Below are 55178 nucleotides of genomic sequence, written 5' to 3'. Positions count from 1 at the left end.
AGCGACGGCGCGGCGTCTTCGGCGGGGGCTTCGCCGGCGGGCGCGGCGGCGTCGGCCGCCGGCGCGTCGGGCGCGGCTTCGGTCAGGGGCGCGGAACCGGCGCCCTCGCCGTTGCGGTCACGGCCGCGGCCGCGGCCGCGGCGCCGGCGCGAACGGCCGGAGCGCTCGCCGCCGGTCTCCTCGGCCTGCACCGTATCTTCGCGGGCCTCGCGGGCCTCCCGGGCGGGACGGGCGTCGGCGTCAGCCTCGGCCTGCGGGCGCTCGGGGTTGATGGGGTCGAACCAGACGTAGGGATCGTCGAGCGAGGGGGTCCGTCCGCGCACCCAGAAGAAGGCGTCGCGATCGCCGTCCTCGCGCACCCGTCGACCACCGCGGCGCCCGCGGCGCCGGCGGCGTCCGCCGTCGCTGTCGTCGTCGTCATCGGCGGCGACCGGGGCCGCCTCGGCCGTTTCGCCCTCGTCGCGACGGCCGCCGCGGCGGCGGCGACGGCGACGGCCGCCGTCGCCGGTCTCGCGCGACTCTTCGCCGGCCTCGCCCGTCGGGGACTCGTCCTCGTCCTCCTCGTCGTCGAGGATCTCGTCCTCGTCCTCGTCTTCCTCTTCAGCCCAGGCGCCGTCGTCGAAGTCGTCCTCGAGATCGACCCAGGCCTCGCTGGCCTCGGGCGGGGTGAAGTCCTCGTTGGTCTCGGTCCGCTCGATGGCGTGCTCGCCCTGGCCGAGGCTGTCGTCGATCAGCACGATGACGTTCAGGCCGCGCTGGGTCAGCAGGCGCTGCAGGTAGTCGCGCTTGTGGTTGAGGATGTAGAGGCCGACCGCCGTGCAGATGCGCAGGTGGATGGTGCCGGCGCCGTTCTTGCCGGCCTCGATGTCGACCGCGCGCAGGGTCATCAGCGCGGCGCTCTCGGCCGAACGGATGCGGCCGGCGCCCTGGCAGTGCGGGCAGATCTCGGTGGCGCCCTCGATCACGCCGAGGCGACGGCGCTGGCGGCTGATCTCCATCAGGCCGAAGCTGGAGATCTTGCCCATCTGGATGCGGGCGCGGTCCTTGGCCAGCGCGTCCTTGAGCGCCTTCTCCACCGCGCGGTTGTTCTTCGACTCCTCCATGTCGATGAAGTCGATGACGATCAGGCCGGCGAGGTCGCGCAGGCGCAGCTGGCGGGCGGCCTCGACCGCGGCCTCGAGGTTGGTCTTGAACGCCGTCTGCTCGACGTTGCGCTCCTTGGTGGCGCGGCCCGAGTTGACGTCGATGGCGACCAGCGCCTCGGTCTGGTTGATGACCAGGTAGCCGCCCGACTTCAGCGGCACGGTCGGCTGGTGAATCTGGGCCAGCATCTCCTCGATGCCGTTCGAGGCGAACAGCGGCCGCGAGCCCTGGTAGAGGTGGATCTTCTTCGCCTGCGACGGCATCAGCACGCGCATGAAGTCGCGCGCTTCCTTGAAGCCTTCGACGCCCTCGACCTGGATGCCGTCGAAGTCCTTGTCGAACATGTCGCGCACGGCGCGGCGGACGAGGTTCTCCTCCTCATAGATGAGGGCCGGGGCGTTCGAGCGCAGCGTCGTCTCGCGGATCGTCTCCCACAGGCGCAGCAGGTAATCGTAGTCGCGCTTGATCTCGGCCTTGGTGCGCTTGGCGCCGGCGGTGCGGATGATCAGGCCCATGCCCTGCGGCACGTCCAGCGCGGCGGCCGCGGCCTTGAGGCGCTTGCGGTCGGCGGCGTTGGTGATCTTGCGGGAGATGCCGCCGCCCTTGCCGGTGTTGGGCATCAGCACGCAGTAGCGTCCGGCCAGCGACAGCCAGGTGGTCAGGGCCGCGCCCTTGCCGCCGCGCTCGTCCTTGACGACCTGGACCAGCAGGATCTGCCGGCGCTTGATCACGTCCTGGATCTTGTAGCGCCGCATCAGGCGGCGCTTCAGGCGCTCCTCGTCGGCGAGGCCGCCCTCGTGCTCGTCGTCGGCGCTCTCGCGGCCGAGGTCGTCGTCGTGATCCTCGTCGGCGGACGCCTCGGCCATGATGGCTTCGCGGTCGGCGACCGGGATCTGGTAGTAGTCCGGGTGGATCTCGTTGAAGGCCAGGAAGCCGTGGCGGTTGCCGCCGTACTCGACGAAGGCGGCCTGCAGGCTGGGTTCTACCCGGGTGACCTTGGCGAGATAGATGTTGCCGCGAAGCTGGCGCTTCGCGCGGGATTCAAAGTCGTATTCCTCGACCTGACGGCCCTCGACGATCGCAACGCGGGTTTCCTCCGCGTGGGCGGCGTCGATCAACATGGTCTTTGACATGAAGGGTCTCTCTCTGGCGCGCGCAGGCCCGGCCGGTCAGCGCGCGGCTGACGGGCGGGGCGGCTCGCCGAATGGGGGGAAGGGGGGCGCGGAGGCGCGCAGCCTGCACGCCGCGGCCGAAGCCGGCGGCGATGTCGGTCGGGTCAGACCGGAGGTTGAGGCTGGCGGTTGCGCCCATCGGGTTCAGTCGGTCCTGGGCCGGCCGTTCCGCTGTGAGCGCGGGGGTTCGGGGCCCTGGTCGTCGAATCGTCGCCCTGTCGGGCCGGCCGATCCTCGGATCAGTGAAAGCGGCGCCGCGAGGAGGGCGCGTCCGGTTCCGCCAGGGCAGGAAGGACGCGATCGGTTCGCGAGCGCACCAAGCATAGTCACGCCGCCGGCGAAATGAAAGGCGCGTTCGCCTTAACCCGTTGGCGACGACGTTCGGGCATGCTGCCGGAAAAGCGAAAGGTGGGTGCCGGCCGGATGTTCGGTTTGTCGCGTCTCAGAGCCCTGCGTTGGAGCAACCGCGACCGCGCCCTGGCGGCGCTGGCCGTCGTCGTGTTCTGCGTGGCGGCCCTCGCCGCCGGCCGCGGGCTGGCGTCCGGGGCTGTGGGCGAGGTGATGCGCGTCCGCTTCGGAGGCGACGCCGAGCGCACCCGCGTGGTGGTGGACATGGACCGCACCTCGCGCGGCGAGGTGCTGCAACCCGGCGCCGACGGCCGGGTCGTCCTCGCCCTCGCCGGGGTGACCCCGCCGGAGCGCCTGAGCGGGGCCGGCCTCGGCCTGGTGCGGGGCTACCGGGTCGCCGGCGCGGGGGCGGCGGCGCGGATCGAACTGGACCTCGCCACCTCGGCCGAGATCGAGCGGCGCTTCCTGCTCGCGCCCGGCGACGGGGTGGACCACTACCGCTATGTGATCGACCTGAAGGCCACCGGCCGCGCCCCGGCCCGATCGGCCCGTCCGGAGGCGGCCCCGCCGGCTCGGCGGGCGGAGCGGCCCCTGGTGTTCATCGACGCCGGCCACGGCGGACGCGATCCCGGCGCCCGCGGGGCCAGCAGCAACGAGAGCGATCTCACCCTCGCCGCCGCGCGTGCGCTCAAGCAGGAGCTGGAGCGCTCCGGCCGCTACCGGGTGCGGCTGACGCGCGACAGCGACGTCTATGTGGGCCTCAACCGCCGGGTGGCGATCGCCCGCCAGGCGGGGGCCGACCTGTTCATCTCGCTGCACGCCGACGCCGGGGCCGACCCGGCGACGCGCGGCGCGAGCGTCTACACCCTTTCGGAGCAGGGCGCGGGCCGGGCCGTGCGCGAGTTCACCCGCGGCGAGAACTGGCAGCGCAGCCTGAACCTTCCGGGACGGGACCCGTCGGTGGACCGCATCCTGCTGGACATGACCCAGCGCGCCACCCAGAACCGCTCGGCCCAGCTGGCGCGGACCCTGCTGGGCGAGCTGGAGGACGCCGACCACCCGCTGCTGCGCCGCAGCCACCGGGACGCCGGCCTGGCGGTGCTGCTGGCCCCGGACGTGCCGGCGGTGCTGCTGGAGATGGGCTTCATCACCAATCCCGAGGACGAACGCCTGCTGGGCGACGCCCGGGCCCGGCGGCGGCTGATGCGGGCCGTGGCGGAAGGCATCGACCGCTATTTCGCCGCGCCGTCGGACGGCCTGCAGATGGCCGCCGCCGACGCCGGCGCCGGCCAGCCCTGACCCCGATCCTCCGGCGCCCGGTGCGCAGACGGGGCGAAGCGTCTATCTGACGCTCATGCGTCTGCGCGTCGTCGACCTCGAAACCACCGGCGGGGACCGGACCTCGGAGATCATCGAGGTCGGCTTCGTCGACGTCGTGCGCAATGCGGCCGGCTGGCGCGCCCTGCCGCCGGTCAGCCGGCTGTTCCGCCCCCGCGGCCAGATCTCGGTCCACGCCATGGCCGTGCACCACCTGACGCCGGAGCATTTCTGCGACGCCGACCCGCACTGCGACGAATACGCCCTCAGGGAGATGTTCGCCGAGCCGGCCGATGCGATGGTGGCGCACAACGCCCGGTTCGAGCGGGCCTTCATCGCCGACACCGCCACCGGCGGCCTGCCGTGGATCTGCACGGTGCGCTCCGCCAAGGCCGTCTGGCCGCAGGCGCCGGGCCATTCCAACCAGGTGCTGCGCTACTGGCGCGGCCTGCGGCTGGATCCCGCCCTGGCCAATCCCGCCCACCGCGCCGGGCCGGACGCCTGGGTGACGGCCCACATCCTCATCGACCTGCTCGCCGAGGCGACGGTCGAGCAGATGATCGCCTGGACCCGCGAACCGCGGCGGGTCGACCGCATCCCGTTCGGCAAGCACCGGGGCCGGCCGTGGTCCGAGCCGCCCGCGGATTACCTGCGCTGGATGGCCGCGCAGATCGACATGGACCCGGCCGTCGTGGCCGCTGCGCGACAGGAGCTGGAGCGTCGCGCCGACCCGGCCGCGGCGGCTCTGGCGGAGGTCCCCGACGCGGGCTAAACCGGCGACCATGCTCCGTCTTCAGGATATCCAGGCCAGAATCCCCGAACGCTGGTTCGTGCTGGCCGGCGTCGCCCTCCTGGGGGGCATCACCCTGGCCGGGCTGGTGGTGACCATCTATGCGGCCTGGCTGTTCCACGACCTGCCGGACGCCTCGGAGCTGGCGGATTATCGTCCGGCCACCGCCACGCGGGTCTATGCCGGCGACGGCACCCTGATCGGCGAGTTCTCCGACGAGCGGCGCATCTATGTGCCCTACGAGCAGATTCCGCTGCCCGTGATCCAGGCCTTCCTCGCCGCCGAGGACCGCAACTTCTTCAACCACGGCGGGGTCGACGTCTCGGGCCTCGGCCGGGCCATGTTCAAGAACGTCTTCAACGCCGCCACCGGGCGGCGGCTCGAGGGCGGATCGACCATCACCCAGCAGGTGGCGAAGAACGTCCTGCTCACCAGCGAGACCAGCATCAACCGCAAGGTCAAGGAGGCGATCCTCGCCAACCGGCTCGAGGCGACGCTAAGCAAGCAGCAGATCCTCGAACTCTACCTGAACGAGATTTTCCTCGGCTACCGGTCCTACGGGGTGGCGGCGGCGGCCTACAACTACTTCGGCAAGTCGCTGGACCAGCTGACGCCGGACGAGGCGGCCTATCTCGCGGCCCTGCCGAAGGGGCCGAACAACTATCACCCGAAGCGCCACCCGCAGCGGGCGCTGGAGCGGCGCAACTGGGTGCTGCGCGAGATGCGCGAGAGCAACTTCCTCAGCGCCGACCAGTACGCCGCCGCCCGCGCGCGGCCGCTGACCACCCAGGACGCGCCGCGCCGGGCCCAGTACGCCGACGCCGACTTCTTCGTCGAGGAGGCGCGGCGGCGGGCGATCCAGCAGTTCGGAGCCGAGGAGGTCAACCGCGGCGGCTACTACCTGCGCACCACCCTCGACCCGGAACTGCAGTCGGCGGCGCGCAACGCCCTGATGCGCGGCCTGGAGGACTATGACCGCCGCCACGGCTGGCGCGGCCCGTGGGGCACGACCGATTTCGCCGATGGCTGGCAGGAGGAGGCGCTGAAGCGGACCGCGCCGCCGGAGCGGCGGGCGTGGGAGGCGGCGGCGGTCGAGAGCGTGTCCGGCAACACCGTCCGGGTTCGCACCGCCCGCAGCGACCGCACCGGCGCCCTGCTGACCGAGGACGCGGCCTGGGCCAACGCCAACCGCCAGCTCCGCCGGGGCGACCTCGTCTTCGTCGAGCCCCGCAACGGACAGTTCGCCCTCAAGCAGGTGCCGCGCGTGAACGGCGCCCTGGTGGCGATCGAACCGTACTCCGGGCGCGTCCTCGCCATGGTCGGCGGCTACTCCTACGCCCTGTCCAGCTTCAACCGCGCCACCCAGGCGCGGCGGCAGCCGGGCTCGGCCTTCAAGCCGTTCGTCTACGCCGCCGCGCTGGAGGGCGACTACACCCCCGCCTCGATCGTGCTGGATGCGCCGATCAGCTTCGCCGGCGGCCCCAACGGAACGCGCTGGAGCCCCGAGAACTACAGCCGGCAGTACTACGGCCCGCAGACGCTGCGCCGCGGGCTGGAGCTGTCGCGGAACGTGATGACCGTGCGCCTCGCCCAGGCGGTGGGCATGCGCAACATCGTCGACCTGTCGAAGAAGATGGGCGTCTCCGAGAACCTGCAGCCCAACCTGTCGGTGTCGCTGGGGGCGGGGGAAACCACCCCCTACGACCTGACCGCCGCCTACGCCGCCTTCATCAACGGCGGGCGGCGCATCGATCCCTATCTGATCGAGCTGGTCCAGGACCGCGACGGCGAGACCATCTTCCGGGCCGACGACCGCCGATGCCGCGAGTGCGGCCGCCCGTTCACCGGTCAGGAGTCGCCGCGCCTGGAGCCGCGGGGCGAGCAGGTCATCGACCCGATCACCGCCTACCAGATCAGCTCCATGCTGGAGGGCGTGGTCCAGCGCGGCACCGCTGTGCGCGCCCGCGGCCTCGGCCGCTGGGTGGCCGGCAAGACCGGCACCACCAACGAGTACCGCTCGGCCTGGTTCGTGGGCTTCTCGTCCGACATCGTGGTCGGCGTCTTCGTCGGCTTCGACGATAACCGGTCGCTGGGCTCCGGCGAGGCGGGGGCCGCCACCGCGGTGCCGATCTTCATCGACTTCATGGAGGTGGCACTGCGCGAGCGTCCGGCCCGGCCGTTCGTCCGGCCGCGCAACGCCGTGTTCCGCACCGTCAACGGCATCGAGGAAGCCTTCCGCCCCGGCACCGAACGGCGCCGCGAGGAGGAGCGGGCGCCGGAGCCCGCCGCCCCGACCGGCCCGCAGAACTATTACGACGTGATCCGTCGGGAGCAGGAGGCGGCGGCCGGCGAAGCCCCGTCCGACGCGCCCGCGCCGCCGGCCGCGCCTCCGCCGCCGAAGAAGGAGCCGGCGGAGGATCTGAGCGGGCTCTACTAGGAAGAGGGGGGCGCAGGGACCAGGGATCAGGGACCAGGGATTGGAAGCAGAACACCGGCGGCCGCCAACCCGGCGAAGCGCATTCGCCCGCTTCCGCCCCGGTCCCCAGTCCCTGATCCCTGATCCCTAATCCCTCTCTTCCCCTTCCCACACGGCGCGACGCACTCTATGTCCGCGCCTCCCTTTGATATCGCCGGAGACTGCGATGAGACCGGATGTCGAGGCCATGAAGGCCGACATCGAGCAGAGCATCGCTCTGCTCAGGAGGCGTCTTTGACTGGGATGCCGCACTCAGGAAGCTCGATGAGCTGAACGCGCGGGTCGAGGACCCGACGCTGTGGGACAGGCCCGACGAGGCCCAGGCCGTCAGCCGCGACCGCTCGCGGCTGGAGGCGCAGGTCAACGCCGTCCGCGAGATGGAGCAGGGTCTCGAGGACGGGATCATGCTGGCCGAGATGGCCGACGAGGAGGGCGACGAGGCGGCGCTGGAGAGCGCCCGCGCCGATCTCAAGGCGATCAAGGACCGCGCGGCCCGGGCCGAGCTGGAGGCGCTGCTGTCCGGCGAGGCCGACGGCAACGACGCCTATCTGGAGGTCAACTCCGGCGCCGGCGGCACCGAGTCGAACGACTGGGCTGGCATGCTGCTGCGCATGTACACCCGCTGGGCCCGCGCCCACGGCTACGAGGTCGAGGTCGAGGCCGAGGAGGCCGGCGAGCAGGCGGGCATCAAGTCGGCCACCATCCAGATCAAGGGCCCCAACGCCTACGGCTGGCTGAAGTCCGAGTCCGGCGTGCACCGGCTGGTGCGCATCAGCCCCTACGATGCGGCGGCCAAGCGCCACACCTCCTTCGCCTCAATCGGGGTCTCGCCGGTGGTGGACGACGCCATCGAGATCGACATCAATCCTGCCGACGTGCGCACCGACACCTACCGGGCCTCGGGCGCGGGCGGGCAGCACATCAACAAGACCGACTCGGCCGTGCGTCTGACCCACGTGCCGACCAACACGGTGGTGGCCTGCCAGGCGGGGCGGTCGCAGCACCAGAACCGCGAGCAGGCGTGGAAGATGCTGCGCGCCCGGCTGTATGAGCTGGAGCTGCAGAAGCGCGAGGCCGCGGCCCAGGCCCTGGCCGACGCCAAGACCGACATCGGCTGGGGCCACCAGATCCGAAGCTACGTCCTGCAGCCGTACCAGATGGTCAAGGACCTGCGCACCAACGTCGAGACCTCGGACACCCAGGGCGTCCTCGACGGCGACCTGGACGCCTTCATGGGCGCGGCCCTGGCGGCGCGGGTCGGCGAAACGCGGGGCTCCACAGCCGAATGAAAAAGGCCCCGGGATCGCGCCCGGGGCCTTTCTTCGTCCTTCAGGACCGGGTGGATCAGGCCGCCCCGGGCTTCATGTCGATGACGTGGGGGCGATCGTCGCCGTGGGGCGGGGTGGCGCTCGCCGCCGGGGTCGACGGCTGGGCGGCGGGACGGGCGGCCGCCGGGGCCTCGCGCCGGCCCTGCAGCACCCGGCCCTGGAAGTAGGCCCCGATGTCGATCGAGAGCTGTTCCGCGGTGATGTCGCCGTCGACGTAGGCGGTGGCGATAAGCTTGACCTGCTTGCCCGAGACGCCGCCGACGATGCGGCCGCGGACCTCGACGTAGTCGGCCGACACATTGCCCTCGACGCCGCCGGTCTCGCCGACGATCAGCCGGCCGACGCGGACGTCGCCCTTGATCGCGCCGTCGATCTGCAGGTCGCCCCCGCCGGAGATGTTGCCCTCGAACTGCAGGTCCGAGGACAGGGTCGACAGGCCGCGCTGGGCCGGCGCGCCGCCCGGGGCCGGCGCGGCGGCGCGAGCCGGAGCAGCGCCCGCGGCGGGCGCGCCGGGGATCGGCAGGTCCGGCAGCGGCGGAATGGCGGAGCCGCTGTCGGCGCGGGGCTGCGGCTGCGGGGCGGGGGATTTAGCCTTGTTGAACAAGTTGGTCTCCGGCTCTCATGAAGCGGGCGGGGTTCTGCGGCCGGCCATCCAGCCACACTTCGTAGTGCAGGTGGACGCCGGTGGAGCGTCCGGTCGTGCCCATGCCGCCGACGCGCTGCCCGAGGGCGACGCGCTGGCCGGCGCGGACGGTCATGGAATTCAGGTGGGCGAAACGGGTCTTGAAGCCACGCCCGTGGTCTATCTCGACCACGTTTCCATAGCCTGAACGGGTCCCCACATAGGAGACCACGCCCGGGGCCGTGGCGTAGATCGGCGTGTTCAGCGGTCCGGCGAAGTCCTGTCCCTGGTGCACGGCCGGGCGGCCGTTGAAGGGGTCGAAGCGGACCCCGAAGCCGGAGGTGGTGCGGGACTGGGTCGGACGGCGGAAGGGCAGGCCCTCGGCCGCGTCAGCGAGCCGGCGCATGTCGTTGAGGTTGTCGGCCGCGTTGCGGATGCGCATGGCGAAGGCCTCGTCCACGTCCAGCACCACGCCGAGGGCGTGCGGGTCGCGGGCCTCGACCAGCGGGCCGCCGAGGGCGGCGTCGCGCGGCGCATAGGCGGCGGGGTTCAGGCCCGCGAGGCGGAAGGCCAGGCGCAGCCGCTCGGCGCGGGTGCGGGCCACGTCCTCGGCGCGGGCGATCAGCCGTTCCTGGTCCATGCGCACGGCGACCATGCGCTGCACCGGGGTGCTGCGGGCCGGATCGAGCGGCGGAGCCGGGGCGAGCGCGGTCTCCGCGCCGTCCACGCCGTGGAACAGGGTCATGACCCGGGTCAGGGCCGCGTGCCGGCGCTCGACCATGCCGGCCATCTCGTCGAGCGAGCCGGTGGTGGCGCTCATGCGGGCCACCGCGCTGTCGAGGCGCGCCTGCAGGTCGGCGTTCAGGCGCTCCGCCTCGGCGCGGGTGCGCGTCACGGCGTGATCCGCCTGGCGTTCGAGCAGGAGGTCGTAGAGGAAGCCGCCGCTGGCGAACAGGCTCCAGCCGGCGACCAGAACGGCCGCCGCGGCGCCGGCCATCTGCCGGGCCGGCGTCAGCGCCCAGGCGCGGACCGCATCGCCGTCGCGCAGGTACACGTACCGGACCGGAAACCACCGCCCGATCAGAGAAGGTCTTTGCGTCTTCTCCGCTTCGGTCATAACCCAACGCCCCCACGTTCGGCCGGCTTTATGGGGCACGGCGCCGCCCGGGGACAAGTCTCTTCACGATCTGTTAACCATTTCGGCAGGCATTCGCGGGAATCCGGACCGTATTCGGCGCGAAACTTCGCCTGTCAGTTGCAGGCGCGAATCTGGCGAAGGACTCGCGCGGCGTGCGCGAGATCAGATTCGCTCCGGGGTCAGAGCGTTCGCAGGGCCGCGAGCACTTCCGCGGCGTGGCCCTTGACCGAGACCTTGCGCCAGGCGCGGCGGACCACGCCCTCGCCGTCGACGAGGAAGGTGGCCCGCTCGACCCCCATGTAGGTGCGGCCGTACAGCTTCTTCTCACCCCACACGCCCCAGGCCGCGGTGACGTCGCCGGGCTCGTCCGAGGCGAGGACGACCGTCAGCGCGTGCTTCTCGCGGAAGCGGTCGAGTTTCTTCACCGGATCGCGCGAGACGCCGATCACCGTCGCCCCGGCCGCCGCGAAGTCGTCGACGAGGGCCGAGAAGTCCTGGCCTTCGGTGGTGCAGCCGGGCGTGTCGGCCTTGGGGTAGAAGTAGAGGACGTAGGGCCGGCCGGCGAGGGACGCGGCCGAGACGCGGCCGCCGCCGGCGGTCTCCATGTCGAAGGACGGCGCCTTCGCGCCTTCGGTGATCTCGGTCATGAGCTCTCTCACACAGGCCGGACGAGGACGATCTTCTTCTTGCCGGCGGCAAGCTTGAGCACCCCGTCGGCGGTCAGGTCGGAGGCCTCGACCAGCCGGGCGCCGTCGGCGACGGCCTGGTCGTTCAGGCGCAGACCGCCGCCCTGGGCCAGGCGCCGGGCCTCGCCGTTGGAGGCGGTGAGACCCGCCTTCGTCGCCACGGCGGCGACCATGGCGCCGACGACCTCGTCGCGCGGCAACTCCACGGTGGGGAGGTCGGCGGACAGGCGCCCCTGCTCGAAGGCGGCCTCGGCGGCGCCGCGGGCGTGGGCGGCGGCGTCGGCGCCGTGCAGCAGGGTGGTCGCGGCGTCCGCGAGGGCCTTCTTGGCCTCATTGATCTCCGCGCCCTCGAGCGCCGCGAGCCGCGCGACCTCGTCCAGCGGCAGGTCGGTGAAAAGGCGCAGGAAGCGGCCGACGTCGGCGTCGTCCACATTGCGCCAGAACTGCCAGTAGTCGTACGGGCTCAGCTGGTCGGCGTTGAGCCAGACCGCGCCCTGGGCCGTCTTGCCCATCTTGCCGCCCGAGGCGGTCGTCAGCAGGGGGGTGGTCAGGCCGAAGGCGGCCTTCTGGTCCACGCGGCGGACCAGATCGACGCCGGAGGTGATGTTCCCCCACTGGTCCGAGCCGCCCATCTGCAGGGTGCAGCCGAAGCGGCGGTTCAGCTCGAGGAAGTCCACCGACTGCATCAGCATGTAGTTGAACTCGAGGAAGGTCATCGGCTGTTCGCGTTCCAGCCGCAGCCTGACCGAGTCGAAGGCCAACATCCGGTTGACGGTGAAGTGCGTGCCGTAGTCGCGCAGGAACTGGATGTAGCCGTAGGTCGACAGCCAGTCGTCGTTGTCGACCATGACCGCGTCGGTCGGTCCGTCGCCGAAGGTGAGGAATTTCTCGAACACGGTGCGGATCGAGGCGATGTTGGCCTGGATGGTCGCGTCGGTCAGCTGGGGCCGCGAGGCGTCCTTGCCCGTCGGGTCGCCGACCTTGGTGGTGCCGCCGCCCATCAGGACGATCGGCTTGTGCCCCGCCTGCTGCAGCCGGCGCAGCATCATGATCTGGATCAGGCTGCCGACGTGCAGCGAGGGGGCGGTGGCGTCGAAGCCGATGTAGCCGGTGACCACGCCCGCGGCGGCGGCCTCGTCGAGCTCGGCCGGGTGGGTGATCTGGTGGATGTAGCCGCGCGCCTCGAGCGTGCGGAGGAACGCGGACTTGAAGGGCTGGTCGCTCATGGCGGCTCCGTTAGCAGGGAAGCCGGCGGCCGTCAGGTGAGTTCGGCGCCGGCGAGTGCGGCGCAGGGGTTCGCGGCCGCCCGTTCAGTACGAGGGGCGGTAGTAGAGGCCGGTGCAGGTGGCGCGGGCGAACATGGACGTCCGGGTACGGTCGGCGTTGACCGACGTCAAGGCCGCGCTATCGGTGGGGCATGCTGGTCACCCTGACGCCGCACCCCGACACGCCTGGCCCGCCCGTGACCATCGCGGTCGAGGTCCTGCGGCCGAGGACTCCGGGCCTCTCGCTTAGCTTCCGGGTTTCCGGCGACATCTCCCGCATCCGCGTGCCGGAACGAGTCAGGCCCTCCCGCGCCGACGAGCTCTGGCGGACCACCTGTTTCGAGGCCTTCGTCGCGAAGCAGGGCGGGGGATATTGCGAGCTCAACCTGTCGCCGGAGGGCCGTTGGGAGGCGTATGAGTTCACCGCCTACCGGGACGGCATGTACGCCCACCCCGGCGTGGAGATGCGCGACCCGGAGCGGACGATGGACGATCGCAGCCTCGTGTGCGCCGCCACCTTCGACCTGGACCGCGTGCTGGGTTGCGAGGCCCTGCCATGGCGCATGGGGTTGTCCGCCGTCGTGGAGGATGTGGACGGCCGTATTTCCTACTGGGCCCTGGCCCATGCTCCGGGTAAGCCGGACTTCCATCACCCCGACTCGTTCGCGCTGGAGCTGCCGGCGCCGGAGGCTTCATGAAGTTCGGCATCGACCGCTTGCTCGCCGAGTCCGAGCTGTCGCAGGCATTGCGCGGGCGGCGGGCGGCGCTGCTGGGGCATCCGGCCTCGGTCACCGCCGACCTGACCCATTCGCTGGACGCCCTGGCGGCGCATCCGGACATCACCCTGGGCGCCGCCTTCGGACCGCAGCACGGCATGCGCGGCGACCTGCAGGACAATATGATGGAGAGCCCGGACGAGACCGACGCCCGGCTCGGCATCCCGGTGTTCAGCCTGTACGGCGAGGTGCGGCGGCCGACCGACGTCGCGATGGAGACCTTCGACGTCCTGCTGGTGGACCTGCAGGATCTCGGCTGCCGCATCTACACCTTCGTGACCACCCTGCTGTACGTGCTGGAGGCGGCGGCGAAGCACGGCAAGGCGGTGTGGGTGCTGGACCGGCCCAACCCGGCCGGGCGGCCGGTGGAGGGGCTGACGCTTCGCCCCGGGTACGAGAGCTTCGTCGGCGCCGGGCCGATGCCGATGCGGCACGGCATGACCCTCGGCGAGATGGGGCGCTGGTTCATCGATCAGAACAACCTCGACCTGGAGTACCGCGTCGTCGAGATGCAGGGCTGGGCGCCGGAGGCGGGGCCGGGCTTCGGCTGGCCCCTGGGCGAGCGCAGCTGGATCAACCCCAGCCCCAATGCGCCGAACCTGTCGATGGCCCGCGCCTACGCCGGCACGGTGATGCTGGAAGGCACGACCCTGTCGGAGGGGCGCGGCACGACGCGGCCGCTGGAGCTGTTCGGGGCGCCCGACATCGACGCCCGGGCCGTGATCGCGGAGATGCGGGCCCTGGCGCCGCAGTGGCTGGAGGGCTGCCGGCTGCGCGACCTGTGGTTCCAGCCGACCTTCCACAAGCACGTCGGCCAGCTGTGCGCCGGGGTGCAGATCCACGTCGACGATCCGGCCTACGACCACGCCGCCTTCCGGCCGTGGCGGCTGCAGGCGCTGGCCTTCAAGGCGATCCGGCGGCTGCATCCGGACTACCCGCTGTGGCGCGACTTCCCGTACGAATACGTGTTCGACCGCCTCGCCATCGATGTGATCAACGGCGGGCCGGGGCTGCGCGACTGGGTGGACGACGGGGCGGCGGCTCCGGAGGATCTGGACGCTCTCGCCCGGCCGGACGAGCAGGCGTGGGAGGAGGCGCGGCGTCGCTTCCTGCTCTACTGAGCCGCGGCTGACAGTTTGTCGCGTTGCCGCCCGTCGGGCGGCCGCATAGTCTGGTTCTGCGGACCGGGCCCCTCTGGCGACCACGTGGTCGTGATGTCGGTCCGCATCGAGCGTGCTCGATGCGTGACAGGGCCCAGCCGTTTCCCGTCCCGGTCAGGCATCGAGCCGCTCCCCTCAGAGGAGACGACGATGCTGCACATCCAGCTTTACCGCGCCCGCCGGGACCATGGGCGGCTCTCACACCTGATCGATCTCGAGCAGCGGCGCCTGCGGCCGGATCCCGGCCGGCTCGCCGAGCTGAAGAAGCGGAAGCTCGCTGCCCGCGACCGGATCGCCGCCCTCGAGGCGCGTCAGGTCGACGTCGCCGGGCCCAGCCCCCACCGCGCCTGACGCCACCCGACACTCCGGAAGTCTGCAATGGAAATCCTGCTCGCCGAGTGGCTCGGCAAGCCGGCCTGGATGTGGCTGGCCTTCATGACCGTGGTCGGCGCCCTGCTGGCGCTCGACCTCGGCGTCCTGCACCGCGATCAACACGAGATCGGGGTGCGTGAAAGCCTGCTGCTGTCGGGCATGTACATCGCCATCGCCCTGGTCTTCGGGGGATGGGTCTGGTGGGAGCTCGGGCGGCAGTCGGGGATCGAGTACCTGACCGGCTTCGCGGTCGAGAAGAGCCTGGCGATGGACAACGTCTTCGTCATCGCCATGATCTTCGGCTACTTCGCCATCCCGCGGGCCCTGCAGCACCGGGTGCTGTTCTGGGGCATCCTCGGGGTCATCGTGCTCCGGGCGGTGATGATCGGCGCCGGCGCGGCCCTGGTCAGCCAGTTCGGCTGGGTGCTGTACGTCTTCGCCGCCTTCCTGGTGCTAACCGGAATCAAGATGTTCTTCGCCGGCGAGGGCCACGGCGACGTCGGCGACAATCCGATGGTGCGCTGGATGCGTCGGCGCCTGCGGATCACGGACGAACTGCACGGCCAGAGGTTCTTCGTCCGCCAGCCGGATGCGCAGGGACGGACGGTGTGGTGGGCGACGCCGATGTTCCTCGCACTGGTGATGATCGAGATCGCCGACGTGATCTTCGCCGTCGACTCGGTGCCGGCGATCTTCGCCATCACCACCGATCCCTACATCGTCTACACCTCGAACATCTTCGCCATCCTCGGCCTGAGGGCGCTGTACTTCGCCCTGGCCGCGGTGATCCATCGCTTCGCCTATCTGAAGCAGGCCCTTGCGGTGCTGCTGGTGTTCATCGGCGGCAAGGTGTTCGTGGCGGACCTGACCGGCCTCGGGAAGATCCCGCCGGAATGGTCGCTGGCGATCACGGCCCTGATCCTGGCCAGCGGCGTGCTCTGGTCTCTCTGGCGGACGCGGGCGGACGCGGGGAGGGCGGCCTGATGCTGCCCCGGCGGCCGCCGCCCGATCCCCTGCTGGAGGGGTTCGCCCGCTTCCGTCGCGAGGTCTGGCCGCGCATGGCGGAACGCTACCGGACGGTGGCGCGACGGCCCGCCTCGGCGCGGACGATGGTGATCGCCTGCGCCGACGCCCGGGTGGATCCGGAGGCCATTTTCGGAGCCGGACCGGGCGACATCCTCGTGGTGCGCAACGTGGCCAACATCGTGCCGCCCTACGAGCCGGACGAGCGGTCGCACGGCACCAGCGCCGCCCTCGAGTATGCGGTGCGGATTCTCAAGGTGCGGCGGATCGTGGTGCTCGGGCATTCCCGCTGCGACGGCGTGCGGGGCCTGATGGAAGGGGCCGGCCGGCAGGGCCAGGACTTTCTCGAGCCCTGGCTCTGCATCGCCGAGCCGGTGCTCTGGCCCGTCCCGGTCGAGGTGGACGAGCGCGAGCTGCAGCCGCACTTCGAGCAGCGGGTGGTGCGGCTGTCGCTCGCCAACCTGCGCACCTTCCCGTGGATCGAGGAGAAGGTCCGCTCCGGCGGGCTGTCGCTGGACGGCTACTGGTTCGACATCGCCGCCGGGGCGCTGTGGCGGGTGACCGCGACGGGGGTGGAGGCGGTGGACCCGGATCAGGCCGGGTTTTCGGCCAGCCGCTTGTCCAGATAGGCGCCGACGCGGCGCTCGACCGCATCGAGGTGGTCCTGCCAGAAGTGGCTGGCGCCTTCCTCGAGCTCGTAGTCGATGACGATGCCCTTCTGGGTGCGCAGCTTGTTGACCACCCGCTCGACCTCGACCGGCGGCACGATGGTGTCGGCCGTGCCGTGCAGGAACAGGCCCGAGGCCGGGCAGGGGGCCAGGAAGCTGAAGTCGTACATGTTCGACGGCGGCGACACCGAGATGAAGCCGTCGGTCTCGGGGCGGCGCATCAGCAGCTGCATGCCGATGTAGGCCCCGAACTGGTAGCCGGCGACCCAGGTCTGGGAGGCGGCGGGGTTGTTGGCCTGCAGCCAGTCCAGCGCGGTGGCCGCGTCGGCCAGCTCGCCGACGCCGGAGTCGAATTCCCCCTGGGACTTGCCGACCCCGCGGCTGTTGTAGCGCAGGGTGGCGAAGCCCCGCTTGACGAACAGCTGGTACAGCGTCACCGCCACCGGGTTGTTCATGTGCCCGCCGGCCTTGGGGTGCGGGTGCAGGATCAGGGCGATCGGGGCGTTGGGGCGCTTGCCCGGCGAGTAGCGACCTTCGATGCGGCCGGAGGCGCCGGGCAGGATGACTTCAGGCATGGGGCGGCGAGTTTCCCGTGTTCAACTGTCATTTCGCACCTGCGCAATACTTGACCACAGGGGTAGGACTTTCTAAGTCCGCCGTGCGCGTCGACGCCTTTGCGAAGGCGCGGGTTCTAGCACAGGAGCCCCGCAAGGCGCGCAGTTTTTGAGGTGCGCGATGCGACTGTCGACGAAGGGACGATACGCCGTGATGGCGATGGCCGATCTGGCGCGCAACGGACGCGCGCCGGACGGCGGCGTCCGGGCCGTCTCCCTGGCCGAGATCGCGGCGCGGCAGGAGATTTCCCTCAGCTATCTGGAGCAGCTGTTCGCCCGGCTGCGGAAGAGCGGCCTGGTGCAGAGCGTGCGCGGCCCCGGCGGCGGCTACCGCCTCGCCAAGGCGGCCGACGAGACCGTGGTCGCCGAGATCGTGCTGGCGGTCGACGAACCGATCCGCGCCACCCGCTGCGTCGCCCACGGTTCGCCGCGCGGCTGCATGCCGGGCGGCGAGCGCTGCATCACCCACGACCTGTGGGAAGACCTCGGCGCCGAGATCCACGCCTATCTCGCAGGGGTCTCGCTGGAGGACGTGGTGCTGAAGCGCACCGGGTCGCGCCGACGGTCGGCGACCGTCGCGCCGGCGATGGGAGCGGCGGCATGAGCGTCTATCTCGACTACAATGCGTCCGGCCTGGTGCGTCCGGAGGTCCGCGAGGCCATGGCGGAGGCCCTGGCCGACGGCGGCAACCCCAACGCCGTGCACGCGGCCGGCCGGCGGGCGCGGGCGCGGGTGGAGAATGCGCGGGCGAAGGTCGCCGATCTGGTCGGCGCCGATCCGACCGCGATCGTCTTCTCGTCCGGCGGCACCGAGTCCAACGCCCAGGCGGTGGCCAGCGCCCTGGCGGCCGGCTGCGAGCGGGTGATCGTCTCGGCGACCGAACATCCCTGCGTCGCCGAGGCGGCCGCCGTCTCCGGCGCGCCGGTCGAGGTGCTGCCGGTGGACGGCGACGGCGTGGTCGATCTGGCCTGGCTGGCCGACGCGCTGAAGCGGCCGGGCCGGCCGCTGGTCGCCATCCATCATGCGAACAACGAGAGCGGCGTGATCCAGCCGATCGCCGAGGCGGCGCAGTGGATCCGCGCCGCGGGCGGCTGGCTGCACGTCGACGCCATCCAGTCGGCGGGCAAGATCCCGGTCGACATGCGCGCGCTGGACGCCGACAGCCTGACCCTGTCGGCCCACAAGCTGGGCGGGCCGCAGGGCGTCGGGGCCCTGGTGCTGAAGGCGGGGCGCGAGGCGGTGAAGATTCTGCACGGGGCGGGACAGGAGCGCGGGCTGCGCGCCGGCACCGAGAACACGCCGGGCATCGTCGGCTTCGGCGCCGCCGCCGACTGCGCCGCGCGGGACCTGCCCGGGGCGATGGCCCATGTGACCTGGCGCGATGCGGCCGAGGCGAAGGTCAGCGCCGCGGGGGCGACCATCGTCGGCGCGGGCGCGCCGCGCCTGCCCAACACCCTGTTCATGGCCGTGGCGGGCTGGGACAGCCCGCAGCAGCTGATCACCCTCGATCTGGCCGGGATCATGATCTCGGCCGGCAGCGCCTGCTCCTCGGGCAAGACGAAGCCGTCGAAGACGATGCTCGCCATGGGGCTGGAGCCGCTGGCCACCGGGGCGGTGCGCGTCTCGGGCGGCTGGGGGACCACCGAACAGGACTGGATCCGCTTCGCCGACGCCTGGGTCGCGGCGTGGCGAAAGCACAGCGCGCGCCTCAGCGAGCGCGCGAAGGAAGTTGCGTAACCATGGCCGCCGTCAAGGAAACCGTCGAAGCCGTCGCCGAGCTGGAGCGCTACAAGCATGGCTTCACCTCGGACATCGAGCAGGAGTTCGCGCCCAAGGGGCTGAACGCCGACATCGTCCGCTTCATCTCCGAGAAGAAGGGCGAACCCGGGTGGATGCTGGAATGGCGGCTGGCCGCCTTCGAGCGCTGGCAGGCCATGGAGGAGCCGACCTGGGCCTCGGTCCGCTACGAGCCGGTCGACTACCAGGACCTGCACTACTATGCGGCGCCGAAGAAGAAGGAGGGGCCGAAAAGCCTCGACGAGGTCGATCCGGAGCTGCTGGCCGTCTACGAGAAGCTCGGCATCCCGCTGAAGGAGCAGGAGGTGCTGGCGGGCGTGCAGGGCGCGCCCCGGGTGGCCGTGGACGCGGTGTTCGACAGCGTCTCGGTGGTCACCACCTTCAAGGCCGAACTGGCCAAGGCTGGCGTGATTTTCATGCCGATTTCCGAGGCCTTGCGCGAATATCCTGAGCTGGTGCGCCAGTATCTGGGGTCGGTCGTCCCGGTCAGCGACAACTATTTCGCCGCCCTCAACAGCGCGGTCTTTTCGGACGGGTCGTTCGTCTATGTGCCGCCGGGCGTGCGCTGCCCGATGGAGCTGTCGACCTATTTCCGCATCAATGCGTCCCAGACGGGCCAGTTCGAGCGCACCCTGATCATCGCCGACAAGGGCAGCTACGTCTCCTACCTGGAGGGCTGCACCGCCCCCATGCGCGACGAGAACCAGCTGCACGCGGCGGTGGTGGAGCTGGTCGCGCTGGACGACGCCGAGATCAAGTACTCGACGGTGCAGAACTGGTACCCCGGCGACGCCGAGGGCAAGGGCGGCATCTACAACTTCGTCACCAAGCGGGCCGACTGCCGCGGCGACCGGTCGAAGGTCAGCTGGACCCAGGTCGAGACCGGCTCGGCGGTGACGTGGAAATACCCGTCCTGCCTGCTCAAGGGCGAGGAGAGCTCGGGCGAATTCTATTCGATCGCCATCACCAACGGCCGCCAGCAGGCCGACACCGGCACCAAGATGGTGCACCTCGGCAAGAACTCGAGGAGCCGGATCATCGCCAAGGCGGTGTCGGCGGGGAAGTCGGACTCCACTTACCGCGGCCTGGTGTCGGTGCACCCGAAGGCGACCAGGGTGCGCAACTTCACCCAGTGCGACAGCCTGCTGATCGGCAAGGACTGCGGCTCGCACACCATTCCGTACATCGAGGCCCGGAACGGCTCGGCCCACCTCGAGCACGAGGCGACCACCACGCGCCTGAGCGAGGACCAGCTGTTCTACGCCCAGCAGCGCGGCCTGTCGGAGGAGGAGGCGGTGGCCCTTCTGGTCAACGGCTTCGTCCGCGACGTGCTGCAGGAGCTGCCGATGGAGTTCGCCGTCGAGGCGCAGAAGCTGGTGGCGATCAGCCTTGAAGGCTCGGTCGGATAATCAAAGAAGAACAATGCTCAAGATCAACAACCTCCACGTCTCCGTCGGCGACAAGCCGATCCTCAAGGGCCTGACGCTCGACGTGCCGGCGGGCGAGGTGCACGCCATCATGGGGCCGAACGGGGCCGGGAAGTCGACGCTGGGTTACGCCCTGTCGGGACGGCCGGGCTATGAGGCCGCCGAGGGCGCCGTCAGCTGGAACGGCGAGGACCTGCTGGCGCTGGACCCGGCCGAGCGGGCGGCGAAGGGCGTCTTCCTGTCGTTCCAGTATCCGATCGAGATCCCTGGCGTCCCCGCCCTGACCTTCGTGCGCACGGCGCTGAACGCCCAGAGGCGCGCGCGCGGCGAGGAGGAGGTCTCGGCGCCGAACTTCCTGAAGCTGGTCCGTGCGGCGGCGACCCGGCTGAAGATGGACTTCGACATGCTGAAGCGGCCGCTCAACGTCGGCTTCTCCGGCGGCGAGAAGAAGCGGATGGAGATCCTGCAGATGGCCCTGCTGGAGCCGTCGCTGCTGATCCTCGACGAGACCGACTCGGGGCTGGACATCGACGCCCTGCGGATCGTCGCTGACGGGGTGAACGCCCTGCGCAGCCCGGAGCGGTCGATGCTGGTCATCACCCACTACCAGCGGCTGCTGGACTACATCAAACCGGACCGGGTGCATGTGCTGGCGGCCGGGCGGATCGTCGCCTCGGGCGGGCCGGAGCTGGCGCACCAGCTGGAGGCGGAAGGGTACGACAAATACCTGCCGGCGGCCGCATGAGCGCCCTGCCGCTGCTCGACCTGAAGGACGCGTCCAGCTTCCCGTCGCGTCGGACGGAAGCGTGGAAATACAGCGACCTGCGGAAATATCTTCGCGAGGCGCCGCCGCTCTCGCCGTCGGCTCCGATCCCGCTGACCGGCGGCGGGCCGTTCGAGGCGCTGGGCGGCGAAGCCATGGTCTTCGTCAACGGCCGCCCGATCGACGCCGGCGCCCGGGTGGTGTGCGGCGAGCAGACGGTGCGGCTGCGCCTGATCTCCAAGGCCGAGGGCACGGGGCACGCGGTGGCCGCGCGCCTGTCGGCGCGGGCGGGGTCGCGGCTGCTGCTGCTGGAGACCCACGAAGGCGCGGGCGGGGCCTATGTCGCGCACAACCGGCTGGAGCTGGACCTGGCTGAGGAGGCCGAGGTCACGCGCATCGTCCTGACCGACGAGCCGGAGGACGCCATCTCCGTCACCCAGACCGCCGTGCGGCTGGGGCGCGGCGCGCGCTATCGCCAGACCATCGTGGCCGCGGGCGCGAAGCTGCAGCGGCTGGAGACCGCGGTCTCCCACCCCGGCCACGGCGCCGACGTGCGGCTGGACGGCGCCTATGTGCTCGCCGGCGGCCGGCACGCGGACCTGACCAGCGTGGTCGACCACCTCGGCCGCGACGGGACGACGTCGCAGCTGACCAAGGGGGTGGTGAAGGACACGGCGCGCGGCGTCTTCCAGGGCAAGATCATCGTCGAGCGCGGGGCCGACGGCACGGACGCCCGGATGGGCCATCACGCCCTGATCCTGTCGGAGCGCGGCGAGGTCGACGCCAAGCCGGAGCTGATCATCTACGCCGACGAGGTGCAGTGCGCCCACGGCAATACGGTCGGCAATCTGGACGAGAGCGCCCTGTTCTACATGCAGCAGCGGGGCCTGCCGCCGGACGAGGCGCGGGCCCTGCTGACCGCGGCCTTCCTGATGGAGGTGGTCGACCGGATCGAGCCCGAGGGCGCGAGAGAGGTGGTGCGGGAATGGCTGACGGCTCGCCTGTGACCGCCCGCTTCGACCCCTACGCCGCCCGCGCGCAGTTCCCGATCCTGTCGCGGACGGTGAACGGCCGGCCGCTGGCCTATCTCGACTCGGCCGCCTCGGCGCAGAAGCCGCGGGCGGTGATCGACGCCCTGACGGCGGCGATGGAGGGCAGCTACGCCAACGTCCACCGCGGGCTGCATACCCTGGCCAACGAGACCACCGAGGCCTTCGAGGCCGCGCGCGAGAGCGTGGCCCGGCTGCTGAACGCGCCGGCGGCGTCGAACATCGTCTTCACCAAGGGCGGCACCGAGGCGATCAACCTCGTGGCCTCCAGCTTCGGCATGAATATCCAGCCGGGCGACGAGATCGTCATCTCGGAGATGGAGCACCACTCCAACATCGTGCCGTGGCACCTGCTGCGCGAGCGGCGCGGGGCGGTGTTGAAGTGGATCCCGGTGCTGGACGACGGCTCGCTGGACATGGCGGCCTACGCCGGACTGCTGGGTCCGAAGACCCGCATGGTGGCGGTGACCCACATGTCCAACGTGCTGGGCACGATCAATCCGGTCGGCGAGATCGTCCGGCTGGCGCACGCGGCCGGGGCGAAGGTGCTGATCGACGGCTGCCAGGGGGCGGTGCACGCCCGGCCCGACGTGCAGGCCATCGGCTGCGACTTCTACGTCTTCACCGGCCACAAGCTGTACGGCCCGACCGGCATCGGGGCCCTGTACGGAACCGCCGCGGCGCTGGAGGCCCTGCCGCCGTACCAGGGCGGGGGCGAGATGATCGAGACGGTCGAGCGCGAGCGGGTGACCTATGCGAAGCCGCCGCACCGCTTCGAGGCGGGGACGCCGCCGATCCTCGAGGCGATCGGGCTCGGCGCGGCGATCGACTGGCTGGAGGGCTTTGACCGCGAGGCGGTGCTGGCCCACGAGCACGCCCTCTACGCCCACGCCCGGGCGCGGCTGTCGGGAGTGGACTGGCTGCGCGTGGTCGGCGAGGCGGAAGGGAAGGGGGCTATCCTGACCTTCACCGTCGACGGCGCCCACGCCCACGACATCGCCCAGGTGATGGACCGCTACGGGGTGGCGGTGCGCGCCGGCCTGCACTGCGCCGAGCCGCTGGCGAAGCGTTTCGGCCTGACGTCGAGCGCCCGCGCCTCCTTCGCCCTATATAACACCGTCGAGGACGCCGACGCCTTCGTCGACGCCCTGACCAAGGCCCGTGAGTTCTTCGCATGACGTCTGAAGCCGCCCGCACGCCCGACGACGCCGCCTTCGCGGAAGCCTGGGACGCGCCGCAGAAGGGCGCGCTCGACCAGGCCGAGATCGACCGTCTGACCGACGAGATCATCGCCGCCCTGAAGACCGTCTACGATCCGGAGATCCCGGTCGACATCTACGAGCTGGGGCTGATCTACAAGGTCGACCTGTCCGACGACCGGGACGTGGCCGTGGAGATGACCCTGACCGCGCCGGGCTGTCCGGTGGCGGGCGAGATGCCGGGCTGGGTCGAGGACGCCATCCGCAAGGTCGACGGCGTGCGCTCCGTCCGCGCCGAGCTGGTGTTCGACCCGCCGTGGGATCCCTCGAAGATGAGCGACGAGGCCAAGCTCGCGCTCAACATGTTCTGAGGCGGCGATGAGCGAACTGCAGACCAGCGTCCGTCCCCGCCGGCCCCGTCCCGCCGTGGTCACCCTGACCGAGGCCGCGGCGGCGCGGGTGCGCGAGCTGTGCGAGGCGCACGGCCACAAGGGCTTGCGCGTGGGCGTCAAGAACGGCGGCTGCGCCGGACAGGAGTACACCTTCGCCTTCGCCGACGAGATCCAGCCGTTCGACGAGGTGGTGGTCGACAAGGGCGCCACCGTCGTCATCGAGCCGAAGGCGATCCTGTTCCTGATCGGCACGGAGATCGACTTCGAGACCACGAAGCTGGCTTCGAAATTCGTCTTCCGGAATCCCAACGAGACGGACGCCTGCGGCTGCGGCGAGAGCGTCACCATCGTGCCGGCGAAGGCCGACTGATGATCCGTCTGGAGGGGGTGACGCGGCGCTTCCGCAGCGCCGCCGGCGAACGCACGGCGCTGGACGGGGTCGATCTGGAGGTGGGCGCCGGCGAGGTGTTCGGCGTGGTCGGCCGCTCGGGCGCCGGCAAGTCGACGCTGGTGCGGACTATCAACCGGCTGGAGCGGCCCGACGCCGGGCGGGTGTTCGTGGACGGGCAGGAGATCACCGCCCTGCCGCCGGCGGAGCTGCGCGCGGCGCGGCGCCGCATCGGCATGATCTTCCAGCATTTCAACCTGCTGAACGCGAAGACGGTGGCCGAGAACGTGGCCTTCCCGCTGCGGCTGGAAGGCCGGGGCGGCGCCGAGGTCGACCGGCGCGTGGCGGAGTTGCTGGCGCGGCTCGGACTGGCCGAGCACGCCCGCAAGCATCCGGCCCAGCTGTCGGGCGGGCAGAAGCAGCGGGTCGGCATCGCGCGCGCTCTCGCGACGGAGCCGAAGGTGCTGCTGTGCGACGAGGCGACCAGCGCGCTGGATCCCGAAACCACGGAAGACATCCTGACCCTGCTCGACCAGCTCAACCGCGAGCTGGGGCTGACCATCGTGCTGATCACCCACCAGATGGAGGTGGTGCGCCGGGTCTGCGACCGGGTGGCGGTGATGAAGGACGGCCGGGTGGTGGAGCAGGGCGCGACCGCCGACGTCTTCCTGCACCCGCATCACGAGACGACCCGCGCCATGCTGGCCGAGGGCGAGGAGGCGTTCGACGCCTCGGTCGTGCCCCCCGGGGCGCGGCTGGCGAAGCTGACCTTCCGCGGCGCGGCCACCTATGAACCGGAGCTCAGCCGCGTGGCCCGTTCGGTCGGCGTCGACTATTCGATCCTGTCCGGCCGGATCAGCCGCATCCGCGGCGAGCCCTACGGCCAGCTGACGGTGGCCTTCACCGGCGGCGACGCGGAAGCGGCGGTGGCCCGGCTGACGGAACGCGGCGTGCGGGTGGAGGCGCCCTGATGTTCGACAATGTCGACTGGACCGAGATCGGCCGCGCCACCGTGGACACCCTGCTGATGCTGGGCGGCTCGCTGGCCCTGACCGTGCTGTTCGGCGTGCCGCTGGGCGTGCTGCTCTACCTGTCGGGCAAGGGGCGGCTGGCCGCCAGTCCGGCGCTGAACGCGGGGCTGTCCCTGATCGTCAACGTGCTGCGCTCGGTGCCCTTCATCATCCTGCTGATCGTCATGCTGCCGGTGACGGTGCTGCTGGTCGGCACCTCGCTGGGCGTGGCCGGGGCCATTCCGCCGCTGGTGGTCGGAGCCGCGCCCTTCTACGCCCGGCTGGTCGAAACCGCCCTGCGCGAGGTCGACAAGGGCGTGGTCGAGGCCGGACAGGCCATGGGCGGCACGACCTTCCAGATCGTCACCCGCGCCCTTCTGCCCGAGGCCCTGCCCGGCATCCTCGCCGGCGCCACGGTGACCGCCATCGCCCTGGTCAGCTACACGGCCATGGCCGGCGTGGTCGGGGCCGGGGGGCTCGGCGACCTCGCCATCCGTTTCGGCTACCAGCGCTTCCAGACCGATGTCATGGTCGTCACGGTCGTCCTGCTCCTGCTGCTGGTGCAGGGGCTCCAGATGCTCGGCGACCGGCTGGTCGCCGCCGTTTCCCACCGTTGACCCCCTTACGAGATCCGCCATGCTCCGCCGCTCCCTCCTCCTCGCCGCCGCCGCGCTGACCCTCGCCGCCTGCGGCCGGGGCGGAGAGGCCGGGGCCGACGCGAACGCGCCGCTGCTGGTCGGAGCCACCGCGGTGCCGCACGCCGAGATCCTCGAGCACATCAAGCCGGTGCTGGCGGCCGAGGGGGTCGAGATCGAGATCAAGGTGTTCAACGACTACGTCCAGCCCAACACCCAGCTGGCCGAGCGCCGGCTGGACGCCAACTACTTCCAGACCAGGCCCTACCTCGACGAGTTCAACGCCGCGCGGGGCACGGAGCTGGTCACGGTGGCGGGGGTGCACGTCGAGCCGCTCGGCGCCTATTCGCGCCGCCATCGCTCGCTCGCCGAACTGCCGGACGGGGCGGACGTGGCGGTGCCCAACGACGCCTCCTCGATCGGCCGGTCGCTGATCCTCCTGCAGGACGCCGGCCTGATCCGCCTCAAGGATCCCGCCAATCCGCTGCAGAGCCTGCGCGACATCGCGGCAAACCCGAAGAACCTGCGCTTCCGCGAGCTGGAGTCGGCCACCCTGCCGCGGGTGCTCGACCAGGTCGACATGGCGGTGATCAACACCAACTACGCCCTGGACGCGGGGCTGAACCCCCGGCGCGACGCCCTGACCATGGAGGGCGGCGACAGCCCCTATGTGAACTATCTGGTGGCGCGGCCGGACAATCGCGACGATCCGCGGATTGCGGCGCTCGCGCAGGCGCTGCGCGGGCAGGCGGTGAAGGACTTCATCGCGGAGAAGTACGAGGGGGCGGTGATCCCCGCCAACTAGCCAAGGGCGCCGTCAGGTCCGGAGTGTTCACCGGACCCCCGGCATCCGGCGAGCTGTTCGCCCCACACGAGGAAGCCCGTGATGATTCGCCGTCTCGCCGCCGCCGCCTTCACACTCGCCCTCGCCGCGACGGGGCCCGCCCTCGCGGGCGCCGCGGCCCAGGAGAGCGATCAGACGCGGGCGCTGGCCCTGCTGACGCGAGCCCGGGAGGCGCCGCCGGTGCAGGAGGCGATGCGGGCGCTGCACGCCGCGACCCGGGAGGCCATGCGGGCGCGCGCCCCCAACCTCGCCGAGCGTGAGGCCCGCGGCCGCGCCATCGTCGCCGAAATGGCGGCGGCCCGCGAGGCGGGAGACATGGCCCGGCTCAACCTGATCGCGGGCGAAGCCGACGGGCTGCGCGCCTGGTTCGCCGAGTTGCGCGCGGAGGCGGCGCTGGATCCCGCCGTGCTGGAGGCCCGGCAGCGCTATGTCGACGCGATCCTGGCGCGCATGACCGAAATGGACCCGGAGGCGCCGGCGCTGATGGAGCGGGTGCGGGGGCTGATCGCCTACTGACCCCGGGCCGCCTCGTCGGGGGTCGGAACCCGCACGGCCGGGATCACGGGTCCGCCGGTCGCTTCCGCCACCAGCTCGGCGGTCCGGTCCTCGATCACCGCCTCGAGGCGCGCGAGGAACTCGTCCTTCGGCAGACCCGTCGGGATCGGCGCGAGGAACTCCAGCGTCGCCACGCCGGGCGTCTTGCGGAAGGCCTCCTGCGGCCAGAACAGGCCGAGGTTGGTCGCCACCGGCACGACCGGCATGTCGAAGTCGCGGTACATGTGCCAGACGCCGGAGCGGTAGCGGAACTTCTCCCCGACCTTCGCCAGATTGCCCTCGGGGTAGATCAGGATCCTGCGCCCGTCGCGGTGCGCGTCGGCGGCGCGGGACTTGAGCGCCTCGCGGGCGTCGCGGCCGCCGCAGTTGTTGACCACGATGGCCCCGAGCTTGCGCAGCACCGTGGCCATCAGCGGGAACTTCTCGAGATGGTCGCCGGTGACGAAGGCGAGGTCGTCGAAGCGGTCGTAGATCGAGAAGCCGTCGCCCCAGCTCTGGTGCTTGGCCGCGAGGATGAAGGCGCCGGCCGGGAGATGCTGTTCGCCGCGGTACTCGATCCGGATGCCGGCCAGCAGCCGCATGGCCTGGACCATGCGCCGGACATAGCGGCGGATGATCCAGCCGGTCGCGGCGCGGCCCGGCAGCAGGGCGGCCGCCACGGCGGCCAGGGTGTAGCCGATGGACAGGGTCCAGTAGGCGACGGCGAACAGGAAGCTGCGCATGGGGGAGGGCGCGTCCGCGCTCAGGCGGCCTGGCTCAGCAGCTCGGCCGAGGTGATCCGGTTCCGGCCGGCCCGCTTGGACGCGTACAGGGCGGTGTCGGCGCGCTCCAGCAGGGTGGCGCCGGCCTCGCCGGGACGACGGACGGCGAAGCCGGCCGAGATGGTCACCGCGCCGAGGTCGTCGCTGGTCGAGCGGCGGCGCAGCGAACGCGAGGCGATCTCCTTGCGGATGGCCTCCAGCGCCGTCTCCACCTGCTGGGGAGTCTCGCCCGGGAAGATCATGGCGAATTCCTCGCCGCCGTATCGGGCCGCCACCCGCGGCGAGCGGGCCGACCGGCCCATCACGCTGGCGACGTAGCGCAGCACCTGGTCGCCGGTCTGGTGGCCCCAGGTGTCGTTGAACCGCTTGAAGTGGTCGATGTCGAGCACGGCGAGGAGGAGGGGATCGCCGCTGGCGTCGGAGGACTCGCAGGCGGCCGCAAGGCTCTCGTCGAAGGACTTGCGGTTGGCGAGGTTGGTCAGGGCGTCGGTCATCGCGTCCCGGCGCACCTGCTCGAGGTGCTCGCGCAGGCGGGCGACCTCGCGGGTCGAGGCGTCCAGCTTCTTCTCCAGCGTCTCGTTCTCGCGCTGGACCCGTCGGGTGGCGGCGGTCAGGCCGGTGACGATGGTCTTCAGTTCACGGCCGTCGCCGGCGGCGTCGATGCTGGTGGCCGCCTTGTCGAGGGTCTGGCCGTAGGCCGCCTGGCTGCGGTGCGCCTTGGCGATGGCGGTGGACACGCTGGCCAGCTCCCGGTCGAGGACCCGTCCGGCGTCGCGAATCTCCTCGCTGAGGCGGCCGCGGGGCAGGTATTCGGCGGCCAGCATGTCGGCGGTGGCCTCGTTGAAAGGCTCCTCGGCCGCGAGGATGCGCCGGATCTCCCGTCCGAGGGCGCCCTCGGGATCGCCCAGGTAGTGCAGCCAGAGCTCGAAATTCAGCGGTGTCGGCCAGACGCCGGCGCGCTCCATCTCGTCGATGACCTGCCGCGACAGGCTATAGGCTTCCGGACCCCGGAGGGTGGTTTCGACCGATGCCGGCATAGGGATCCTCGACGCGCCGCCGTTCCGGGCGGTTCACGGAGCCAAGCTAGATCGACGTTCGGTAACGCCGGGTTAAGCGTGGCCTTCGGGATCAGGCCTTCAGCGACACGGGCCGGCGCAGGAAGGCCGGGATCTCGGCCTCCCCGAACGGGCGGCCGTCGCCGGACCGCGCCGGAGCGTCGGGGGCGGAGGCGGCGGCCGGGCGCCGCTCGCCGCGGCGGCTGCGCGGGGGCCGGGGCTCGGCCGGGGGGCTCGCCTCAGGCGTCGCCGCGACCGGTTCGACGGGCGCTGCGACGGCCGCGGCTTCCGTGCCGGCGAGGCGCTCGGGAGTCCGGCGGCTGCGGCTGCGGCGGCCGGTCGCGGCCTCGTCGGGGTGAGCGGGCAGGGCGGCCGCCGGCGCGTCCCCGGCGGGCGCGTCTGGCGCCTCCGGGCTGCGGGCCGGGCGCTCGCCGCGGCTGCGGCGTCCCTTGTCGCCGCCCTTGTCCCCGCGCGCCTCGCGGCGCGGCTGGTCCTTGATCGCGCTGAAGTCGATCCCGTCGAGCGGCAGCTCGACCGGCTCCTTCTTGATCAGCTTGAGCACCTTGTCGAGCGACCGGTCGTCGGCCGGGGTGACGATCATGAAGGCCTCGCCGAGCCGGCCGGCGCGGCCCGTGCGGCCGATCCGGTGCACATAGTCGTCGGCGTGGTGCGGAACGTCGTAGTTGAACACGTGGCTGACCGCCGGGATATCCAGCCCGCGCGCCGCGACGTCGGAGGCCACCAGCAGCTTGAGGCTGCCGGCGCGGAAGTCCGCCAGGGTCTTCATGCGCAGGCTCTGGTCGAGGTCGCCGTGGATCGGCGCCGCGTCGAAGCCGTGCGTCTTCAGCGACTTGGCGACGACGTCGACCTCGCTCTTGCGGTTGCAGAAGACGATGCCGTTCTGCACGTCGCCGCGCTCGATCAGGGCCCGCAGCGCGGTGCGCTTGGCCTTGGGATCCGAGGTCGGCAGGCGGGTGATGTGCTGGGTGATGGTGTCGGCGGTGGTCGCCGGGCGGCTGACCTCGATCCGGGTCGGATCCTTGAGGAACTGGGTGGTCAGGCGCGTGATCTCGGGCGGCATGGTGGCCGAGAAGAACAGCGTCTGCCGCCGCGGCGGGGTCAGCTTGAAGATGCGCTCGATGTCCGGGATGAAGCCCATGTCGAGCATCCGGTCGGCCTCGTCGACGACCATGAGTTCGACGCCGGTCAGCAGGATCTTGCCGCGCTCGAACAGGTCGAGAAGCCGGCCGGGCGTGGCGATCAGCACGTCCACGCCCTTGTTGAGCAGGGCGATCTGGTCGCCCATCGAGACGCCGCCGATCAGCAGGGCCCAGTTCAGCCGCGTGCCCTTCGCATATTTGGCGAAGCTCTCGGCGACCTGGTCGGCGAGCTCGCGGGTGGGGGCCAGCACCAGGGCGCGCGGCATGCGGGCCCGGGCGCGGCCGCTCGACAGGCGGTCGACCATCGGCAGGGTGAAGGCCGCCGTCTTGCCGGTGCCGGTCTGGGCGATGCCCAGCACGTCCCGGCCGGCGAGGGCGACCGGAATGGCCTGGGCCTGGATCGGGGTGGCGGTGGTGTAGCCGGTGTCGGCGACCGCCTGGAGGGTCGTGGGCGAGAGGCCCAGATTCGAAAATTCGGTCATGAGGTCCTGGGACTGAGTGGGAAGTCCGCGCACCGGACTTCCATGCGATGTCGCGGAACCGCCCTTGCCATGGGCGAGCGGGCGGCGCGGATTCGCCAGTCCTGTCCCGAAACGTGGGCCGCATATAGAAGTCCCCACGTCAGAGTCAACTATTCGTGCGTCATTCGCCGCCGGGCTTGGCGCCGGCTTACGGATTGTTAATAGTCGGCTCCGGGAAGGGACATTGTGGGGTAAACGCATGCTGCGAGCGATCGCTGTCGCGACTGTCGCCGTCATCAGCCTGGCCGCGGGCCCGGGCCGCACCGACATCAACGCCGCCTTCGGCAACACGGTCGTCTCGCGCTATCCCGACGGCGGCTGGGTCAAGCACTGGTTCAATCCCGACGGCAGCTACGCGGCCCAGTTCTCGGACGGCCGTCGCCTCGCCGCCCGCTGGAGCGTTCGCGGCGAGCGGGTCTGCCTGACCAATATCCGGCCGAACATGCTGATCCCCCGCTTCTGCACCGACATGATCCAGGCCGACGTGGGGGACAGCTGGCAGTCCCGCGATCCGTTGGGCCGGCGCGTGCAGAACGTGCTGGTGGCGGGGCGGCAGTAGCGGCCGGACCCGGGCGGCGACGCGAACTTTCGTGGGCCCCGGGAGGGGAGGCGTTCGCCCGGTTGAAGAAGAGAGGGAAGGCGGTGCGCCACTTCAAGGGAAGTGGCGCGAGTGACGGGGCTCGAACCCGCGACCTCCGGCGTGACAGGCCGGCACTCTAACCAACTGAGCTACACCCGCGTTTCCCGGCCGTGACGCGGTGCGCCGCGGCGAGGGGCGTCGTTTAGGCGGGGCGGCCTCGCACTGTCAAGCGAGGATCGGGCGGGATTTTGCAGATTTTCGCCCCGGCCCGGCGGCGGCGGCGCGGCGGCGTTCGGCGGCCCCATTCCTGCGAACCATTCTCAAGAAAAACCTTTCGCCGCATGGGTTTGAACCCCGACGGCTCCCGGTCTAGAAAGCGCCGATTCCGCCCCTCCCTCCGCGGCGGACGAGGTCCTTCCGGATGAATGCATTCCTTCTCGAATACCTGCCGATCGTGATCTTCGCCGGGATCGCGACGGTTCTCGGCCTCGGCTTCATGATCGCCGCCTGGGTGCTGGCGCCGAAGAACCCCGACTCCGAGAAGCTGTCCGCCTACGAGTGCGGCTTCAACGCCTTCGATGACGCGCGCATGAAGTTCGACGTCCGCTTCTACCTGGTGTCGATCCTGTTCATCATCTTCGATCTGGAAGTGGCCTTCCTGTTCCCGTGGGCGGTGTCGATCTTCGACCTCAGCCGCGCGGGGATGGTGTTCGCCTTCTGGTCGATGATGATCTTCCTCGGCGTGCTGACCGTCGGCTTCATCTACGAATGGAAGAAGGGCGCGCTCGAATGGGAGTGACGACCAACAACACCGTGCCGCTGATCGGCAAGGGCAACCAGGGCGCGTCGCCGGTCAAGGTCGGCGCGACCTCGCCGGTCGCCTTCGGCCAGGGCGCCCGCTCGATGGTGGAGGGTTACGACCCGGCGATCCACGACAAGTTCTTCGAACAGGTCAACATGGAGCTGGGCGAGCGCGGCTTCCTGACTACCTCGCTGGACGATGTGATCAACTGGGCCCGCACGGGCTCGCTGATGTGGATGACCTTCGGTCTGGCCTGCTGCGCCGTGGAGATGATGCAGGCCTCGATGCCGCGCTTCGACATGGAGCGGTTCGGCATGGCGCCGCGCGCCAGCCCGCGCCAGTCGGACCTGATGATCGTCGCCGGCACCCTGACCAACAAGATGGCTCCGGCCCTGCGCAAGGTCTACGACCAGATGCCGGACCCGCGCTACGTTCTGTCCATGGGCAGCTGCGCCAACGGCGGCGGGTACTACCACTACAGCTACGCCGTGGTTCGGGGATGCGACCGGGTGGTGCCGGTGGACGCCTATGTGCCGGGGTGCCCGCCGACGGCGGAGGCGCTGCTGTACGGGCTGCTGCAGCTGCAGAAGAAGATCCGGCGCACGGGGACCATCGAGCGATGACCTCTCTGGTGAAGCAACAGGAGCTGGAGACGGCGCTGACGCCGCTCGGGACCGAGATGGTCGGCGCCCTGGGCGTGCAGGCGCACGTGGCCTTCGGCGAGCTGACCCTGGTGGCCGAGCGCGAGCGCATCGTCGAGGTGCTGACGGCCCTGCGCGACCGTTTCGGCTTCCAGCAGCTGCTCGACGTCTGCGGCGTCGACTACCCGGACCGCGAGGAGCGCTTCGAGGTGGTCTACCACCTGCTGTCGATGACCCGGAACGTGCGCGTGCGGGTCAAGGTCTCGACCGACGAGGTCCAGCCGGTGCCGAGCGTCACGGGCGTCTACCCGGCCGCGGACTGGTTCGAGCGCGAGGCGTTCGACCTGTACGGCGTGCTGTTCTCCGGCCACCCGGACCTGCGCCGGCTGCTGACCGACTACGGCTTCCAGGGGCATCCGCTGCGCAAGGATTTCCCGATGACCGGCTACACCGAGGTCCGCTACGACGAGACCGAGAAGCGGGTGGTCTACGAGCCGGTGTCGCTGACCCAGGAATTCCGCGAGTTCGACTTCCTGTCCCCGTGGGAAGGCGCTGACTACCCGGCCCCCGTGCTGCCGGGCGACGAGAAGGTGAAGGGCTGATGGCCGAGGGCGACACCCCCGCGGTGCGGGCGACGACCGGCGTCGGCCTGGACACCGGCGCGTTCGACGACATGCCGGACAACCGGACCGAACACGCGCGCGAGATGGACGAGCGCAAGTTCACCATCAACTTCGGCCCGCAGCACCCGGCGGCGCACGGCGTGCTGCGCCTGGTGCTGGAGCTGGACGGCGAGCTGGTCACCCGCGTCGATCCGCACATCGGCCTGCTGCACCGCGGCACCGAAAAGCTGATGGAGAAGCGGACCTACATCCAGAACATCCCGTACTTCGACCGCCTCGACTACGTGGCGCCGATGAACCAGGAACACGCCTTCTGCCTGGCCATCGAGAAGCTGCTGGGGCTGGAGGTGCCGTACCGGGGCCAGCTGATCCGCGTGCTGTACAGCGAGATCGGCCGGATCCTGTCGCACCTGCTGAACGTGACGACCCAGGCCATGGACGTCGGGGCCCTGACGCCGCCGCTCTGGGGCTTCGAGGAGCGCGAGAAGCTGATGGTGTTCTACGAGCGCGCCTCCGGGTCGCGCCTGCACGCCAACTACTTCCGCCCGGGCGGCGTCCGCCAGGACCTGCCGCCGGACCTGATCGACGACATCGGCCGCTGGTGCCTGGAGTTCCCGGCGGCGCTGAAGGACATCGAGAGCCTCGTCACCGAGAACCGCATCTTCAAGCAGCGCAACGTCGACATCGGCGTGGTCTCGAAGCAGCAGGCGCTGGAGTGGGGCTTCACCGGGGTGCTGCTGCGCGGCTCGGACATCGCCTGGGACCTGCGCAAGTCGCAGCCGTACGAGTGCTACGCCGACCTCGAGTTCGACATCGTGGTGGGCAAGAACGGCGACTGCTGGGACCGCTACCTCTGCCGCATCGAGGAGATGAAGCAGTCGGTGCGGATCATGGAGCAGTGCATCCACAAGCTCCGCAATTCGCCGGGCGAGCCCGTGCTGGCCGAGGACAACAAGGTGGTCCCGCCGCGCCGTGGCGAGATGAAGCGCTCGATGGAGGCGCTCATCCACCACTTCAAGCTGTTCACCGAGGGCTTCCGCACCCCCGAGGGCGAGGTCTACGCCGCCGTCGAGGCGCCGAAGGGCGAGTTCGGCGTCTACCTGGTCTCGGACGGCACCAACAAGCCGTACCGCTGCAAGATCTCGGCGCCGGGCTTCCGGTCGCTGCAGGCGATGGACTGGATGAACCGCGGCCACATGCTGGCCGACGTGTCGGCCATCCTCGGCTCGCTCGACATCGTGTTCGGCGAGGTGGACCGGTGAGCGACAAGCCCCTGAGCGACGCCGTGCGGCAGGGCTGGGAGGTGGTCGGCTATTCGGTCACCGACAGCAGCGGCGAGGCGTGGCAGCACAACTTCGTCCTGCGCCGGCAGGGGCAGCACAAGGTGCTGACGGTGCGCAAGAAAATGCTGGGCGACGGGGTCGTCGCCTCGGAGCTGGAAGTCTGATGTCCGTTCGTCGTCTCGCCAAGGAACAGCCGGCTTCGTTCGCCTTCTCGAAGGCGACGAAGGCCAAGGCCGACTGGTGGATCAGCAAGTATCCCGAAAACCGCCGCGCCTCGGCGGTGATCCCGATCCTGTGGCTGGTCCAGAAGCAGGAGGGCTGGGTGTCCGAGCCCGCCATCCGCGCCATCGGCGACCTGCTGGGCATGCCCTACATCCGGGTGCTGGAGGTGGCGACCTTCTACACCATGTTCCAGCTGGAACCCGTCGGGACGGCGGCGCTGATCCAGGTCTGCGGCACGACGCCGTGCATGCTGCGCGGCGCCGGCGAGCTGATGAAGGTCTGCGAGAAGAAGATCGGGCCGAAGGATGCGCTGTCGAAGGACGGCAAGTTCACCTGGCAGGAAGTCGAGTGCCTGGGCGCCTGCGCCAACGCGCCGATGGCCCAGATCAACGACTACTATTTCGAGGACCTGACGCCCGAGACGATCGGCCGGATCATCGACGACTTCGCCGCCGGCAAGGCGCCGAAGCCGGGCTCCTACGTCGGACGGAACAGCTCGGAGCCGGAGGGCGGGGCCCTGACCCTGACCGATCCGAAGCTCTACGACGGCTCGGCCGCAAAGCCGATCCGGAAGCTGCCCAACAGCGATCCGGTCCCGGCATGACGCCCGACCTGGACAGCGAGGACGGACGCGCCGCCTACCGGCGTGAACTGCGCCGCGTGGCGTGGCCGGTCCGCTGGGGCGGGCTGGGCCTGATCGTGCTCGGCGCCCTGCTGGCGCTCGGCGCGCGCTACGGCGTCGCCGGGCTGGACAACGGCGTGCTGACCTTCGCCTACGGCTGCCTCGCGGTCGGCTGGGCGCTGGTGCTGGCCGCCATCTTCATGCGTACGCAGCACCACAAGCGTCGTCTGCGGGAAGGACTCTAAGCGACCATGGTCGGAATCCTCGAAGACAAGGATCGCATCTTCACCAACCTCTACGGGCTCCAGGACTGGACGCTCGAGGGGGCAAGGAAGCGCGGCGCGTGGAACGCGACGAAGGACATGCTCGACCTCGGGCGTGACTGGATCATCGCCAACGTCAAGAACTCGGGCCTGCGCGGCCGCGGCGGCGCCGGCTTCTCGACCGGGCTGAAGTGGTCCTTCATGCCCAAGGAGGTGAAGGACCGGCCGCACTACCTGGTGGTCAACGCCGACGAGTCCGAACCCGGCACCGCCAAGGACCGGGAGATCATGCGCCACGATCCGCAGCTGCTGATCGAGGGCTGCCTGATCGCCAGCTTCGCGATGCAGGCCCACGCCTGCTACATCTACCTGCGCGGCGAGTACGTGCTGGAGCGCGAGCGCATGGAGGCCGCGGTCAAGCAGGCCTACGAAGCGAAGCTGATCGGCAAGAACAACGTCCACGGCTGGGACTTCGACGTCTACATCCACCACGGCGCCGGGGCCTATATCTGCGGCGAGGAGACGGCCCTGCTGGAGTCGCTGGAGGGCAAGAAGGGCCAGCCGCGCCTGAAGCCGCCGTTCCCGGCCGGCGCCGGCCTGTACGGCTGCCCGACCACGGTCAACAACGTCGAGTCGATCGCCGTCGTCGGCACCATCCTGCGCCGCGGGGCCGACTGGTTCGCCAGCTTCGGCCGGCCGAACAACACGGGCACCAAGCTGATGACCATCAGCGGCCACGTGAACCGGCCGTGCAATGTCGAGGAGGCGATGTCGATCCCGCTGAAGCAGCTGCTGGAAGAGCACTGCGGCGGCGTGCGCGGGGGCTGGGACAATCTGAAGGCGGTGATCCCGGGCGGTTCGTCCGTGCCGCTGATCACCCGCGAGATGTCCGAGACGGCGCTGATGGACTTCGACAGCCTGCGCGAGATGCGCTCGGGCCTCGGCACCGCGGCGGTCATCGTCATGGACCAGTCGACCGACCTGGTGAAGGCGATCGCCCGCATCTCGTACTTCTACAAGCACGAAAGCTGCGGCCAGTGCACGCCGTGCCGCGAAGGCACCGGCTGGATGTGGCGGGTGCTGGAGCGGATGGCGGTCGGCGAGGCCGATCCGTCGGAGATCGACCTGCTGCTGGACGTCGCCGGCCAGGTCGAGGGCCACACCATCTGCGCCCTGGGCGACGCCGCGGCGTGGCCGGTGCAGGGCCTGATCCGGCATTTCCGCCACGAGATCGAGGAGCGCATCGCCAACTACCGCAGCCGCCGCGCGAACTTCGCCGGCCACGCGATCGCGGCGGAGTGAGCATGCGCCGGACCGCCCTCCCTCTGCTGGCCGTCCTGGCCCTCGCCGCCTGCGGCGAGCGGGCGGACGCGCCTGCGCCGTCGGCGGCGGAGGCTGTCTCCGCGGCCGACCCCGCGTCGGACGGAGAGGCGAGCGTTCCGGTCGTCCTGACCGCCGCCGACCTGCGCCGCGTCTGCCGCGCCGGCCTGGCGGCGATCCACGGCCAGACGGTCGAGGCCATGCAGGTCGACGGGGTGGAGGGGGAGGTGATCAACCTCTCCTGGGCCGCCCCGGTCGACGGCGGGCGCCGTCGCGGCCAGTGCCGGGTCGACGGCGACCTGGTCACCTGGAAGCAGGTGGATTCGCCCACGCCCGAAGAAAACCGCTGGATGAACCGGTCCGGCGACCCCGTGGTGCGCTTCGTCCTTGACGGCGAGGCCATCACCATCAACACGACGCTCCCGGATGGGACGACCGCCACGGAAGAATACGCCGTGGCTGCTGAGCAAGAGGCCCGCTGATGCCCGTCGCCAAGGTCAATGGCGTAGAAGTCGAGTTCCAGCCCGGGATGACCGTGCTGCAGGTCGCCGAACGCGCCGGCCACGAGATCCCGCGCTTCTGCTACCATGAGCGGCTGTCGATCGCCGGCAACTGCCGCATGTGCCTGGTCGAGGTGAAGCCCGGACCGCCGAAGCCGCAGGCCTCGTGCGCCCTGCCGGCCGCCGAGGGTCAGGAGATCTTCACCGACACGCCGATGGTGAAGAAGGCGCGCGAAGGGGTGATGGAGTTCCTGCTCATCAACCACCCGCTGGACTGCCCGATCTGCGACCAGGGCGGCGAGTGCGACCTGCAGGACCAGTCGATGTACTACGGCCGCGACGGCTCGCGGTACGGCGAGAACAAGCGGGCCGTCGAAGAAAAGAACATGGGTCCGACGGTGAAGACCTTCATGACGCGGTGCATTCAGTGCACCCGTTGTGTCCGCTTCATCACCGAGGTGGCCGGCGTTCCGGACATCGGCATGATCTCGCGCGGCGAGAGCGCCGAGATCACCACCTATCTGGAAAAGAACATCGACAGCGAGCTGTCGGGCAACGTCAACGACCTGTGCCCGGTCGGCGCCCTGACCCACCGGCCGTGGCAGTACCACTACCGGCCGTGGGAGCTGAAGCGCACCGAGACCATCGACGTGATGGACGCGCTGGGCTCCAACATCCGCGCCGACTCCAAGGGCGCCGAGGTGATGCGCATCCTTCCGCGGGTGCACGAGGGCATCAATGAGGAGTGGCTGTCGGACGTCAGCCGCTATGTCGTCGACGGTCTGCAGCGCCGGCGTCTGGACCGGCCGTATGTGCGCGGCGCCGACGGCCGCCTGGCCCCGGCCAGCTGGGACGAGGCCCTGACCGCGGTGGCCGACCGGCTGAAGGCCGCGGCTCCGGACCGTATCGGCGTGGTCGCCGGCGACCTGCAGGACGCCGAGTCGATGAAGGCGGCGCTGGACCTGTTCCGGGCGCTCGGCTCGCCCCACACCGACTGCCGCCAGGACGGTTCGGCCCTGGGGCAGGGGCCGCGCGAGGGCTGGCTGTTCAACTCGGGCCTGCAGGGGCTCGAGCAGGCGGACGCGGTGCTGATCGTGGGGGCCAACCCGCGGGTCGAGGCGCCGCTGCTGAACGCGCGGCTGCGCAAGATCTGGCTGGCCGGCAAGGCCGAGATCGGCCTGATCGGCGAGCAGGCCGAGCTGACCTATCCCTACAGCTGGCTGGGCGCCGGCTCGAAGACGCTGGCGAAGCTGCCGAAGGCGGCGATGGACTTCCTGTCGAAGGCCGAGCGCCCGGCGATCATCGTCGGCGCGGGCGCCCTCGGCGGCGAGACCGGACCCGCGGTGCTGAACGCCCTGGGCGCGCTGGCGAAGAAGGTCGGCGTGGTGAAGGACGGCTGGAACGGCTTCAACGTGCTGCACACCGCGGCGGCGCGGGTCGGCGGGCTGGACATGGGCTTCGTCCCGGCCGCGGGCGGCCTGTCGGCGACCGACATGGTCAAGAAGGGGGCGCTGGACGTCCTGTTCCTGCTGGGCGCCGACGAGATCGACGCCTCCGCCACCGGCGCCTTCAAGGTCTATCTGGGCAGCCATGGCGACCGCGGCGCGCACGGCGCCGACGTCATCCTGCCGGGCGCGGCCTACACCGAGAAGCCGGGCCTGTACGTCAACACCGAGGGCCGGGTGCAGATGGCCGAGCGGGTGGTCTTCCCGAAGGGGCAGGCCAAGGAGGACTGGGCCATCCTGCGCGCCCTGTCCGCCTTCGTCGGCCACACCCTGCCGTACGACACCGTGGACCAGCTCCGCGCGAAGCTGATGGCCGACCACCCGACCTTCGGGCGGGTCGACTATCTGGCGGCCCCGGCGGCGTTCGACGTCGCCTCGCTGGGCCGCAAGGGCGACCTCGGCAACGTCGCCTTCGCCTCGCCGGTGCGCGACCCCTACCTCAACAACCCGATCGCGCGCGCCAGCGTGACCATGGCCGAGCTGTCCGCCCAGCGGATCGCCCCGGTCGCGATGGCGGCGGAGTAAGGCTCGATGGACTTCTGGACCACCCCGCTCGGATGGACTCTCGCCACCGCCGGCGCGATCCTGCTCGTCACCGTCGGCATCCTGATCTCGCTGGCCTTCCTGCTGCTGGCCGACCGGAAGATCTGGGCCGGCGTGCAGATGCGGAAGGGGCCGAACGTGGTCGGCCCGTTCGGCCTGCTGCAGTCGTTCGCCGACTTCTTCAAATTCGTGCTGAAGGAGATCGTCGTCCCGGCCGGCGCCGACAAGGTCGTCTTCCTGCTGGCCCCGCTGATCACCTTCGTGCTCGCCTTCATCGCCTGGGCGGTGATCCCGTTCGCCCCGGGCTGGGTCATCTCCGACCTCAACGTCGGCATCCTGTACATCTTCGCGATCAGCTCGCTGGGCGTGTACGGCATCATCATGGGCGGCTGGGCCTCCAACTCGAAGTACCCCTTCCTCGGGTCGCTTCGCTCGGCGGCGCAGATGGTCTCCTACGAGGTCTCCATCGGCCTGGTGATCGTCAACGTCATCCTGCTGGCCGGGACGATGAACCTGACCCAGATCGTCACCGACCAGGAGGGCTGGATCTGGAACTGGTTCGCCTTCGGCGGCGGCCTCGCCACCCTGCCGACCATCGTGGTGATGTTCCCGATGGCGATCATCTTCTTCATCTCGGCCCTGGCCGAGACCAACCGCCCGCCGTTCGACCTGCCCGAGGCAGAGTCCGAACTCGTGGCCGGCTACCAGGTCGAGTACAGCTCGACCCCGTACCTGCTGTTCATGATCGGCGAGTACGCCAACATCGTCTTCATGTGCACGATGATCAGCCTGCTGTTCTTCGGCGGCTGGAATCCGGGCTTCCCGACCGACTTCCTCGACAGCTGGCCGCAGTTCCTCGCCAACCTGTTCCTGTTCGGCGTGCTGTTCGTGAAGATCATCTTCTGGTTCGCGATGATCGCCATGGTGAAGGCCTTCGTGCCGCGCTACCGCTACGACCAGCTGATGCGGCTGGGCTGGAAGATCTTCCTGCCGACCTCGCTGGTCGCGGTGATCGTCGTCGCCGCCTGGCGCGTGTTCGCGGTGGGCGCATGAACCGGGTCCTGATCCTCGCCGGCCCGCTCGCGGTCGCCGCCGGCGCCTCGGCCTGCGCCGTGCCGGTCTACGAGCCCGAGCCGACCTCGGTGTACCAGTGGGAGCGCCGCCAGGAGGCCACCGCGCGCCAGTACGCCGAGCGCCAGCGGCTGTGCCGCATCACGAAGGACGACGATCCGCGCAAGGAAGAGCTGTGCCGCGGCGTCGAGAGAGAGAACGACTGATGCTGACCCGTCTCGTCCAGGCGACCAAGGGCGCGCTGATGCTCGACGTCATCGGCGCCGTCGGCCTGTCGCTGAAGTACATGGTCCGGCCGAAGGCCACGGTGAACTACCCGTTCGAGCGCAACCCGCAGTCGCCGCGCTTCCGCGGCGAGCACGCCCTGCGCCGCTACCCGAACGGGGAAGAGCGCTGCATCGCCTGCAAGCTGTGCGAGGCCATCTGCCCGGCCCAGGCCATCACCATCGAGGCCGAGCCGCGCGCCGACGGCAGCCGCCGCACGACCCGCTACGACATCGACATGGTGAAGTGCATCTACTGCGGCCTGTGCCAGGAGGCCTGCCCGGTGGACGCCATCGTGGAGGGGCCGAACCAGGAGTTCACCGTCGAGACCCGCGAGGAGCTGCTCTACGACAAGCAACGCCTGCTGGCGAACGGCGACCGCTGGGAACGGCTGATCGCGAAGAATCTGGAACTCGACGCGCCTTATCGCTAAGGCGCAACCGCTGACCGGGGAGGGCGATTCCGCAGGGGGTCGCCGCCCATAACCGAAAGGGGCTCTGGCCTCCGATGTTGCAAGGCATTGCCTTCTATGTGCTGGCGGCGGTGACCGTGATCGGCGGTCTGCTGGTCGTCACCGCGCGCAACCCCGTGCACAGCGTGCTGTGGCTGATCCTGACCTTCTTCTCGGCGGCCGGCCTGTTCGTGCTGCTGGGGGCCGAGTTCCTGGCCATGCTGCTGGTGGTCGTCTACGTCGGCGCGGTCGCGGTCCTGTTCCTGTTCGTCGTGATGATGCTGGACGTGGACTTCGTGCGGCTGCGCGAGGGCTTCGCGAAATACCTGCCGCTGGCGGTGATCGTGGCCGGGGTGCTGCTGGCGGAGATGGTGATGATCTCGCTGGTCGTCGCCCAGGGCGGCGCCGTCGCCGCCTCGACCGGCCCGGCGGCGCCCCGTCCCGAGGCCACCAACGTCGAGGCCATCGGCCGGGTGCTGTACACCGACTACGTCTACATCTTCCAGGCGGCGGGGATCGTGCTGCTGATCGCCATGATCGGCGCCATCGTCCTGACCCTGCGCCACAAGCCTAACATCAAGCGCCAGGACGTGAGCCGCCAGGTCGGCCGCGACCGCAAGAAGGCGATGGAGATCAAGTCGGTCCCGACGGGCGCCGGCGTGAAGCCCGAGGATCTGGTCTGATGGTCGTGACCCTGCAGCACTACCTGGCGGTCGCCGCCATCCTGTTCACCCTCGGGGTGTTCGGCATCTTCGTGAACCGCAAGAACGTCATCATCATCCTGATGTCGATCGAGCTGATCCTGCTGTCGGTGAACATCAACTTCGTCGCCTTCTCGGCCTACCTCAACGAGGTGTCGGGGCAGGTGATGGCCATGTTCGTGCTGACCGTGGCCGCCGCCGAGGCGGCCGTCGGCCTCGCCATCCTGGTGACCTTCTTCCGCAACCGCGGCGACATCGCCGTGGACCACGCCTCGGTCATGAAGGGCTGATCGTGAACCTCGAGACCCTCGTCACCCTGGGCGTCTTCGCCCCGCTGCTCGGCGCCGCGATCGCCGGCCTGACCGGCCGCCGCATCGGCAATGTCGCTTCCCAGGCGGTCACCACCGGCCTGCTGTTCGTCTCGTGCGTCATCGCCTGGATCGTGTTCAGCCAGTGGACCTGGGGCCACCTGGAGCCGTTCACCCTGACCCTGGCGCCCTTCATCCACGTCGGGGACTTCGTCTCCAACTGGTCGATCCGCATCGACGCCCTGTCGGCGGTGATGCTGGTGGTGGTGACGACGGTGTCGTCGCTCGTGCACCTGTATTCTTGGGGCTACATGGCCGAGGACCCGGACAAGCCGCGGTTCTTCGCCTACCTGTCGCTGTTCACCTTCGCCATGCTGGCGCTGGTCACCGCCGCCGACTTCATGCAGCTGTTCTTCGGCTGGGAAGGGGTGGGCCTGGCCTCCTATCTGCTGATCGGCTTCTGGTACAAGAAGCCGACCGCCTCGGCCGCCGCCATCAAGGCCTTCGTGGTCAACCGCGTCGGCGACTTCGGCTTCGCGCTCGGCATCTTCACCGTCTTCTGGATGTTCGGCACCATCCAGTTCGCCGAGCTGTTCCCGATGATCGCCGCCCGCGCCGGAACCGGCTGGGAGTTCCTCGGCCACACCTGGTCGGCGCTCGACCTCGCCGCCTTCCTTCTGTTCATCGGCGCCATGGGCAAGTCGGCCCAGTTCTTCCTGCACACCTGGCTGCCGGACGCCATGGAGGGCCCGACCCCGGTGTCGGCCCTGATCCACGCGGCGACCATGGTCACCGCCGGCGTCTACATGGTCTGCCTGCTGTCGCCGCTGTTCGAGTACGCGCCGGTGGCCAGCCAGATCGTCGCCCTGATCGGCGCGATCACGGCCCTGTTCGCCGCCACCGTCGGCCTGGCCCAGAACGACATCAAGCGGGTCATCGCCTATTCGACCTGTTCGCAGCTCGGCTACATGTTCTTCGCCGCCGGCGTGGGCGCCTACGAGGCGGCCATGTTCCACCTGTTCACCCACGCCTTCTTCAAGGCCCTGCTGTTCCTGGGCGCCGGCTCGGTGATCCACGGCATGCACCACGAGCAGGACATGCGGAAGATGGGCGGCCTCGCGAAGCTGCTGCCCGTCACCTATGCGGTGATGATGATCGGCACCATCGCCATCACCGGCCTGGGCATCCCCGGGATCGGCGGCTTCGCCGGCTTCTATTCGAAGGACATCGTCATCGAGAGCGCCTTCGCCGCCGCGGCCACCGACCATTCGCCGATGGGCCTGTTCGCCTTCTTCGTCGGCATCTTCGCCGCCGGCCTGACCGCCTACTATTCGTGGCGGCTGGTGTTCATGACCTTCCACAACAAGCCGGTGTGGAAGGAGGAGGGCGCCCACCATGCGGACGACCACGCGACCGCCGCGCAGCTGGAGACGCACTCGGAGCCGCTCGAGGACGACCACGCCCACGACGACCACGCCCACGGCCACCACGGCCCGCTGAAGCCGCACGAGAGCCCGCTGGTGATGCTCGTGCCGCTGCTGGTGCTGTCGGTCGGCGCCATCGCCGCCGGCTTCCTGTTCGAGCCCTTCTTCACCGGTCACCACGAGAACGAGTTCTGGCGCGGCGCCATCTTCAACGGCCCCGACAACCACGTGCTGCACGAGGCGCACGGCGTGCCGACCTGGGTGGTGTGGTCGCCGCTGGTCCTGACCCTGATCGGCACCGCCTTCGCGGTGTGGATTTACCTGGTCCGCGAAGGCATGGCGCGCCGCATGGCCGAGCGCGGGAGCCTGCTGCACCGCTTCCTCTACAACAAGTGGTGGTTCGACGAGGTCTATGACTTCATCTTCGTGCGCGGCGCGAAGGCGCTGGGCGACCTGTTCTGGAAGGTCGGCGACGTGAAGATCATCGACGGCGGCGGGCCGAACGGCTTCGCCTGGCTGTCGCGCAAGTTCGCCGGCGGCCTGAGCCGCTTCCAGTCCGGCTACGTCTATTTCTACGCCTTCGTGATGCTCATCGGTCTCTGCCTGTTCCTCGCGTTCGCCATCTCTGCGTGGGGAGCCTGATCTTGCCCCAGATCCCCTACATCCTGAGCGTCGTCACCTTCCTGCCGCTGGTCGGCGCCGGCGTGCTCCTGCTCGCGCGCCTGCTGAGCAAGGGCTCCGCCGACGGCCTCGCGCGCTGGATCGGCCTGGCCACGACCCTGCTGACGCTGGTCGTCTCGGTCGTGCTGGTCGCGGCCTTCGATCCGTCGAACCCGGCCTACCAGTTCGTCGAGCGCTTCGGCTGGTTCCGCGGGGCCGAGTACCACCTCGGCGTCGACGGCGTGTCGATCCTGTTCGTGCTGCTGACCGCCTTCCTGATGCCGCTGTGCATCCTCGCCAGCTGGAAGACGATCACCGACCGCGTGGTCGACTACATGATCGCCTTCCTGGTGCTGGAGACCCTGGTCATCGGGGTGTTCACCGCGCTCGACCTGTTCCTGTTCTACATCTTCTTCGAAGGCACCCTGGTGCCGATGTTCATCATCATCGGGGTGTGGGGCGGGGCGAACCGGATCTACGCCGCCTACAAGTTTTTCCTCTACACCCTGCTCGGCTCGGTGCTGATGCTGCTGGCCATGCTGTGGATGGCCTCCACCGCCGGCACCACCAGCATCCCCGAGCTCAAGACCTTCGCCTTCTCCGAACAGGCCCAGCCGCTGCTGTGGCTCGCCTTCTTCGCCAGCTTCGCGGTGAAGATGCCGATGTGGCCGGTCCACACCTGGCTTCCGGACGCCCACGTGCAGGCGCCGACGGCGGGCTCGGTCATCCTGGCCGGCATCCTGCTGAAGCTCGGCGGCTACGGCTTCATCCTGTTCAACCTGCCGATGTTCCCGCAGGCGTCCGAGATGTTCGCGCCGCTGGTCTTCGCCCTCTCGGCGATCGCCATCGTCTACACCTCGCTGGTCGCCTTCCGGCAGACCGACATGAAGAAGCTGATCGCCTATTCGTCGGTGGCCCACATGGGCTTCGTGACCATGGGCATCTTCGCCGGCAACGACCAGGGGGTGCAGGGCGCGGTGTTCCAGATGCTGAGCCACGGCCTGATCTCGGGCGCGCTCTTCCTCTGCGTCGGCGTGGTCTACGACCGCATGCACACCCGCGAGATCGCCCTGTACGGCGGCCTGACGGCGCGCATGCCGTGGTTCGCGGCCATCTTCCTGCTCTTCACCATGGCCAACGTCGGCCTGCCGGGCACCTCCGGCTTCATCGGCGAGATCCTGACCATGACCGGCATCTACCAGGTGTCGACGTGGACGGCGTTCGTGGCCGCGTCGGGGGTGATCTTCTCCGCCGTCTACGCCCTGACCCTGTACCGCAACGTCATGTTCGGCGAGATCACCAACCCCGCCATGAAGGCGATCACCGACGTCGACCGGCGCGAGCTGCTGATCTTCGCGCCGCTGATCCTCGGCACCCTGATCCTCGGCGTGCAGCCCGGTCTCGTGCTGGACTACACCGAGGCCTCGGTGAGCGCCGTAACCACCGCCTATCAGCTCGCGATCGGCGGGTGAGACGATGATGCCTGACCTGATCCAAGCCCTGCAGCTCTCCGCCCCCGAGGCGACCCTCGCGGTCGGCGGCCTCGTGCTCCTCATGGTCGGCGCCTTCGCCGGCGAGAAGAGCGCGCGCCTCGTCTCGGCCCTGTCGGTGCTGCTGCTGGTCGCCGCCACGGCGGTGGCCGTCACCGGTCCGCTGGGCCGCGCCTTCAACGGCGCCTATGTCGCCGACCCGCTCGCCGTGTACGGCAAGGCGGTGATCTTCCTGTCCAGCGCCGTGGCCATCGTGCTCGGCGACGGCTGGATGAAGCGCCAGCGCATCGCCCGCTTCGAATACCCGATCCTGATCGTGCTGGCCTCGGCCGGCATGGGCATGATGGCGTCCTCGGGCGACCTGATCTCCCTCTACATCGGCATCGAGCTGCACTCTCTCGCCCTCTATGTGCTGGCCGCCTTCCACCGCGACGACCTGCGCGCCTCGGAGGCCGGGCTGAAATACTTCGTGCTGGGGGCGCTGTCCTCGGGCCTGCTGCTGTACGGCGCCAGCCTGATCTACGGCTTCGCCGGCTCCATGCGCTTCGAGGACATCGCCGCCTACGCCGCGACCAATCCGTCGCCCGGGCTGATCTTCGGTCTGGTGTTCCTGATCTGCGGCCTCGCCTTCAAGGTCTCGGCGGCGCCGTTCCACATGTGGACGCCGGACGTCTATGAAGGCGCGCCGACGCCGGTCGTGGCCCTGTTCTCGACCGCCCCCAAGGTGGCGGCCATGGTGCTGATCGCCCGCACCCTCGAGGGCGGCTTCGCCGGCTCGCACGACCAGTGGTCCCAGGTGCTGATCCTGATCTCGCTGATCAGCTTCGCGGTCGGGGCGTTCGGCGGTCTGGTGCAGAAGGACATCCAGCGCCTGCTGGCCTATTCCTCGATCGCCAACATCGGCTACGCCCTGCTGGGCATCGCCGCGGGCACCACCCTCGGCGTCCAGGCCATGCTGCTGTTCATGACCCTGTACGTCATCGACCAGTTCGGCTTCTTCGGCCTGCTGCTGTCGCTGAGCCGGAACGGGCGGCCGATCCGCTCGATCCAGGACCTCGCCGGCCTGCGCAAGGAACGGCCGGTGACGACCATCGCCCTGACCATCCTGTCGCTGTCGGTGCTCGGCATGCCGCCGCTGTCCGGCTTCTGGGGCAAGTGGGCGGTGTTCGGCGCGGCCGCGGAGGCGGGTTACTGGATGGTCGGCGCCGCCGGCCTGGTGGCCTCGGTCGTGGCGGGCTTCTACTACCTGCGCATCATCAAGGTGATGTGGTTCGACCCGGCGCCGGAACAGGCGCCGACCGACCGGGCGCCGGTGGAGGCGAAGACCATCGCCTGGGCCTGCGCGGCCTTCAGCTTTCCGCTGGTCATCGTCGGCCTGACCTGGCTGGAGCCCTGGGCCGCCGCCGCCGCCGTGGGCTACGGGGTCGGCTGAGTGGGGCCGGCGCCGGTCCTGCTGCTCGACGAGACCGATTCCACCAATGCGGAGGCCCGCCGCAGGGCCGAGTCCGGCGAGACAGGGCCGCTGTGGATCGTCGCGCGCCGCCAGACGGCCGGGCGCGGCCGGCGCGGACGGGCGTGGGAAGGCGACCCCGGCAACCTGTTCGCCACCCTGCTGACCACGACGCGGAAGCCGCCCGCGGAGGCGGCGCAGGTCACCTTCCTCGCCGCGCTCGCCGTGGCGGACCTGCTGGACCGTCACGCGCCGCCGTCGCTGGTCACGATCAAATGGCCCAATGACGTGATGCTCGCCGGCGGGAAGGCCGCCGGCGTGCTGGTGGAGTCCGGCGCCTATCCGGCCGGGGGGCTGTGGCTGGCGGTCGGGATCGGGGTGAACCTGGCGCATGCGCCCGCCGGGACGGAGCGGCCGGCGACGGCGCTGGCGCAGCACCTCGCCGCGGCGATCGCCGCTCCGCCGACGGTGGAGACGGCCGCGCGCGAACTTGCCGAAGCCTTCGCCATCTGGTCTGACCGCTGGGAGAGGCTCGGCTTCGAGCCGGTGCTGGACGCCTGGCGCGCCCGCACGCCGGGGCTGGACGGGCCGGCGACGGCGCGGCTGGGACATGAGACCATCACGGGGCGGGCCGAGGGCGTGGCCCCGGACGGCGCGCTGCGGCTCAGGCTGGCTGACGGCGGCCTGCGCCTGGTCTCGGCGGGCGACGTGTTCTTCGGGGAGGGCGGCTGATGCTGCTGGCGATCGAGCAGGGCAACACCAATACGCTGTTCGCGGTCCATGACGGGGCGGAGTGGATCGCCCAGTGGCGCACCGCCACCGAGGCGAGCCGCACGGCCGACGAGTACGCCGTGTGGCTGACCCAGCTGCTGGCCATGCGCGGCCTGACGCTGGGCGACCTGGACGGCTGCATCATCTCCAGCGTGGTGCCGCAGTCGATCTTCAACCTGCGCAACCTGTCGCGCCGCTATCTTGAGGTCGAGCCGCTGGTGATCGGCGAGAACGTCGACCTGGGGATGCCGGTGCGCATCCTGAAGCCGAAGGAGGCGGGGGCCGACCGGCTGGTCAACGCCCTGGGCGCGCATCTGAAGTATCCCGGCGACCTGATCGTCATCGACAGCGGCACGGCCACCACCTTCGACGTCATCGCCGCCGACGGCGCCTTCGAGGGCGGGGTGATCGCGCCGGGCATCAACCTGTCGCTGCAGGCCCTGCACGAGGCCGCCGCCATGCTGCCGCGCATCGCCATCCAGAAGCCGGAGAAGGTGATCGGCAAGGACACCGTGTCGAACATGCAGTCCGGCGTCTTCTGGGGCTATATCGCCCTGATCGAGGGGCTGGTGGCGCGCATCAAGGCGGAGTGGGGCAAGCCCATGACCGTGATCGGAACCGGCGGCGTCGCCTCCCTGTTCGAGGGGGCGACCGACAGCATCGACGCCTTCGATCCCGACCTGACCATCCGCGGCCTGCTGGAAATCTGGCGGCGGAACACCCATCTGAAGGGCGAATGACCAAAGAACAATCGAACGAACTCGTCTTCCTGCCGCTGGGCGGGTCCAACGAGATCGGCATGAACCTGAACGCCTACGGCTTCGGGCCTGCCGACAATCGCCAGTGGATCATCGTCGACGTCGGCGTGACCTTCGGCGACAACTCCACCCCGGGGGTCGATGTGATCGTCCCCGATCCGAGCTTCCTCGAGGGCGAGGACATCATCGGCATCGTCCTGACCCACGCGCACGAGGACCACATCGGCGCCCTGGGCTGGCTGTGGCCGCGCATCAAGGCCCCGCTGTACGCCACGCCGTTCACCGCCTTCCTGATCCGCGAGAAGCTGCGCGACGCCGGCATCCTCGACCGGGTGACGCTGCACGAGGCGCCGCTGGGCTCCACGCTGGAGCTGGGGCCGTTCGAGGTCACCTTCGTGACCATCACCCACTCCATCGCCGAGCCGAACGGACTGGCCATCAAGACGCCGCTGGGCACGGTGCTGCACACCGGCGACTGGAAGATCGACAACGATCCGGTCGTGGGCGAGCGCACCGACGTCGACACCATCCGCCGCCTCGGCGACGAGGGCGTGCTGGCGATGATCTGCGACTCGACCAACGTCTTCCAGGAGGGCGTGGCCGGCTCCGAGGGGGACGTGAAGGTCGCCCTGGCCGAGCTGATCTCCGGGCTGAAGGGCCGGGTCGCCGTCGGCTGCTTCGCCTCGAACGTCGCGCGCATGGACAGCGTGATCCGCGCCGCCGAGGCCGCCGGCCGCCGGGTGGCGCTGGCCGGCCGCTCGATGCACCGCATCACCGCCGCCGCCAAGTCGGTCGGCATGCTGTCCGACATCCAGCCCTTCCTCTCGGAGGAGCAGGCCCGGCAGTGGCCGGCGGACGAGATCCTCTACCTCTGCACGGGCAGCCAGGGCGAGGCGCGCGCCGCCCTGTCGCGGGTGGCCGAGGGCACCCACCCCTTCGTCAAGCTGGGACGCGGCGACCACTGCATCTTCTCGTCGCGGGTCATCCCCGGCAACGAGCTGGCCATCGGCCGGCTGCAGGACACCCTCGCCGAACGCGGGGTGCGGCTCTACACGGAGAAGGACCACCCGGGCATCCACGTGTCCGGCCACCCCTGCCGCGACGAGCTGCGCCAGATGTACCGATGGGTGCGCCCGCAGGTGGCGGTGCCGACCCACGGCATGCGCCGGCACATCGCCGAGCACGCGATGCTGGCGAAGGAGATGCAGGTCCCCGAGACGGTCACGCCGCGCAACGGCGACATGGTGCTGCTCGCGCCCGGACCGGCCCGGATCATCGACGAGGTGCCCTCGGGGCGGCTGTTCGTCGACGGCGGCATGCTGGTGGAAGAGGCCGGCGCGGCCCTGCGCGAGCGTCGCCACGCGGCGTCGAACGGCGTGCTGATCGTCAGCTTCGCCATGGACCGGCGCGGCAAGATCGTCTCCGACATCGACGTCCGCGGCCTCGGCCTGCCGGGCGACGAGGAGAGCCCGCTGGGCGACCTGCTGGACGATCTCGCCGAGCGGGTCGAACAGGTCGTCCGTGGGCTGAAGGGCGAGGCCCTGCAGGACGAGCTGGTCGTCGAGCAGGCGGTGGCGCGGGCGCTGAAGAAGGCCAGCATCCAGATCTGGGACCGGCGGCCGATCGTCGAGACCATCATCCTGAGGCTTTGAAGCGCGGGCGGGCCTACCTATAAGGGGCCGATTCCGCCGTCCCCCAAGGTTGCCCGATGCCCGACGTTCCGTCCGAGTTCCGCTACAAGCGCGTCCTGCTGAAGGTCTCGGGCGAGGTCCTGATGGGCGACCAGGGCTACGGCATCGACATGAAGACCGTGGCCGACGTGGCGAAGGCGATCGCGGAGGTGGCGCGCGAGGGCGTCGAGATCTGCCTCGTCATCGGCGGCGGCAACATCTTTCGCGGCCTGTCCAAGGCCGCCGGCGACATGGACCGCGCCTCGGCCGACTACATGGGCATGCTGGCCACGGTGATGAACGCCCTGGCCATGCAGGCGGCGCTGGAGAAGATCGGCGTGCAGACGCGGGTGCAGAGCGCGCTCGTCATGAACGCCGTGGCCGAGCCCTATGTGCGCCGCCGCGCCCTGCGGCACCTCGAGAAGGGGAGGGTGGTGATCTTCGCCGCCGGCGTCGGCGCGCCCTTCTTCACCACCGATTCGGGGGCCGCCCTGCGCGCCGCCGAGATGGGCTGCGACGCCCTGCTGAAGGGCACCAGCGTCGACGGCGTCTACACCGCCGACCCCAAGAAGGACCCGAACGCCACCCGCTACGACACGCTCAGCTACCAGGAGGTGCTGGCGAAGGACCTGCGGGTGATGGACGCCTCGGCCGTCGCCCTGATGCGGGACTCGGGCATTCCGATCGTGGTCTTCTCGATCCGCGAGGACGGCTCCTTCCGGCGCACCATGCGGGGCGAGGGCGCCTTCACCGTGATCAGCGGTGACGGCAAGTCCGCCTGACAAGACCAGAATAACGCGAGAGAAACGACCATGGCCAAGCCTGATCTCAAGACCTACCGCGACCGCATGGACAAGGCGGTGCAGGCGCTGAAGGAGGAGTTCTCCGGCCTGCGCACGGGCCGCGCCAACGCCGGCCTGCTGGATCCCGTGCAGGTCGAGGCCTACGGCTCCACCTCGCCGCTGAACGCGGTGGCGGCGATCAGCGTGCCGGAGCCGCGGATGATCTCCGTCAACGTCTGGGACCGGGGCATGGTGGTCTCGGTCGAGAAGGCCATCCGCGCCGCCGGCCTCGGCCTGAACCCGATCGTGGACGGCCAGACCCTGCGCATCCCGATCCCGCCGCTCACCGAGGAGCGCCGCCGCGACCTGGTCAAGCTGGCCGGCAAGTACGCCGAGCAGCAGAAGATCGCCGTCCGCAACGTCCGCCGCGACGCCAACGACGATCTGAAGAAGGCCGAAAAGGCCTCGGATATCAGCCAGGACGAGCAGAAGAAGATGGAAGCCGAGGTCCAGAAGGATACGGACGCGGCGATCAAGCGCATCGACGAGGCCTTGAAGGCCAAGGAAGTCGAGATCATGCAGGTCTGACGGCGCGTTCTGCCGTAGGATAGACGCGCATGGCCGCCGATCCCCCCAGTCCCGCCGCCGACGGTCCGCGCCATGTCGCGCTGATCATGGACGGCAACGGCCGATGGGCCGCAGCCCGGGGCCTGCCGCGGGCGGTCGGTCATCGTGAGGGCGTGGAGGCGCTGAAGCGCACCATCCGCGCCGCGCCCGACCTGGGGATCCGCTGCCTGACGGTGTTCGGCTTCTCGACCGAGAACTGGAGCCGCCCCGCCGACGAGGTGTCCGACCTGATGGGCCTGGTCCGGGCCTATGTCGCCGCCGATCTGCGCAAGCTCGACCGCAACGGCGTGCGGGTCCGCATCCTCGGCCGGCGCGAGGGACTGCCCGCCGACATCGCCGAGATCGTCGCCCGCACCGAGGCGACCACCGCCGCCAACGACCGCTTCCTGCTGCAGGTCGCGTTCAACTACGGCGGCCGCGCGGACATCGTCGACGCGGCCCGCCGCCACTATGACCGGGTCGCCGCGGGCGAGGCGGCCGGCCCCCTGACCGAGGCGGCGCTGGAAGGCGGCCTGTCGACCGCGGACGGTCCGCCGGTCGACGTCATCGTGCGCACCTCGGGCGAGCGGCGCCTGTCGAACTTCCTGCTCTGGGAGGCGGCCTACGCCGAGCTGGTCTACCAGGACATCCTGTGGCCCGACTACGGCGCCGAGGCGCTCGCCGACGTGGTCGCCCAGTTCCGCGCCCGCGACCGGCGCTTCGGCGGACGCCCGGCGGCGGTCTCCTGATGGCGGTGAAGGTTCGCGAGATCGGCCTGCGGGCCGCGTCGGCCGTGGTGCTGGCCCCGGCCGCCGTGCTGGCCATCTGGGCCGGCGGCCCGTGGTTCCTGGGCATCATGCTGGCCGCCTGCGCCCTGCTGTCCGTCGAATGGGCGATGATGAGCGCGCCCCGCGCCTGGCGGCTGATGACCGGGGCGGTGGCATTCGGCCTGTTCGCGGCGGTGATCTCGGCCCACGTCGAACAGCTGTCGCTGGCCCTGGTGATGCTGGTGTTCTGCGCCGTCGCCGCCGGGCTGTTCGCGCGCAGCCGGGGGCAGGAAGCGCTCGACGCCGCCTACGGGGTGCTCTACCTCGGCTGGCCGGCGGTGCTGCTGATCTGGCTGCGCGACGGCTCGACCGCCGTCGGCCTGGCGTGGACGGTGTTCGCCTTCGCCGTGGCTTGGGCCTCGGACATCATGGCCTATCTCGCCGGTTCGACCTTCGGCGGTCCCAAGCTGTGGCCGCGGTTCTCGCCCAACAAGACCTGGTCCGGCTTCATCGGCGGCCTCGCGGCCGGCTGCCTCGCCGGCGGCCTGCTGGCGAGCTTCCTCGACATGGGGATCGGACCGTTCTGGGGGGCGGTGCTGGGCCTCGCGGCGGCCGGCGCCACCATGGCCGGAGACCTGTGGGAGTCGGCCCTGAAGCGCCGGTACGGCGTCAAGGACGCCGGCAACCTCATCCCCGGCCACGGCGGGCTGCTGGACCGGGTCGACGGGCTGATGTTCGCCGCCGTGGTGGTGGCCTGCGGCCGTCTGCTGGTCGTGCTGGCGGAGCGGGGCGGATGATCCGTCGCCGCGTGACCGTGCTCGGATCCACCGGTTCGGTGGGTTGCTCGACCCTGGACCTGATGGCGCAGGCCGAGGCGCAGGGCTCCGGCGCCTTCGAGGTCGAGGCCCTGACCGGCGGCGCCAACATCGCCCGGCTGGCCGAACAGGCCCGGCGCTGGCGGCCGAAGCTCGCGGTGACGGCCGACGCCGGCCGCCTCGAGGAGCTGCGCGACGCGCTGGCCGGAACCGGCGTCGAGGCGGCGGCCGGCGAAGCCGCCATCGCCGAGGCCGCGGCGCGGCCGGCGGACTGGGTGATGGCCGCCATCGTCGGCGCCGCCGGGCTGCGCTCCGCCTGGGCCGCCGCGGCGACCGGCGCGACCCTGGCCCTGGCCAACAAGGAGAGCCTCGTCTGCTGCGGTCCCAGCCTGATCGAGCGCGTGGCCGCGTCGGGCGGCCGGCTGATCCCGGTGGACTCGGAGCACTCCGCCATCTTCCAGGTCTTCCCGCACGAGGCGCCCGAGCAGGTGGCGAGGCTGACCCTGACCGCCTCCGGCGGGCCGTTCCGCACCGCGCCGGCGGAGATGATGGCCGCCGTGACGCCCGAGCAGGCCGTGGCCCACCCGAACTGGAGCATGGGAGCCAAGATTTCGGTCGACAGCGCCACCATGGCCAACAAGGGTCTCGAGATGATCGAGGCCGCCTACCTGTTCGGCATGGGGGCCGACCGCATCGACGTGGTGGTCCACCCCGAATCGATCATTCACAGCATGGTCGAGTACGTGGACGGCTCCACACTGGCCCAGATGGGCCCGCCGGACATGAAGACGCCGATCGCCTGCGCCCTCGCCTGGCCCGACCGGATCGCCTGGCCGGCCCCGCGACTGGACCTCGCCGCGCTCGGCCGGCTGACCTTCGAGGCGCCCGACGAGACGCGGTTCCCGCTGCTGGCCCTGGCCCGGCGGGCGCTGGAGGCGGGCGGCGCGGCGCCGATCGTGTTCAACGCCGCCAACGAGGTTGCGGCCGTGGGCTTCCTTGACCGCCGGCTGGGCTTTCTCAATATTGCCGCAGTCGTCGCCGACACCTTGTCGCGCATGACGGCTTCGGGGGTGGTTTCCGGTTCCGACAGCGCCTGCGACGCGGCTCTCGCCGTGGACGCCGAGGCGCGACGGGTTGCGGAATCGATCGTCCGGGGTCTCGCGGCGGCGGCCTGAACGGCGGAGGAACCCATATCGGCATGACGGGCTTTCTCGGTCAGGCTCTGCTCTACATCGTGCCCTTCCTGCTGGTGCTGACGTTCATCGTCACCATCCACGAGCTGGGCCACTTTCTCGTCGCGCGCGCCTTCGGCGTGAAGATCGACCGCTTCTCCCTCGGCTTCGGTAAGGCGCTGTTCAGCCGCGTCGACCGCCGGGGGGTCGAGTGGCGGCTCGCCTGGATTCCCCTCGGCGGCTATGTGAAGTTCGCCGGCGATCTCGACGCCTCCAGCGTGCCCGATCAGGCCGGCCTGGCCGAGCTGAAGGGACGCATCGTCGCGGAGCAGGGGCCCGGGGCGGAGCGCGACTACTTCCATTTCAAGCCGGTCTGGCAGCGGGCGCTGATCGTCTTCGCCGGGCCGGCGGCCAACTTCCTGCTGGCCATCGCGCTGCTGACGATCCTGTTCAGCGTGGTGGGCGAGCAGATCGTCGCCCCCCGCGTCGCCCAGGTGCAGCCGGGCTCGCCGGCCGCAGCGGCCGGATTCCAGCCGCGGGATCTGATCACGGCCGTCAACGGGCGCCCGGTGCGCGGCGGCGACGAGGTCACCAACATCGTCATTCTCAGCGCCGGCGATCCGTTGACCTTCACCGTCGACCGCGGCGGCGAGACCCTGA

At 70.3% G+C, this 55178-nt stretch carries 58 protein-coding genes and 1 tRNA gene (2 of these 59 cut by a window edge); 49 read left to right on the top strand and 10 right to left on the bottom strand.

Annotated features, from left to right (window positions below; translation table 11 throughout):
• Positions 1–2276: the 5' portion of a ribonuclease E/G gene (locus H2038_RS07360; RefSeq protein ID WP_292111071.1), read on the bottom strand. It extends 307 nt beyond the left edge of the window; 2276 of the gene's 2583 nt are visible here — the first part of the coding sequence; it begins with the start codon at positions 2274–2276; the stop codon falls past the left edge of the window.
• Between the two features lie 471 nt (positions 2277–2747).
• On the opposite strand from H2038_RS07360, the gene H2038_RS07355 reads away from it, so the two are divergent.
• The 4 genes from H2038_RS07355 to prfB all read left to right on the top strand — a co-directional run bounded on the left by H2038_RS07355 (position 2748) and on the right by prfB (position 8535).
• On the top strand, positions 2748–3962 hold the full coding sequence (locus tag H2038_RS07355; protein WP_292111068.1) for an N-acetylmuramoyl-L-alanine amidase: 1215 nt from the start codon (positions 2748–2750) through the stop codon (positions 3960–3962).
• Positions 3963–4017: 55 nt separating this feature from the next.
• The gene (locus H2038_RS07350; protein ID WP_292111066.1) at positions 4018–4752 is read left to right on the top strand and encodes an exonuclease domain-containing protein; all 735 of its coding nucleotides are present in this window, start codon (positions 4018–4020) and stop codon (positions 4750–4752) included.
• 10 nt (positions 4753–4762) lie between these two features.
• Positions 4763–7207 (top strand): penicillin-binding protein 1A, encoded by a 2445-nt coding sequence (locus H2038_RS07345; RefSeq protein ID WP_292111040.1) that lies wholly within the window; start codon positions 4763–4765, stop codon positions 7205–7207.
• A 205-nt stretch (positions 7208–7412) separates the two neighbouring features.
• Positions 7413–8535, top strand: a protein-coding gene (prfB, locus tag H2038_RS07340; RefSeq protein ID WP_292111037.1) for a peptide chain release factor 2 whose coding sequence is annotated in 2 segments (ribosomal slippage) — positions 7413–7481 and positions 7483–8535 — 1122 coding nt in all. Because the reading frame shifts where the segments join, the coding sequence is not laid out codon by codon here.
• Positions 8536–8590: 55 nt separating this feature from the next.
• On the opposite strand, the gene H2038_RS07335 is transcribed toward prfB, so the two are convergent.
• The 4 genes from H2038_RS07335 to tyrS form a co-directional block, all read right to left on the bottom strand.
• Positions 8591–9178: a polymer-forming cytoskeletal protein gene (locus tag H2038_RS07335; RefSeq protein ID WP_292111034.1), complete on the bottom strand. Its 588-nt coding sequence runs from the start codon at positions 9176–9178 to the stop codon at positions 8591–8593.
• Positions 9162–10313, bottom strand: coding sequence for a M23 family metallopeptidase (locus tag H2038_RS07330; protein WP_292111031.1), 1152 nt, complete (start codon positions 10311–10313; stop codon positions 9162–9164). Before H2038_RS07330 ends, H2038_RS07335 begins: the two co-directional genes overlap by 17 nt.
• A gap of 200 nt (positions 10314–10513) precedes the next feature.
• The gene (locus tag H2038_RS07325) at positions 10514–10981 is read right to left on the bottom strand and encodes a peroxiredoxin (protein ID WP_292111029.1); all 468 of its coding nucleotides are present in this window, start codon (positions 10979–10981) and stop codon (positions 10514–10516) included.
• Positions 10982–10989: 8 nt separating this feature from the next.
• Positions 10990–12246, bottom strand: coding sequence for a tyrosine--tRNA ligase (gene tyrS, locus H2038_RS07320; protein ID WP_292111027.1), 1257 nt, complete (start codon positions 12244–12246; stop codon positions 10990–10992).
• Positions 12247–12437: 191 nt separating this feature from the next.
• Between tyrS and H2038_RS07315 the strand changes: the two genes are divergently transcribed.
• The 5 genes from H2038_RS07315 (at position 12438) to H2038_RS07295 (ending at position 16245) form a co-directional block, all read left to right on the top strand.
• Positions 12438–12983 carry a DOMON-like domain-containing protein gene (locus H2038_RS07315; RefSeq protein ID WP_292111025.1) on the top strand — a complete coding sequence of 182 codons (546 nt, stop codon included), beginning with the start codon at positions 12438–12440 and terminating at the stop codon, positions 12981–12983.
• A complete protein-coding gene (locus H2038_RS07310; protein WP_292111024.1) occupies positions 12980–14182 on the top strand; it encodes a DUF1343 domain-containing protein in 1203 nt (400 codons plus the stop codon). The genes H2038_RS07315 and H2038_RS07310 overlap by 4 nt, the downstream gene beginning before the upstream one ends.
• Before the next feature lie 189 nt (positions 14183–14371).
• Positions 14372–14572, top strand: a complete 201-nt coding sequence (locus H2038_RS07305; protein WP_292111021.1) for a YdcH family protein — start codon at positions 14372–14374, stop codon at positions 14570–14572.
• 27 nt (positions 14573–14599) lie between these two features.
• Positions 14600–15577, top strand: a complete 978-nt coding sequence (locus H2038_RS07300; protein WP_292111018.1) for a TerC family protein — start codon at positions 14600–14602, stop codon at positions 15575–15577.
• Complete coding sequence (locus H2038_RS07295; RefSeq protein ID WP_292111015.1) at positions 15577–16245, top strand: carbonic anhydrase; 669 nt, start codon at positions 15577–15579, stop codon at positions 16243–16245. The genes H2038_RS07300 and H2038_RS07295 overlap by 1 nt, the downstream gene beginning before the upstream one ends.
• On the opposite strand, the gene H2038_RS07290 is transcribed toward H2038_RS07295, so the two are convergent.
• Positions 16209–16859: an alpha/beta hydrolase gene (locus H2038_RS07290; RefSeq protein WP_292111013.1), complete on the bottom strand. Its 651-nt coding sequence runs from the start codon at positions 16857–16859 to the stop codon at positions 16209–16211. The genes H2038_RS07295 and H2038_RS07290 overlap by 37 nt on opposite strands.
• Positions 16860–17019: 160 nt before the next feature.
• Between H2038_RS07290 and H2038_RS07285 the strand changes: the two genes are divergently transcribed.
• From H2038_RS07285 to H2038_RS07230, 12 genes are all read left to right on the top strand, one after another.
• Positions 17020–17502 carry an Rrf2 family transcriptional regulator gene (locus H2038_RS07285; RefSeq protein WP_292111011.1) on the top strand — a complete coding sequence of 161 codons (483 nt, stop codon included), beginning with the start codon at positions 17020–17022 and terminating at the stop codon, positions 17500–17502.
• On the top strand, positions 17499–18635 hold the full coding sequence (locus H2038_RS07280) for a cysteine desulfurase family protein (RefSeq protein ID WP_292111008.1): 1137 nt from the start codon (positions 17499–17501) through the stop codon (positions 18633–18635). Before H2038_RS07285 ends, H2038_RS07280 begins: the two co-directional genes overlap by 4 nt.
• A gap of 2 nt (positions 18636–18637) precedes the next feature.
• A complete protein-coding gene (gene sufB, locus H2038_RS07275) occupies positions 18638–20104 on the top strand; it encodes a Fe-S cluster assembly protein SufB (protein ID WP_292111005.1) in 1467 nt (488 codons plus the stop codon).
• 13 nt (positions 20105–20117) lie between these two features.
• A complete protein-coding gene (sufC, locus tag H2038_RS07270; protein WP_292111003.1) occupies positions 20118–20867 on the top strand; it encodes a Fe-S cluster assembly ATPase SufC in 750 nt (249 codons plus the stop codon).
• Positions 20864–21892, top strand: a complete 1029-nt coding sequence (gene sufD, locus H2038_RS07265) for a Fe-S cluster assembly protein SufD (RefSeq protein WP_292111001.1) — start codon at positions 20864–20866, stop codon at positions 21890–21892. Before sufC ends, sufD begins: the two co-directional genes overlap by 4 nt.
• Positions 21871–23112, top strand: coding sequence for a cysteine desulfurase (locus tag H2038_RS07260; RefSeq protein ID WP_292110998.1), 1242 nt, complete (start codon positions 21871–21873; stop codon positions 23110–23112). The genes sufD and H2038_RS07260 overlap by 22 nt, the downstream gene beginning before the upstream one ends.
• Positions 23109–23504 (top strand): SUF system Fe-S cluster assembly protein, encoded by a 396-nt coding sequence (locus H2038_RS07255; protein ID WP_292110995.1) that lies wholly within the window; start codon positions 23109–23111, stop codon positions 23502–23504. Before H2038_RS07260 ends, H2038_RS07255 begins: the two co-directional genes overlap by 4 nt.
• 7 nt (positions 23505–23511) lie before the next feature.
• A complete protein-coding gene (locus tag H2038_RS07250) occupies positions 23512–23895 on the top strand; it encodes an iron-sulfur cluster assembly accessory protein (protein ID WP_292110992.1) in 384 nt (127 codons plus the stop codon).
• Positions 23895–24884 (top strand): methionine ABC transporter ATP-binding protein, encoded by a 990-nt coding sequence (locus tag H2038_RS07245; RefSeq protein ID WP_292110990.1) that lies wholly within the window; start codon positions 23895–23897, stop codon positions 24882–24884. The genes H2038_RS07250 and H2038_RS07245 overlap by 1 nt, the downstream gene beginning before the upstream one ends.
• Complete coding sequence (locus H2038_RS07240; RefSeq protein WP_292110987.1) at positions 24884–25540, top strand: methionine ABC transporter permease; 657 nt, start codon at positions 24884–24886, stop codon at positions 25538–25540. Before H2038_RS07245 ends, H2038_RS07240 begins: the two co-directional genes overlap by 1 nt.
• Before the next feature lie 19 nt (positions 25541–25559).
• Complete coding sequence (locus H2038_RS07235) at positions 25560–26363, top strand: MetQ/NlpA family ABC transporter substrate-binding protein (protein ID WP_292110984.1); 804 nt, start codon at positions 25560–25562, stop codon at positions 26361–26363.
• Between the two features lie 81 nt (positions 26364–26444).
• Positions 26445–26918, top strand: a complete 474-nt coding sequence (locus H2038_RS07230) for a hypothetical protein (RefSeq protein ID WP_292110981.1) — start codon at positions 26445–26447, stop codon at positions 26916–26918.
• On the opposite strand, the gene H2038_RS07225 is transcribed toward H2038_RS07230, so the two are convergent.
• The 3 genes from H2038_RS07225 to H2038_RS07215 form a co-directional block, all read right to left on the bottom strand.
• Positions 26912–27679 (bottom strand): 1-acyl-sn-glycerol-3-phosphate acyltransferase, encoded by a 768-nt coding sequence (locus tag H2038_RS07225; protein WP_292110978.1) that lies wholly within the window; start codon positions 27677–27679, stop codon positions 26912–26914. The two genes, H2038_RS07230 and H2038_RS07225, sit on opposite strands and share 7 nt — an antisense overlap.
• Positions 27680–27699: 20 nt before the next feature.
• Positions 27700–28755: a GGDEF domain-containing protein gene (locus H2038_RS07220; protein ID WP_292110975.1), complete on the bottom strand. Its 1056-nt coding sequence runs from the start codon at positions 28753–28755 to the stop codon at positions 27700–27702.
• A 91-nt stretch (positions 28756–28846) separates the two neighbouring features.
• A complete protein-coding gene (locus H2038_RS07215) occupies positions 28847–30415 on the bottom strand; it encodes a DEAD/DEAH box helicase (RefSeq protein ID WP_292110971.1) in 1569 nt (522 codons plus the stop codon).
• 238 nt (positions 30416–30653) lie between these two features.
• Between H2038_RS07215 and H2038_RS07210 the strand changes: the two genes are divergently transcribed.
• Complete coding sequence (locus H2038_RS07210) at positions 30654–31013, top strand: hypothetical protein (protein WP_292110969.1); 360 nt, start codon at positions 30654–30656, stop codon at positions 31011–31013.
• Between the two features lie 103 nt (positions 31014–31116).
• Here the strand turns inward: H2038_RS07210 and H2038_RS07205 are convergent.
• Positions 31117–31193, bottom strand: a tRNA-Asp gene (locus tag H2038_RS07205).
• A gap of 262 nt (positions 31194–31455) precedes the next feature.
• Here H2038_RS07205 and H2038_RS07200 point away from each other — a divergent pair.
• From H2038_RS07200 to H2038_RS07070, 27 genes are all read left to right on the top strand, one after another.
• A complete protein-coding gene (locus tag H2038_RS07200) occupies positions 31456–31833 on the top strand; it encodes an NADH-quinone oxidoreductase subunit A (RefSeq protein ID WP_292110966.1) in 378 nt (125 codons plus the stop codon).
• Between the two features lie 104 nt (positions 31834–31937).
• Entirely contained in the window at positions 31938–32459 is a 522-nt protein-coding gene (locus tag H2038_RS07195) for an NADH-quinone oxidoreductase subunit B family protein (protein WP_292111157.1), read from the top strand.
• A 23-nt stretch (positions 32460–32482) separates the two neighbouring features.
• Positions 32483–33079 carry an NADH-quinone oxidoreductase subunit C gene (locus H2038_RS07190; protein WP_292111154.1) on the top strand — a complete coding sequence of 199 codons (597 nt, stop codon included), beginning with the start codon at positions 32483–32485 and terminating at the stop codon, positions 33077–33079.
• Positions 33080–33150: 71 nt separating this feature from the next.
• Positions 33151–34362, top strand: coding sequence for an NADH-quinone oxidoreductase subunit D (locus tag H2038_RS07185; protein ID WP_292111152.1), 1212 nt, complete (start codon positions 33151–33153; stop codon positions 34360–34362).
• On the top strand, positions 34359–34547 hold the full coding sequence (locus H2038_RS07180) for a hypothetical protein (protein WP_292110963.1): 189 nt from the start codon (positions 34359–34361) through the stop codon (positions 34545–34547). Before H2038_RS07185 ends, H2038_RS07180 begins: the two co-directional genes overlap by 4 nt.
• Positions 34547–35209 (top strand): NADH-quinone oxidoreductase subunit NuoE, encoded by a 663-nt coding sequence (gene nuoE / locus H2038_RS07175; protein WP_292110960.1) that lies wholly within the window; start codon positions 34547–34549, stop codon positions 35207–35209. The genes H2038_RS07180 and nuoE overlap by 1 nt, the downstream gene beginning before the upstream one ends.
• Positions 35206–35472, top strand: a complete 267-nt coding sequence (locus H2038_RS07170) for a hypothetical protein (RefSeq protein ID WP_292110957.1) — start codon at positions 35206–35208, stop codon at positions 35470–35472. Before nuoE ends, H2038_RS07170 begins: the two co-directional genes overlap by 4 nt.
• Before the next feature lie 6 nt (positions 35473–35478).
• A complete protein-coding gene (nuoF, locus tag H2038_RS07165; RefSeq protein ID WP_292110954.1) occupies positions 35479–36792 on the top strand; it encodes an NADH-quinone oxidoreductase subunit NuoF in 1314 nt (437 codons plus the stop codon).
• Between the two features lie 2 nt (positions 36793–36794).
• Positions 36795–37292, top strand: a complete 498-nt coding sequence (locus H2038_RS07160; RefSeq protein ID WP_292110951.1) for a hypothetical protein — start codon at positions 36795–36797, stop codon at positions 37290–37292.
• Positions 37292–39340 (top strand): NADH-quinone oxidoreductase subunit NuoG, encoded by a 2049-nt coding sequence (nuoG, locus tag H2038_RS07155; protein WP_292110949.1) that lies wholly within the window; start codon positions 37292–37294, stop codon positions 39338–39340. The genes H2038_RS07160 and nuoG overlap by 1 nt, the downstream gene beginning before the upstream one ends.
• A 6-nt stretch (positions 39341–39346) precedes the next feature.
• Complete coding sequence (gene nuoH / locus H2038_RS07150; RefSeq protein WP_292110947.1) at positions 39347–40411, top strand: NADH-quinone oxidoreductase subunit NuoH; 1065 nt, start codon at positions 39347–39349, stop codon at positions 40409–40411.
• Positions 40408–40635, top strand: coding sequence for a hypothetical protein (locus H2038_RS07145; RefSeq protein ID WP_292110945.1), 228 nt, complete (start codon positions 40408–40410; stop codon positions 40633–40635). The genes nuoH and H2038_RS07145 overlap by 4 nt, the downstream gene beginning before the upstream one ends.
• Complete coding sequence (gene nuoI, locus H2038_RS07140) at positions 40635–41126, top strand: NADH-quinone oxidoreductase subunit NuoI (protein ID WP_292110942.1); 492 nt, start codon at positions 40635–40637, stop codon at positions 41124–41126. The genes H2038_RS07145 and nuoI overlap by 1 nt, the downstream gene beginning before the upstream one ends.
• A 74-nt stretch (positions 41127–41200) precedes the next feature.
• Positions 41201–41827, top strand: a complete 627-nt coding sequence (locus H2038_RS07135) for an NADH-quinone oxidoreductase subunit J (protein ID WP_292110940.1) — start codon at positions 41201–41203, stop codon at positions 41825–41827.
• Entirely contained in the window at positions 41827–42135 is a 309-nt protein-coding gene (gene nuoK / locus H2038_RS07130; RefSeq protein WP_292110937.1) for an NADH-quinone oxidoreductase subunit NuoK, read from the top strand. Before H2038_RS07135 ends, nuoK begins: the two co-directional genes overlap by 1 nt.
• Before the next feature lie 2 nt (positions 42136–42137).
• On the top strand, positions 42138–44219 hold the full coding sequence (gene nuoL, locus H2038_RS07125; RefSeq protein WP_292110934.1) for an NADH-quinone oxidoreductase subunit L: 2082 nt from the start codon (positions 42138–42140) through the stop codon (positions 44217–44219).
• Positions 44220–44230: 11 nt separating this feature from the next.
• A complete protein-coding gene (locus tag H2038_RS07120; RefSeq protein WP_292111149.1) occupies positions 44231–45709 on the top strand; it encodes an NADH-quinone oxidoreductase subunit M in 1479 nt (492 codons plus the stop codon).
• A gap of 7 nt (positions 45710–45716) precedes the next feature.
• Positions 45717–47159, top strand: a complete 1443-nt coding sequence (gene nuoN / locus H2038_RS07115; protein ID WP_292110930.1) for an NADH-quinone oxidoreductase subunit NuoN — start codon at positions 45717–45719, stop codon at positions 47157–47159.
• Positions 47160–47909: a biotin--[acetyl-CoA-carboxylase] ligase gene (locus H2038_RS07110; protein ID WP_292110927.1), complete on the top strand. Its 750-nt coding sequence runs from the start codon at positions 47160–47162 to the stop codon at positions 47907–47909.
• A complete protein-coding gene (locus H2038_RS07105) occupies positions 47906–48688 on the top strand; it encodes a type III pantothenate kinase (protein ID WP_292111146.1) in 783 nt (260 codons plus the stop codon). Before H2038_RS07110 ends, H2038_RS07105 begins: the two co-directional genes overlap by 4 nt.
• Positions 48685–50358, top strand: coding sequence for a ribonuclease J (locus tag H2038_RS07100; protein WP_292110924.1), 1674 nt, complete (start codon positions 48685–48687; stop codon positions 50356–50358). Before H2038_RS07105 ends, H2038_RS07100 begins: the two co-directional genes overlap by 4 nt.
• A 56-nt stretch (positions 50359–50414) precedes the next feature.
• Positions 50415–51158: a UMP kinase gene (pyrH, locus tag H2038_RS07095; protein ID WP_292110922.1), complete on the top strand. Its 744-nt coding sequence runs from the start codon at positions 50415–50417 to the stop codon at positions 51156–51158.
• A 30-nt stretch (positions 51159–51188) separates the two neighbouring features.
• Positions 51189–51746, top strand: coding sequence for a ribosome recycling factor (gene frr / locus H2038_RS07090; RefSeq protein ID WP_292110919.1), 558 nt, complete (start codon positions 51189–51191; stop codon positions 51744–51746).
• Positions 51747–51775: 29 nt separating this feature from the next.
• Entirely contained in the window at positions 51776–52513 is a 738-nt protein-coding gene (gene uppS, locus H2038_RS07085; protein WP_292110917.1) for a polyprenyl diphosphate synthase, read from the top strand.
• On the top strand, positions 52513–53328 hold the full coding sequence (locus H2038_RS07080) for a phosphatidate cytidylyltransferase (RefSeq protein WP_292110914.1): 816 nt from the start codon (positions 52513–52515) through the stop codon (positions 53326–53328). Before uppS ends, H2038_RS07080 begins: the two co-directional genes overlap by 1 nt.
• Positions 53325–54521 carry a 1-deoxy-D-xylulose-5-phosphate reductoisomerase gene (dxr, locus tag H2038_RS07075; RefSeq protein ID WP_292110911.1) on the top strand — a complete coding sequence of 399 codons (1197 nt, stop codon included), beginning with the start codon at positions 53325–53327 and terminating at the stop codon, positions 54519–54521. The genes H2038_RS07080 and dxr overlap by 4 nt, the downstream gene beginning before the upstream one ends.
• 23 nt (positions 54522–54544) lie before the next feature.
• Positions 54545–55178, top strand: the 5' portion of a protein-coding gene (locus H2038_RS07070; protein ID WP_292110908.1) for an RIP metalloprotease. It continues 581 nt past the right edge of the window; the window shows 634 of its 1215 coding nt (coding positions 1–634); the start codon lies at positions 54545–54547; the stop codon falls past the right edge of the window.

This window comes from Brevundimonas sp., from assembly GCF_013912005.1.
Taxonomy (GTDB): Bacteria; Pseudomonadota; Alphaproteobacteria; order Caulobacterales; family Caulobacteraceae; genus Brevundimonas.
The sequence above is the reverse complement of the archived record's forward strand: the minus strand, read 5'-3'. Positions and strand labels throughout refer to the sequence as shown.

Bases quoted from the DNA above. Each gene is read 5' to 3' on its own strand.
- H2038_RS07350 (WP_292111066.1), top strand. From the start codon at position 4,018: ATGCGTCTGCGCGTCGTCGACCTCGAAACCACCGGCGGGGACCGGACC.
- H2038_RS07345 (WP_292111040.1), top strand. From the start codon at position 4,763: ATGCTCCGTCTTCAGGATATCCAGGCCAGAATCCCCGAACGCTGGTTC.
- H2038_RS07330 (WP_292111031.1), bottom strand. From the start codon at position 10,313: ATGACCGAAGCGGAGAAGACGCAAAGACCTTCTCTGATCGGGCGGTGG.
- H2038_RS07325 (WP_292111029.1), bottom strand. From the start codon at position 10,981: ATGACCGAGATCACCGAAGGCGCGAAGGCGCCGTCCTTCGACATGGAG.
- tyrS (WP_292111027.1), bottom strand. From the start codon at position 12,246: ATGAGCGACCAGCCCTTCAAGTCCGCGTTCCTCCGCACGCTCGAGGCG.
- H2038_RS07315 (WP_292111025.1), top strand. From the start codon at position 12,438: ATGCTGGTCACCCTGACGCCGCACCCCGACACGCCTGGCCCGCCCGTG.
- H2038_RS07310 (WP_292111024.1), top strand. From the start codon at position 12,980: ATGAAGTTCGGCATCGACCGCTTGCTCGCCGAGTCCGAGCTGTCGCAG.
- H2038_RS07305 (WP_292111021.1), top strand. From the start codon at position 14,372: ATGCTGCACATCCAGCTTTACCGCGCCCGCCGGGACCATGGGCGGCTC.
- H2038_RS07300 (WP_292111018.1), top strand. From the start codon at position 14,600: ATGGAAATCCTGCTCGCCGAGTGGCTCGGCAAGCCGGCCTGGATGTGG.
- H2038_RS07295 (WP_292111015.1), top strand. From the start codon at position 15,577: ATGCTGCCCCGGCGGCCGCCGCCCGATCCCCTGCTGGAGGGGTTCGCC.
- H2038_RS07290 (WP_292111013.1), bottom strand. From the start codon at position 16,859: ATGCCTGAAGTCATCCTGCCCGGCGCCTCCGGCCGCATCGAAGGTCGC.
- H2038_RS07285 (WP_292111011.1), top strand. From the start codon at position 17,020: ATGCGACTGTCGACGAAGGGACGATACGCCGTGATGGCGATGGCCGAT.
- H2038_RS07280 (WP_292111008.1), top strand. From the start codon at position 17,499: ATGAGCGTCTATCTCGACTACAATGCGTCCGGCCTGGTGCGTCCGGAG.
- sufB (WP_292111005.1), top strand. From the start codon at position 18,638: ATGGCCGCCGTCAAGGAAACCGTCGAAGCCGTCGCCGAGCTGGAGCGC.
- sufC (WP_292111003.1), top strand. From the start codon at position 20,118: ATGCTCAAGATCAACAACCTCCACGTCTCCGTCGGCGACAAGCCGATC.
- sufD (WP_292111001.1), top strand. From the start codon at position 20,864: ATGAGCGCCCTGCCGCTGCTCGACCTGAAGGACGCGTCCAGCTTCCCG.
- H2038_RS07260 (WP_292110998.1), top strand. From the start codon at position 21,871: ATGGCTGACGGCTCGCCTGTGACCGCCCGCTTCGACCCCTACGCCGCC.
- H2038_RS07255 (WP_292110995.1), top strand. From the start codon at position 23,109: ATGACGTCTGAAGCCGCCCGCACGCCCGACGACGCCGCCTTCGCGGAA.
- H2038_RS07250 (WP_292110992.1), top strand. From the start codon at position 23,512: ATGAGCGAACTGCAGACCAGCGTCCGTCCCCGCCGGCCCCGTCCCGCC.
- H2038_RS07245 (WP_292110990.1), top strand. From the start codon at position 23,895: ATGATCCGTCTGGAGGGGGTGACGCGGCGCTTCCGCAGCGCCGCCGGC.
- H2038_RS07240 (WP_292110987.1), top strand. From the start codon at position 24,884: ATGTTCGACAATGTCGACTGGACCGAGATCGGCCGCGCCACCGTGGAC.
- H2038_RS07235 (WP_292110984.1), top strand. From the start codon at position 25,560: ATGCTCCGCCGCTCCCTCCTCCTCGCCGCCGCCGCGCTGACCCTCGCC.
- H2038_RS07230 (WP_292110981.1), top strand. From the start codon at position 26,445: ATGATTCGCCGTCTCGCCGCCGCCGCCTTCACACTCGCCCTCGCCGCG.
- H2038_RS07225 (WP_292110978.1), bottom strand. From the start codon at position 27,679: ATGCGCAGCTTCCTGTTCGCCGTCGCCTACTGGACCCTGTCCATCGGC.
- H2038_RS07220 (WP_292110975.1), bottom strand. From the start codon at position 28,755: ATGCCGGCATCGGTCGAAACCACCCTCCGGGGTCCGGAAGCCTATAGC.
- H2038_RS07215 (WP_292110971.1), bottom strand. From the start codon at position 30,415: ATGACCGAATTTTCGAATCTGGGCCTCTCGCCCACGACCCTCCAGGCG.
- H2038_RS07210 (WP_292110969.1), top strand. From the start codon at position 30,654: ATGCTGCGAGCGATCGCTGTCGCGACTGTCGCCGTCATCAGCCTGGCC.
- H2038_RS07200 (WP_292110966.1), top strand. From the start codon at position 31,456: ATGAATGCATTCCTTCTCGAATACCTGCCGATCGTGATCTTCGCCGGG.
- H2038_RS07195 (WP_292111157.1), top strand. From the start codon at position 31,938: ATGGTGGAGGGTTACGACCCGGCGATCCACGACAAGTTCTTCGAACAG.
- H2038_RS07185 (WP_292111152.1), top strand. From the start codon at position 33,151: ATGCCGGACAACCGGACCGAACACGCGCGCGAGATGGACGAGCGCAAG.
- nuoE (WP_292110960.1), top strand. From the start codon at position 34,547: ATGTCCGTTCGTCGTCTCGCCAAGGAACAGCCGGCTTCGTTCGCCTTC.
- H2038_RS07170 (WP_292110957.1), top strand. From the start codon at position 35,206: ATGACGCCCGACCTGGACAGCGAGGACGGACGCGCCGCCTACCGGCGT.
- nuoF (WP_292110954.1), top strand. From the start codon at position 35,479: ATGGTCGGAATCCTCGAAGACAAGGATCGCATCTTCACCAACCTCTAC.
- H2038_RS07160 (WP_292110951.1), top strand. From the start codon at position 36,795: ATGCGCCGGACCGCCCTCCCTCTGCTGGCCGTCCTGGCCCTCGCCGCC.
- nuoG (WP_292110949.1), top strand. From the start codon at position 37,292: ATGCCCGTCGCCAAGGTCAATGGCGTAGAAGTCGAGTTCCAGCCCGGG.
- nuoH (WP_292110947.1), top strand. From the start codon at position 39,347: ATGGACTTCTGGACCACCCCGCTCGGATGGACTCTCGCCACCGCCGGC.
- H2038_RS07145 (WP_292110945.1), top strand. From the start codon at position 40,408: ATGAACCGGGTCCTGATCCTCGCCGGCCCGCTCGCGGTCGCCGCCGGC.
- nuoI (WP_292110942.1), top strand. From the start codon at position 40,635: ATGCTGACCCGTCTCGTCCAGGCGACCAAGGGCGCGCTGATGCTCGAC.
- H2038_RS07135 (WP_292110940.1), top strand. From the start codon at position 41,201: ATGTTGCAAGGCATTGCCTTCTATGTGCTGGCGGCGGTGACCGTGATC.
- nuoK (WP_292110937.1), top strand. From the start codon at position 41,827: ATGGTCGTGACCCTGCAGCACTACCTGGCGGTCGCCGCCATCCTGTTC.
- nuoN (WP_292110930.1), top strand. From the start codon at position 45,717: ATGCCTGACCTGATCCAAGCCCTGCAGCTCTCCGCCCCCGAGGCGACC.
- H2038_RS07100 (WP_292110924.1), top strand. From the start codon at position 48,685: ATGACCAAAGAACAATCGAACGAACTCGTCTTCCTGCCGCTGGGCGGG.
- pyrH (WP_292110922.1), top strand. From the start codon at position 50,415: ATGCCCGACGTTCCGTCCGAGTTCCGCTACAAGCGCGTCCTGCTGAAG.
- frr (WP_292110919.1), top strand. From the start codon at position 51,189: ATGGCCAAGCCTGATCTCAAGACCTACCGCGACCGCATGGACAAGGCG.
- uppS (WP_292110917.1), top strand. From the start codon at position 51,776: ATGGCCGCCGATCCCCCCAGTCCCGCCGCCGACGGTCCGCGCCATGTC.
- H2038_RS07080 (WP_292110914.1), top strand. From the start codon at position 52,513: ATGGCGGTGAAGGTTCGCGAGATCGGCCTGCGGGCCGCGTCGGCCGTG.
- dxr (WP_292110911.1), top strand. From the start codon at position 53,325: ATGATCCGTCGCCGCGTGACCGTGCTCGGATCCACCGGTTCGGTGGGT.